Raw genomic sequence first — 57,671 nt, forward strand, 5'->3', positions numbered from 1 at the left:
GAACGTCGACTGCTGCCGTTGCCTCGCAAGTCGAGGGCGTGTGTCCACAAGATGCGTTTCTCTTTTGGCGCGAGTGCATGAACAATATCGCCATGGACCAGGAACAAGATCGAACCGACTGCCTGTGACGAAATCATGCTTTGATGCGGGGCACCGTGCTGCATTTTCAGCGGGACGATCCATTCGATCTGACCGTCTTGCAATCTCTTTTGCACAAGTTGCTGATATTGATACTGAAATTCCCAGCGGAACTGCTGCAGATATGGTGTTCGATATGGCGGATCATTCAGCACGCGGGTGGTTTCGCTTGATGAATAATAGGAACTCATCAACTCCAACGACACACTTTGATCAGACCAAGACACCGGACTGTGAAACGTTCGAGTTGGGTCGTGAGTGGTTGTGTCGTCGAGCTTGTCGGCGGGGAATCGGCGTTGTCGTTGTTGCCGGACGGCGGCCGCGTCTGCAGGAAGTCCGGCTTGTTCGAAACAGGTCGCCAATTTCTCGTAGGCGATCTGCGCGGTTGTATTGTCGTCGGTTTGGATGAGTCGTCGCAGATGAAGTTCCGCATTTCCCCACTGTCCGTTTTCGGCATAGCGGTCGGCAAGTTGGATGCGAACCTCGCGGGCCAGCGGATGGAAACCGAACAAGTCGAGAAACTCTTCGACCCGTTTGAACGGTTCCGATTTTTCGGTGTCTGTTCGCCAGAGGTTGTCTGCGTGGGTACGGACTAAATCATCCAACTGATTGCGGTCGGTTTCCGAGCTATCTTGCCAGAGCATCGACAAACGCCCGGCGAGCCACTGAGAAAGCTTGACCCGTACGTCGCGGTCGTCGCCACGCGGCACCAGTTCATCATGGGGGGCGTCGGCGAGTTTCAAATAGGCATGAAACGCGGAGCCAACATCGCCACGAGCACGAAACCGTTCAGCCGCGAGTTGCTGCACGAGACGCTCGTGTTCGGTGTGTTGTTGCGTGAGTTTTTTCAGGGCGGCGAACTCGGCGTCGGCTCCTTCGAGGTCTTCTCGGATCAAATGTGACACTGCCGAGATCGTGGCATTCGTCCAACGAGTTTGATCTTCCAGTGAAAGTTCTTCGGTGGCGATGGATCGCAACTTGTTCCAGGCGGCGGCATGATCGTGATGCAGTAATTCAATTTCCCCCTGACGAAGTAACGCCCAGGCATCTTGGGGGTTGTCTTTCAGCCGATCTTGAATGGCCTGCTGGACGGCATCGCGTTGCTCGAACGCCGTAATGCCATTCGGGCCGACGGAAATCAGCAAGCCTTGATGCATCAACAGATTGCCCAAGGCCGAGCGATTCTCGGGGAGAAACAATCGCGATCGAATCTTCCCGGTTCCCAACTCAACCGACAACAGTTGCCCCGAAAGTAACGGCAAATGGTACACACCTTCGACGGCAATTCCGTGTCCGGATGGTCGCATCAGATCGTCATTGCTTTCGGTGTCTTTTTTGTATTCCAGCGTCCAAGCGGTTTCGCCAGTGGTAACGTTTTGAGCTCGCATTTGTGTGCGGCCGACGAAGACGGCTTGGTCGTTGAATACGCCAGCCAAGTACAAATCGTTTTCGCGGTTTCGTTGCCATTTCGGTTGACCGGTAAACAAGTCGAGACAAACGACCTGTTGTGATTCAGGGGCGGTGAAGACGACGTTGCGGCCGGAGACAACAGGAGCAGACGGTGTCCAGCGACCATTAAGCGATGTGGGCTGAACGACAAAACTCTCGTTGCGAGAATGAGAATGTCTCGGTTGTGGGGACGGCGGATCGTAACGATGGGACCACAAAATCGCGTGCTGAGTTTGGTCAACCGCGACCAGCCAACCGATCGTTGTCGGGCAGACGATCACACCATCTTTCACGGCGGGTTGAGCATTCCACCAGCGACGACCGAAATCGAGTGAGATTTCCGTATCGGTGAAGGCGAGCAGTTGTGACCACTGCGGTCGTCCCGTTTCAGGTTCCAATGCGAACAACCAGATTTCGCTGTCTTTCTCACCGATGACGTACAGCCGGTTGCTATCCGATGTGGGCACGCCGGAAAAATACCAACCGGCTAATCGGCGATCGAACGGTTCGTCCGTCGCTTGACCACCAATCTCCCATTCCAAGCGACCGGACCGGAGATCGTATGCGGAGATCTTGTTGCTTGAGAAATCGCGATGGTATGGGTCGGTATTGCCGTTCTGAAACGCCCAAGTGTTGCCGGGTTGGAATTGCGAGAGAATCGCATGGTCTTCGATGACGTACATTCGCTGTCCGTCACTCGAAATTACTCCCCACGTTCCATTCCGGAAAAGGAGGTTCGTTAGCTTATCTTGTTCGGCGTTATAGCCGCTGTAATAGCCGGGGGAACTGGTCGGGAAGGCCAAACCCTGTTGTATACCCAGCCCTGGACCAATTGCCCCATTGAACGGACCTGGCAATCGCACGCCGGAAAGAATCCGCTCGGCGGACAACCCTTCGCGAGTTTCCCAGATTTCGGTTCCACTTTCGGCATCGTAAACAGAGACGCCGCGAAGTGTGCGAGTCACGATTTTCCCATCCACTGCAATGGGGAAGAACGCGGGCAGGGGGGAACGACCGATGTCGATCAAATCATCCGCAAGCATCTCGATGCTTTCGACACCGTGTTCGAAGTTCGTCAGCGGATGATGCCAACGTGGCAGCAGCAACGGTTCATCGCCTTCCACAGTTCCCGTGCGACTGGCGTTCCCCAATAACATGGGCCAGTTCTGTTGCACGGGGGACATCGCAGAGGAGGTCTGTAAACTCCCGATCACTTCCTGCGGTTTGACGACGGTATTCGCACCAACCGTGATTGGCTCGGCCGTTCCGTTCAACTTTTCGATCAGCTCATCCGCGAGCGGATTTCCGACGGCCTTCAGGACGATAGCGGCTTTGAGTTGCCAACGCGGATTTTGAGTGATCTCGGAATTTGACTTCAGCAACCGTGCGAACCAACGAGCGGCCAAACCGAGTTCGCCCCGATCTGCGTGATACATGCCGACGTAATTGAGTGCATCTTGTCCGGCCTGAGTGTGGAAGTACCGAAACGCGATTTGCCCGATTGCCTCCGCGTCTCCCTGTTGAACGGCCTCGTCAAGTAATTGCTGAGCACGTCCCCCGTAATTCGCCCGATACAAATTGAGGTATTCCGCCGGGAGTTCCGCGAGCAGATCATTGGCGATATCCGCAGCAGGGGTCCACTCACCGTTCTCCTGCCGAATGACGGAAAAACTTGCGGTTCGGGGGCTAGCTTCCTCGGGTTTGGCCTCCGCCGAGCCCAACAGATGAGCGAGCGTATCCATGGCGTTTTGCCAGTCGGCCGGTTGATTCGACTCCTTGGCAGATTCGATGAATCGCTTCGCCCGCCGCAGCGCTTTGGCCATTTCCCGATCATGCGGAGCCCGCAGGTCGATATGATCGCGAGCGGTTTTCTCGTCCTCTTCTTCGTCGTTTTCCGTCGCCGCTTCGGCTGGACGAGTTTGTTGCGGTGGAGCGTTCGGAGTGTTCTTGTTCTGCGGAATGATTTTCTGTGGCGGTTTCTGCCCAAAAATGCCCCGAAAGATCTGCCCAAGCGGATTCGCGGCCGGTTTCGGTTTCGCCGGTTTCTCAGGTTTTGCGTCGGCCGCTTCACCTTCTTCGGCCACGGCTTCTTCGGCCACGGCTTCTACGGCCGCTTCGGTGACTGCTTCCGCAATCTTTTCGGCAACCTCGCTGGGAGTCGGGGCCGGTTTGTCATCAGCCCAACCCACTACAGGAGACCACAAGGACGCCAGCAGAAACATCAATCCGATCCCACTCCAACGCACGCGGGAACGGACCAGTACTGTTCGAAAATCAATCATGAAAGCCCAGCCTTGACGAGCAGTCGCCAATCGTGTTGAGATAGCGAGTCACACATCCAGTATAGCGGTGCAAATCGAGAATAACACGGGTTGAATCGACTTCGTTACATTCCAAAGGCCATTCGAGTCGAGCGTCGATGTTGCAGAAACCCACCCGAATCGCAGAGCTGTCGCGGCGAACGGTTTTTCAGTTCCCTTCGTCGAAATTGCGCTGTCTTAGCGTAACCCCGGGTTTTTAAGGTGGTTCTACCTACAGTGTCGTAGCCACACCATCCTTCCGAGACTACCATGGTCGCGTTCATTGCCAACTCGCAAGTCGTTGCTCGATATTCCCAGCAGATCACCGAGGACTTCGCCCGACGGAAGTCGATCGGGAATCGCGACGATTTGCCAGCGGTTTCCATCTCGTTACTTGGCAACCGGGGATTTCTCGTCCCGGTGAGTGAATGTCACGCCGATTTACCGTCGGTCGTTCGCTTGTTGACCGAGTTTCGCAAACCAATCACGACATTCCCCTCGTTTTTCGAAGTTACCGAGGAACGAACTCACCGTTGGTTGAGAGCGCACCTGCTAGATGTTCCTGACCGAATCCTGTTTTTCGTCGTCGATCCCACGGGGCAGATCATCGGTCATGTCGGGCTGACACACTGTTTGAGTCCCGAGCGAACGATGGAACTCGACAACATTGTTCGCGGGGTGCCCGATGCAGAACCCGGGCTGATGTCATTGGCAGTCCGTCAATTAATTTACTGGTCGCAGGCAACATTCGATCCCTCCGATATTGTGCTGCATGTGATGCAGGACAATTCGCATGCGATCCGATTTTACGAGCGACTCGGCTTCGTGGTGACGGGCTCTCAGCCGTTACGACGCATTGAACTTCCTGACGAAGTTCGGCTCGAACCTTTTGACACAGAACAGGTTATGGAGCCAGACGGTTACTACGTCACGATGACGCATCGACCCGCGACTGCCTTCAACGGACCCCATTTTCCTCTCGGACACGCCGCTCAAGGTTCGGATTGACCCGTTGCCGGAACCAGGGATATACTCCGCGCCACTTGCGAAATTCCCTTTTCCGGCAGGTGTTCCTTCGTCAAGGATGACGCCCATGAACTCCGTGGCCGCTTGGTCTGATAGTCCACTGACACCTTTTGAACAGCTCCGCGAAGCCCGCGCGATCTTGCGGGACGAGGCCGATGCACTATTGGCATTGTCGCAACGACTCGACGCGTCGTTCTGCGAAGCCGTCCGATTGATTGCGGAGTGTGAAGGCTCCGTGATTGTGACCGGAATCGGCAAAGCCGGACTGATCGGGCAGAAAATTGTGGCGACATTGTCGTCAACTGGGACGCGGTCGCACTTTATGCATCCGGCTGAAGCCGTCCACGGGGACTTGGGGTGTTTGCACACGAATGATGTGCTGCTCGCCCTGTCGAACAGTGGCGAAACCGAGGAAGTCAACCGGTTGTTGCCCACGATTCAGCGAATGAAAGTGCCGATTGTCGCGGTGACGGCGAAGAAGTCCAGCACGCTCGGTCGTGGTTCGACAGTCACAATTCCGCTGGGAAAGATCGAAGAAGTCGGTCCACACGGCTTAGCACCGTCGACCAGCACCACAATCATGCTGGCGATTGGCGACGCCCTCGCGTTGGTGGTGGCCCAACTCAAGAACTTCTCGCCACAGGAGTTCGCGGTTTATCACCCGGGCGGAAGTCTCGGACGAAAGCTGGCACACGTCAGTGACGTCATGCGGAAGGGCAGTGAACTGCGGATCGCCTCGGAAGACACGACCGTTCGCGAAGTCTTTATGCGAGTCGAACACGTCGGACGTCGCACCGGTGCCGTAATGCTAGTCGACAAAACCGGTCGTCTGAGCGGTCTTTATACTGACAGCGATTTGGCGCGGCTGCTGGAGAATCGATTGGATGCGGAACTCGATGCCCGCATTGGCGATGTGATGACGAAAACACCGCTGACGATCAGCCCCTCTGCACGGTTGGCTGACGCGGTCGAGTTACTTTCCAGCAAGAAGATCAGCGAACTTCCGGTCGTCGATACCGATCACCAACCGATTGGTTTGATCGACATTACCGACGTCATCGGCTTGCTGCCTCGCGACGAGGATACGTCGAATCAATCTCTTTTGGATGCGGGGTAAGCCGTGACTGTGATGCCGCCTCAGGGAACACCGTCTCCATCCGGTCGACCACCCGCGGGTGACACAGGATGGGGGCGATTCGCATTAACGGTGATGACTGCCGGGATTCTCACGGGGTTCTATCTCGTGTACTCGATGGTCATCAATCCGATCGTGGAATCTCCGACGATCGGGCGGAACGAAAATCCGAGCAGTCTTCCACCCGCACCGCCGCCGATGCAGGGCATCAAAATGGCGGAACGCTGGTTGCCCTCACAACCTTGGGCTGCGGACGCAAAGTCCGTCATTCGCACCGATCAGGCATTCATTTATTTCGAGGATTACGAACTCCTCGACAATGACGAAGCCGTCCGCTTCACCCCATTCGCAATGATCTGGGTCGACAAAGATCACGATCCCGACAAGCAACCGTATACCGTGGTCAGTCAGTCGGCTTATGTGAAGTTTGCCAAGAAGTTCGACTTCAAAGACCCAGACCCCGGCCGGGTTATTGGCGGTTCGTTGGAAGGCGACGTCGCGATTCAAGGACCGGATGATCTGAAAGTGGCCGGTCGGAATTTTCTATTCGCCGAGAACGCGATGCAGATTTGGTGTGATGGCCAAGTGCGATTTCACTACGGTCCGCATCACGGTCATGGCCACGGTTTGCAGATCCATTTGATCGAAGACCCGGTTGCCAAACAGGAAGAAAAGTTGGCCGTCAAAGGGTTTCGGCAAGTGCTTTTACGTCGAAATGTGTCGATGGACCTCGAATTCCGAGGCGGTTCCGATGCCATGGGGCTGAATCGCGACACGAAGCCCGAGGACGACAACAAGTCGAAAGAGCCGACCATCGTGAAGGTCCGCAGTGCCGGGCCGTTCGAGTTCGACGTGGAACGCAACGTCGCCACTTTCCGCGATGAGGTGCGGGTGTATCAACCGACCGCTGCGGAAGAATACAACTCGCTCGAGTCGGACCGCATGACGCTGTTCTTCGAATCCGGCGAGAAAACGACGCCCGAAAAAGTGGTTGTGGAATCGGCGGAGGAATCCGACGGTTTTCAGGGTTTGGATTCCAAGCTGAAATTCAAACGTCTGCAAGCCGAAGGTCGGCAAGTCGTGTTGCGGTCGGAACGTAATCAGCTCACCGCGACCATGAATCGTTTGGACTACGACATCGACCTGCGGACGGCGAAAATGACCGCGTCGGAAGCGGTCCGTGTGCTGCAACGTCGGAGTGAAATGAACGCTCCGGAGATCGAACTCATCCACCGCGAGGGCGGGGAAGTCGATCGCGTGTGGTGTCGTGGCGAAGGTTGGTTGACCAACCTGGAGAAAACCTCCGACGACGTGGAATTCGCCGCCAAATGGAACCAAGAACTTCGGAAATATCCCGATCCGGCTGGCGGGTTGGATATCATCGAACTTCTGGGCGGAGTGCAAGTTCGCCAACCGAAACGTCAATTCGGACTGGCTGCCGATGTGATGCGTCTGTGGCTAGAACCGCAAACGCGACGACCGGGAACACAACCCGGAATCAATGACAATCCGAGCGAACGCATGCAGCCAAAACGGTTGCTGGCGTTGCAAAATGTGGCTGTCGTCAGTCCCGATTTGGAAGGTCGTACGAAACGCTTGGAAGCCTTCTTCGAACCATTTCCCGCCCCTGGGCAACCAATTCCACAGTTGACCGCGTTGGCGAAACCACAGGTCGTTCCCCACGAGACACAGGTTGCACAGACGGTGATGCAAGCCGATCGAACAGCCAAAACGGAGTCCGCACCGGTCATTCAGCTGGCTGCCTACCGAGCAGACAATACCATCGCAACGCCGGCGTCCACCGACGATGACAACCCAATCCACCTCACGGCCGACCTGCTCAAGGTGATGATTCTCCAAGGACAATCGGGGCGGAAGTCGCACATTTCCGAAGCTCACGCACAGAACGGTGTGCGAGTCGTGCAGTTCCGCGATGACCCGGACAAACCACTCACCATTGATGGCGACCATTTACACGTGGTCAATCCGCCCACCGGCGATCCCGATGGTCCGAATGCGGATGTCGACAAACACGATCAGGTCATGACAATCTTCGGAAGTCCCGCGCACGTGCGGGACCAAGGATTGTTGATCGAAGGCAAGGAAATCTTCCTCGATCGAGCTGCCAATCAATCAGCGGTACGGGGCAAAGGATTGTTGCAGTTACCCGTAAAACGGTCGCTCGACGGGCAAAAACTCGAACAGGAAACGCCGCTCGATATCCATTGGAGCGAGCAAATGACCTTCGACGGCAAACAGGCCAACTTCTTTGGGCAAGTCGCTGCCGTCTTGGGAGATAGCAGTCTTCATTGTGCCGAGATGGAAGTGTTTCTCACCGAGCGGATCGATTTCTCCACCGACCGTCGCCAATCGGGATTGGAAAATCGCAAGCCCGATGGAACGCGTGAGGAAACATCGAATATCGAAGTCGTCATCTGCAAAGACAACGTGCAGTTCGATAGTTACCTGTACGAAGACAAGAAAATCAGCGAAGTGCGGAGTGGAAGCTTCTCTGAGTTTCGGCTCAATCAGACGACTGGCGACACGCAAGCTCAAGGCCCCGGTTGGATCAAAGTTTGGCGACGCGGCAACGAAAACCGGGCCGCACTCGCTCCCAACTCCAAAGTGCAAGCGAATGCCGGGGCTGTGAAGAAAAAGGATGGCTGGGACTATCTGAAGATCGATTTCCATGGCCCAACGGTCGGGAACATCAACCAGAAAGTCCAGACATTTCAAGATCGTGTCCAAGTGGTGTATGGACCGGTCGAACGGTATCCACAGACTGTCAATCCCGACGACTTTGGACCGGAAGCCGGGTTGATGCAATGTGATCGGTTACAGTTCACACAGCTGGAAGACAAGAACGCCGCCCCTGTCGATGGCAAAAAGAAAACGACCTGGGTGGAGTTGCTCGCCGAAGGCAATGCGGAAGTCGAAGGCCGGACGTTCCAGGGCCGAGCCGATACCATTACCTTCGACGAACGCAAAGGCAAATACGTGCTGCACTCCAAAGCGCCGCATAAAGCGACGATCTGGCGGCAAGAACGCATCGGCGGTCCCCGAAGCAAAGCCGACGCTCAACAATGGGAATTCGTGCCAGGTAACAACACGATCAAAAAGCTCAAATCGATCGGAGCCGAAGGCCTGGAAGTCGTGAACTAGACCGTTGTCTTGCGGACTCTCCGAGACGAAAACCGCGACGACGCAAAGTCGACCACTCGCAGCGAACATCAGACGACATGCCCACGGTTCGCATGGGCATGTCGTCTGATTGCGTTTACCGTTCGACGCTTCGGCCGCTCTCGCGGATCGTTTCCGTCATTTTCGTGAGACGTTCCACGATTTCGGGATGCTCGTCGGCAACGTTGTTCTCTTCGGCGATGTCGGTGGACAGATCATACAGTTCGTACGGTTTGCCGAAGGGTTTGCCTTTTGGTTGTTGTCGACCGCCAGAACCGTTGCCGAGAACGAGTTTCCACTTCCCGTCGCGAATCGCGAACATCCCCGCGACGGAATGATGAATCACCGGAGCCGATCGCCGAATTTCTTTGCCTTGCAACATCGGCAACAGAGACACACTGTCTTCGGCCATGTTGTTGTCGAGTTTCGCTCCCACGATGTCGGCCGCGGTCGCAAACAAGTCGGTCAGGCACACGGGTTCGTCGCATCGTGATTCGGCGGCAATTTTCCCGGGCCACCGGACGAACAACGGCACGTGATGGCCCGCTTCCCAGATGTCCGCCTTCGTTCCGCGAAATGGTCCGTTTGCGCGATGATGTTCCGCACGGAAACCCTGAATCGACGAATCGTCGACATGGTCTTTCTTCTCAGGATCATCGTAACGAAACATATAGGAACCGTTGTCCGACGAGTAAAACACAAGCGTTTCGTCCGCGACTCCAGATTTGTCGAGCGCGTTGAGCACTTCGCCGACGGTCCAGTCGACCTGCATCACGAAGTCGCCGTATTCATTGAGTTTCGACTTGCCTCGGAAACGTTCGTGCGGCTGCGTCGGTTTGTGGGGTGCGGTCAACGGGAAGTACAGAAAGAACGGTTCATCTTTCTTCGCTGCGGTGGTGATGAACTCGACGGATTCCTTCGTCAGTCGATCAAGGACTTCGTCAATTTCAAAGTCTTCCGAACGTGGCCCCTTGCGGACAAAGTGCGGAAATTTGACAGCCGGTTGTTGGATCGACGGCGGAACTGGAAACCGATCGTTGCGAATGTAGACATACGGAGCCATGTCGAGTGAGGCACTTACCCCGAAGTATTGGTCGAACCCGTGATGGATCGGGCTGTCGGTGATTTTTCCATTCCAATCGATGCCGGGATCGCCATCCCATTGCGAACTCTTCACATCTTTTCCGGGCAGCATTGGCAACTCCATTCCAAGGTGCCATTTGCCGACCGCGGCAGTGTGGTAGCCGTTTTCGGTCAGCATATCGGCGATGGTATGGCGACCGGGTTCGATGAGCGGCGGACTGTAACCACCGAGTACACCGCTTTTGAGTTTCGACCGCCAGCAATACCGTCCGGTGAGCAACCCATACCGCGTTGGCGTGCAAACCGCAGATGGTGTGTGCGCGTCGGTGAACGTCATGCCTTCGCTCGCCAAACGGTCGAGGTTGGGCGTGGAAATCGTCGAATCGGAATTCAATGCATGAACATCGCCGAAGCCCATGTCGTCAGCTAAAATGATGACAATGTTCGGCTGATCGGCGGCGGAAGCGTGAGAGACAACAAGACTCAGCACCGCAAACGTGACAAGCAAAATCTGACGAGACATGGAGGATCGCTCTCCGTGAGTTGAATTGTGGGATGCAACTTTTCCAGCACCAGGATAACTCGCGATGTCATTGCAAACCACCAACACTGAAATCTTGTCCGCGCGGCAGATGATTGGCACGCACGACGTCTTGCTGATTACGTTGGATACATTGCGGTACGATGTCGCTCTGCGATGCTGGCAGGAAGGACGCACACCGTTCCTGAACTCTTTGCTGCCGGCGAGCGGTTGGGAACCGCGACATACGCCAGGGAGTTTCACCTTCGCTGCTCATCAGGCATTCTTCGCCGGGTTCCTGCCGACGCCCATTCCACCGGGGCCGCATCCGCGACTATTCGCCGCCGCATTCGCCGGAAGCGAAACCACGACCGAACGCACCGCCGTGTTCGATGCTCCTGATATTGTGACCGGCTTTCGTGACCGAGGATATCGCACGGTCTGTGTTGGCGGGGTTGGATTCTTTAATCCCGCGACACCGTTGGGGCGTGTATTGCCGGGGTTGTTTGACGAGTGTTACTGGTCCAAAGAACTCGGCGTGACCGATCCGAACTCCACCGCGAACCAAGTCGGGGTGGCGTTGGATTCGTTGTCACAGATTCCGAGCAGTTCGCGGGTCTTTCTATTCGTCAACGTGTCGGCATTACATCAGCCGAACCGTTTTTACGTGGACGGAGCCACCCATGACTCACCCGAGACACAAGCGGCTGCGCTCGCGTATGTCGACGGGCAACTTCCGCCGTTGTTCGAAGCTTTGCAAAAGCGTGGGCCGGTGCTGTGCGTGATTTGCTCCGATCACGGCACCGCCTACGGCGAAGACGGTTACATCGGGCATCGCTTGGCTCACCCGGTCGTCTGGACCGTGCCCTACGCGGAGTTCGTGTTGCCCGCAATTTGAGGCTCGTAGCCTGGGACGCGTACCATTTTGCACTGATCAAGTGGAACGGGTGGCATGTCCACGGCTTTGCGTGGACATGTTTCGACATTCGAGCCTTTCTGACTCATGCCCACCCCGAGCGGTGGGCATGCCACCCAACTTCTTTCAACATCAACTATTCAGTGAGATCATTGAACATAAATGCGAAATGGTACGAGATGCAGTCGTCCCGCCATCAACAGCGGATGCGCGCTGAGACCGGTTCCAGCCTTCGAAATTCCAAGACTGATTAATTCACGATCGTGTGACCGTCGGGTTTATGGCCGTTGTGGCGAGGAACGAACCCGATGAAGCGGTCGGATTTATCGTCCGAGCCGCGATTGCGGAACTCGTCCCACGCCCAATTCCACTCCCATTCCCGGCTGTCGAGGTATCGCATCACCAAGAGTTTCTTAAGTTCCTCGACTTCCGCGAAACTCAGGCCATTGGTCTGAGAGACCGCGACATCGACGGGGAGACAATCGACGATTTCTTTCGGCCAGTGCTCGACGATCAACTCGCGTCGCATGGCGGCATCGGGTTTTTCGAAGCGAATGAAAACATCGATTCGACCGGGCCGGCGAAATGCCGGATCCAACTGCTTGAACTGGGCGTTCGAGGTAAACAGGTACACGACGCCTTGGCGGATGCTAAGTCCGTCGAGTTCTGATAGAAACGTACTGTGATCACCCGAGGAACCAACATCGTCCCGGTTTCGCAGGGCTTGATCGAGATCGTCGAAAAAGATGATGCCGGGGCGTTGGAGTTCGAACAAGCCCCGAGCCGACCCGTGATTACGGGCCATTTCGTACTCTTCCGCCCGCACGGTTCGCCAATCGAAACCGAGTTTGCTGGCCTGATTGAGCAACCAGCGAGCGGCCATCGTCTTGCCGTTGCCCGGTTCACCCGCGAGCAGCACACCACGCTTCAACGGCACGCCGAAGCGTTCGAACGCCTCCGCACCTCGTTCGAGAAACCCAACCGTGTTGTCCCACAACCGGGTTCTCAACTCGGTTCTCATGACCGGCTTGATTTGCCGATGTTTCTCCTCGACACCTCGTCGCAGGTAACGGTAGAACATCGTCAGATGTTCCGTGCGACAGGCCCAAACATCGTTGAGCGGGCTGCCATATTCGTCTGCGAACGGATTGATCGCCCGAGCCAACGGCACCAACGTTTCCCCGATCTTCACGGCGAAGCGTTCGATCCCGAAAGACACGCCATGTCCTCGGCTGCCGGATTGAATCGTGCGGATCGGCTGGGATGCACCGAACCCGGTCGAACCTTCCCGCCGCACATGACGGTATAAGTAACCGGCGGTTTCGCAATCCAAATTCAACGCCCGCACCGTGCCGCCAAGCACTTCCGAGAGGCGTTGCAAAGTGAGATCGAGATCAGCTTGGTTGTCGCGAAGGCTCATGGAGGATCTTCAAGTAGAGAGGAAAAACACGAATTGCCAGCGAGTCTTCTAAGCGTTGCTGTGTAGTTAATACGAAATCGCGGACCTCCAGTTTCAGTGATTCACCAGAGTTTGCAAAAAAGTTGACACAGAATGAAGGTACTTGGTTCCCGGAAACGGAAACCAACGGACAACGGATCATAGAATTCGGCTACGTCACCAGTTTCTGACGCATGCGGTGTAATTCTTCGAGAGCTTCGAGCGGAGTCAACTCCTCAATTTTGAGATCGCGGAGTTCATCGAGCAGAGGATGCTGATCGTGAAACAACGAAAGCTGCCGATTCTTTTGCTTGCGGGTCGTACGTGGTGGGACTTTCGGGCGACCGGAATCGTCGAGATGGTCGGCTTCAAGTGTCTCTAAAATCACGCGGGAACGCTCGACCACAGCCGCTGGCACACCTGCGAGACGAGCCACGTGGATGCCGTAACTTTTGTCCGCCGGTCCCGGCACGATTTTGTGAAGGAACACGATGCCATCCTCGACCTCTCGCACCGCGACGTTCCAATTGGCGGCATGCTTGAGAGTTTGCGTGAGTTCGGTGAGTTCGTGGTAATGCGTGGCGAACATCGTGCGGGAGCCCAGGCAATCGTGTAGATACTCCGTGACCGCCCATGCCAGCGAGATCCCGTCGTAGGTGCTCGTGCCTCGCCCAATTTCATCCAGAATGACGAGGCTGTGTTTCGTGGCGGAATTGAGAATGCGAGCGGTCTCGGTCATCTCGACCATGAACGTACTTTGGCCTTTGCCGAGTTCGTCACTCGCTCCCACACGGGCGAACACGCGATCAGCGATCCCGATTCTTGCGGACTTCGCCGGTACGAACGACCCCATCTGGGCCAGAATCGTCAATAACGCCGCCTGCCGAATGTACGTGCTTTTCCCCGCCATGTTCGGCCCCGTGATAATCTGCACGCGGCCGAATTGGTCCGTTGTTCGTTGTCCGTTGTCCGTTGTGGATGTGTCCTCCGGCTTTGGTGTCTGGTCCCTGGTCCCTTGCCCCAACACCACATCGTTCGGCACGAATACGCCCGATGGTTGCAACTTATCGAGCACCGGATGCCGACCGTCGCGGATGTCGAGCAGAGGTTCGGTCGTCATTTCCGGTCGACAATAACCACCGGCGATCGCAAGGGTGGCGAGTGTCGTGAGCACATCCGCTTCGGCCAACACTTCCGCTGTCGTCTGCAACCGAGCAATTTGTTCAGCGACACGTTCTCGCAGGGCATGGAACAACTCTTGTTCGAGGGCCGTCGCACTTTCCTCCGCTCGCAGAACTTTGTCTTCATGCTCCTTGAGTTCTGGCGTGATGTAGCGTTCCTGGTTTTTCAGTGTTTGTTTGCGGTGATAGTTCTCGGGCACCTTGTCGGCGTGCGACTTGGTCACTTCGAGGTAATACCCGAAGACCTTGTTGAACCCGATTTTGAGGTTCGGAATCTTTGTGCGTTCGGCTTCCTTCGCTTGATACTTGGCGATCCATTCTTTCCCTCCCCGTGCGAGATCGTGGAGTTCATCGAGATCGGCATGGAATCCGCTGCGAATCATGCCGCCATCGGTGGTCAACAATGGCGGTTCGTCGACGAGCATCTCTTCGATATCGGAACGAATGTCGGCACACAAATCCAATCGGCCTTCCAACCGCATAAGCAACGCCGACTGATGCCCGGTAAGTTTGGCCTTTAACTTCGGCAAGGCGGCCAACGTCTGAGCCAAACAGCCGAGGTCTTTCGGACTCGCCCGCCGTGTCGCCACCCGTGCGGTGAGCCGATGCAGGTCATAAATCGGTTCGAGCAATTCCCGCACATTTCGCACGAGCGAACCGTTGGCGATCAGTTCCTCGACGGCATCATGTCGGGCGACAATCGCTTTCAAGTCCGTTAGCGGGTTCGACAATCGTTCCGCGAACAATCGGGCACCCATCGGCGTGACGGTTTCATCCAGCACATCGAGCAAACTACCATCTCGGCTGCCGTCGCGTAGCGTGCGTGTGAGTTCGAGACTTCGCCGGGTCGATTCGTCAATAATCAGATGCGTGCCTCGACGGTACGGTTCCAATCGGGCGATGTGGCCAAGCGAGGTTTTTTGCGTTTCTTGGACGTACTCCAACAACGCTCCCGCTGCGACAATACCAGCGGAATCGGGTTCGATATCGAAACCATCCAACGATTGCACGCCGAAATGGTCGAGCAGCAACCGCAAGGATTCCTCTCGCGAGAAACACCATGCCGGGCGTTCGGTGAGCACCATTCCCCGCACATGCTGCAGCGATTCGTTGAAGGACTCTTCCGGCTTGCGTTCGGGCAGTAAACACTCGGCAGGACCAATGCGGGCGATCTCATCGAGCAGGGCGGTCGGTTCGACATCGGTCGTTAAAAACCGTCCCGTAGAAAGTTCCAACCAAGCCAGCCCGATCTGGGTTTTCGTCGGAAACAAACACGCCAAGAAGTTGCTTTGCCGAGGGTCGAGCAGGGCATCATCGGTCAGCGTGCCCGGCGTGACAACCTGCGTGACTTCCCGCTTCACCAACCCTTTCGCTTGTTTCGGGTCTTCGACTTGCTCGCAGATGGCCGCCCGTAAACCGGCCCGAATCAGCTTTTGCAAATAGCCTTCCAGCGAGTGATACGGAAACCCCGCCATCGGCACGGGATTCTCCGAACCCTTGTCCCGACTGGTCAAAGTCAACCCGAGCAACTTAGCCGCTGTCTTCGCATCCTCATGAAACAGCTCATAAAAGTCGCCCATCCGAAACAACAAAATCGACCCCGGATTCTCCGCCTTCACCTGCAGGTAACGTTCCATCATCGGCGTGAGTTTGGGAGCGGGTTTGCTGGTCATATTCGAAGCTCGAGTGTTATCGTTATCGTTCTGGTTGATCATGTAGAGAGTGGAGGGTGATGAGTAGAGAGTATTATTCGGTTGGTCGCAAAACCCATTGGTCCACGTTGCGTGACATGCTGACGAGTATTCCAATAATCTTGTCGTATTCCTCGTAAATTCGCCGGGCAACTCCGTTCTCAATGTATTGGCACTCAACGGCGAACTGTATCCAAGTTTGTGTCTCGGCCGCTTCCGCTTCGCTATCAGATAGTTTGTTTACAAACGCCGCCGGATACCGTCTCTTCCGCCATGCCTCTGCAAGATTTGCACAAACCGAACGTGACGAACGGCGAATCTGATCCGTCAACGAATAGCGTTCTTCAATCGGAAACGCTTTCGACGCTTCAAATAGCTCCATCGCGGCTTGAAGGGCGGTTTGGTAAACCTCTAATTCCGTATGACGTCTCGCAAATTTTTTCGCCATGTCCGAAATCTCCTGAATCCACTCTCTACCCCGCAACGCTCCACTCTCCACACAAAAATCACTCCGGAAACAACATGCTCACGCTGGTGCGGTCGTGGACGGAGCGGATGGCTTCGGCGAAGAGGGGGGCGACGGTGACGGTTTTGGCGTTCGGCGGGAGATCGGTGTGGCCTTCGATCGTGTCGGTGACGAACAGCTTTTTGATCTCGCTTTGACCCAATTTCTTGGCTGCACCGGAGGCGAAGACGGCGTGGGAAATCGCGGCGTAGATGTCTTTCGCACCGCGGCTTTTCAGCAGTTCCGCCATGCTTACGAGGGAACCACCGGAGATTGCGAAGTCGTCGACCATCAACACATTCTTCCCAGCGACTTCCCCAATGACTTCCAGCACGCGAGCCGTTTCGCTGTGATCGACGCGTTGTTTCGTGCCAATCACGACCGGTGTGCCGAGCAAGTTCGCGAACGCAGACGCATCCTTCGCAAACCCCGTGTCCGGGCTACACACCACGAGATCGGGAATGTTCAACTTCTTGATGTGTTCGCAGAGGACATGCCGACCATACAGATGATCGACCGGCACACGGAAGAATCCCTGAATCTGTGGGCTGTGGAGATCCATTGTCAATACGCGGTCGGCTCCCGCTGCTTCGATGGCATCCGCACAAACGCGGGCTCGGATCGAAACCCGAGGCTCGTCCTTCTTATCGCCCTTGGCATAGCTGAAGAACGGAATCACAGCCGTCACCTGATGAGCGCTGGCACGCTTGAGGGCGTCGATCCAGAACAGTAACTCCATGAAATTATCGTTCACCGGAGCATGCACGCCCTGGATGACGAACACGTCCCGCCCGCGAACATTTTCCAAAATCCGCACGAACACATTGCCTTCACTAAACGTAATGGCTTCGCTCTTGAGCGGTCGGATGCCAAGGAAATTGCCGATCGCGGAGGCCAACATCGGATTTGCCGACCCGGCAATCAACGCCAAATCACCCTGAGGAGGCTGAAAAGTCTGCAGACGTGGGCCGGTCGATGTCGGGCCGGAACTGGGAACAGTCATGGTGAATTGGGAATCTCACAAGGCAATACGCGGACGGGACGCAAACCGCCATCATAGCTACGTGGCGTGGGCACTCAACATTGAACAAAAACCGGATCCTCACCGGTGCCCATAAAAAACCGGGCAAAAACAGGATTCTCGCCCCAATTGTCTCAGGCGGTGCAACCCCTTTTGGGCTCTTGTGGGGTTAGTAGGACATTGGGACGGTGCGAAAGTTCTCTTGTCTCAGATGGCGTGTTCAGACACAATCCCCACGCTTAAGGCCGGGATGCCGAGAGCGATAACATCATGATCCGTGCTTAACCACGTCGTTAAGTCGGATTTGTCAGGGACGACAATGCGATTTCGCTGTGCATTTCCGTTGCGAAAACTTGCCAGCCCGTCGGTTGACGGTTCGGTGACGATGGCGTCACGTACACTGCTCGTGCTGTTTTTGCTCTGCCTGATCCCCCGACTGGTCATGGTCGCCCGCATCGGCCCCGTCTGTAACGATGGGTACTACTATACCTCTGTTGCGGATGCATTCGAGGATGGGGAGTTTGGGAGAGGTTTTGCGTACCTCAATCTGAACATTTACCCAATTATTCTCTTGGGGTTGCATCGATTGGGGCTTGGATGGTTGCTGGCTGCGAAACTATGGGGGGCGGTGATTTCCAGCCTCGCTGTGTTGCCGATGTTTGGCTGGATTCGCCGAATGTTCGACGATCGAGTCGCTACCCTTGCGAGTTTTCTCTACGCGATTCATCCCGAATTCATTGAGTTGAGTGTCGAGCCAATCCGCGAACCGACATTCTGGTTTCTGCTGGCTCTGTCGTTCTATCTCGGCTACCGCGCAACTAGCGAGAACCGACTCAAGTTCTTCATCCTCGGCGGATTGGCAATGGCGTTGGCCGTCCATACCCGTAGCGAAGGGTGGCTGTTGCTAGGACCACTCTTGATCTGGATGGCGTTGAACGCGTGGAGTCGCCGACCGCAAGTTGGCAAACTCATTTGCGGAACCGGGCTATGGCTCGCAATGACACCGCTTCTGATATTGGTCATCAATCTCACCCTTTTGCGGGGAGAAAGCGAGTGGCAATGGGGGCGACTGACGCACTTTCAATTGGGCTGGCAATGGATGCAATCCGCCTTCGAACCAACCCCGACGCCAGTGCCACCAACATCCTTGACCACTGCATCCGTATCGATGTTGCCATCGTCAATGCAGATGACGATTCCGAAACCCGCTGCAACCGCGTTGCCGAAACCTCAAACCACGCCGCTGCCAGCGGTCAGGCCGGAATCGATGGTTTCCGTTTCGGAACCCCTTGCATTTGGATATCGGCTGCGAAAATTCTTCCACGCTTGGATCCGTATGTTCGAACCTGTCAACTTCGTGTTGGCAGTCATCGGACTAATGACTGCACTACAACGATTTTGGCGAAAAGAGTTCTGGGTTCTCATCGTCTTCTCCCTCACTGTATTAGCTGCAGTCTGGGTTTTGTTTGGCACATTAGGAGTGATTAGCTCTCGATACTTCCTCCCCACGTATCTCGTTTTGGTGCCATTTGCCGGGATCGGATTGTGGACTGCATTGGCGTGGTGGAGTCGTCAGGTCTTGCGGTTATCGGGAAGTCGCTGGCTCCGACGGACAGTCGTTCCCTGTGCCATCGCGATCGGTATTTCACTCGGCTGGTTAGATGCGTTCACCACATGGCACGAAACCCGCGAAGCCGAAGCCTCGATGGCAACGTTTCTCAAATCCGAGATTCCCAAAATTCGTTCGGTCACAGTGGACCTGCATGCTGTGCGGGTGGGGTATCACTTGCTAGACGACGTTCCCCACATCACACCAGAGGCCATTGCACACGGGGTCAATCAAACCATCTGCAAACGCGAAAGTCATTGTCCCGATGGGAAAGATGTGGTCATTCTGTCTTGTCATCGCTTTCCCAAAGAGAAAGTCGATGCCTTGCAACAAGAAGCCATAGCAGCTGGCCTAAGTCCTGTCGACTACGAAGCACCGCCAATGGCACATGGTCAGTTCCTCGTGTTTATTCATGAGGCTGAATAAAGAATGCAAGTGATAGGCCAGTAACAAGTAGACATGAAAACTGTCTTAGCATGTGTTGCTAGTCTCTCGCTTCTGAAATGCTAGAGAAAGATACTCCCGCCAGGGTTTACTACTAGTAAGGTTGTTAGGCCATGCCGGTCGATGTGAAGCATAGTGAAACCCCGGTTCAAAGAGTCTGGGTGATTTCCGAGGTTTACTATCCAGACGATAACCCGACTGGTTATTTTCTCACCGGCATTGCTGAGGGACTCGCGGAAGAGTTCGATGTGCGTGTTCTCTGCACGCAACCTTCTTATACAGTCCGTGACAAACGTTCGCCTTGGCATGAGGTGCACAAAGGCGTCTCGATTCGTCGCGTCTGGAGTACGACGTTCGACAAGAACGTGTTACCTCTAAGAGTCGTCAACTTACTCACTGTGAGCCTGTCGATCTTTTGGAGAATGTTCTGGTCGCTGCGACGCAACGATCGTGTGCTTGTCGTGAACGTGCCGCCAATCTCGCCGCTGGCAGTCGGGTTAGCCTGTCGTCTTCGTGGCGTCGACTATTCTTTGTTGATTCATGACGTCTATCCCGATGCAGTCGCTGCTGCCGGGATGCTTCGCACAACATCTTGGCCTTATAAAGTCTTGAACCTTGTGTTCGGTAGACTGCTGAACTCTGCGCGGCATGTCATCGTTCTTGGGCGAGATATGTTTGAGCGGATTGCTAGTAAACTTCCGGAGCGTTCCGACTGCGTCACGATGATTCCGAATTGGGCAGACCTCAAACTTGCTCCGCGCAGTCCCTATGATAGTGAGCCCAATCAGATCCGCGAACAGTTCGGGTTGCAGGGGAAGTTTGTTGTTCAGTACTCGGGCAATATGGGGCTAACACACAACCTTGATGTTATCGTCGAAGCAGCACGAGACATGCAAGATGCTAGCGATCTGCATTTTCTGCTAGTCGGTTCCGGTGCCCGGAAGGCTTGGGTGACAGAAACTGTGACCGCCGAGAAACTCGCAAACGTAACAGTCGCAGATCGCCGCCCGCGTGAAGAACTGAATGATTTGCTGCGAGCGGCTGATGTATCGGTGATTAGTTTTCTTCCTGCAATGGCAGGGGTTTCAGTACCGAGCCGGCTATACAATGTGATGGCGGTCGGCTGTCCTGTGATTGCAGTCGCTGACCCAGAGTCAGAACTCGCTCGGACAGTTGCCGAGGAACGAATCGGTTGGGTCGTTCCCCCGAATGATGTCGATGCCTTTCGTAACGCGATAGAAACGGCTCGATCAAATCCTGCAGGGCTTGCCGAGATGCGACTCCGAGCACGTCGAGCTGCGGAACGACGCTTCTCTTTCGAACAAGTTGCGATTGCATACCGCGAGTTGTTACGAGCCGATAGTCATACGCCTAAATCGATTTGGGATCAGCCGGCAACTGGTTTGTCGGATCAGGAATCGATTCGTCGAGCGGCTTGAAAGATGTCGAGGAGTCAGCCAATGCAAGCCCCGATACTAGTCACGGGAGCCACCGGTTTTCTTGGTCGTGCGATCGTCGCGCAGGCTGTCTCGGAGTCTGTTCCAATTCGCACGACTGGACGACGCGATCCCACTGGCCGCTTGCCTAGTTTTCTTCCGGTCGATCTTGCTGACGAACAACTCACGGCTTCACAGTGCGATCGACTCGTGCAAGGTACACGATGTGTCATTCATGCAGCAGGGCTTGCTCATCAGTTCGATGCGACCCAGGATGACTTTGCTCGGTTTGAACGAGTGAATGTTAGTGCTCCGGTTCGATTGGCTGAAGCGGCCGCACGGCAAGGTGTTGAGCGGTTTGTGCATGTCAGTTCAATCAAGGTCTATAACCCGGATTGTCCTCAACCGATTGATGAAACGACACTAAGAGATCCCATTGGTCCATACGCTCAGAGCAAGGCGGATGCCGAAGCGAAACTCGCGGAAGTCGCTGAGCAGACGGGGCTTGAAATCGTCATGCTGCGGATGGCTGTTATCTATGGCGAAGAAGATGGCGGCAATGTCGCTCGACTAATTCGGGCTATTGATAACAAACGGTTTCTCATGATTGGGCGGGGAGAGAATCGTAAGAGTCTTGTGTTTCGTGACGATGCTGCTAGAGCTTGTTTGACGGTTGCTCGTTCGCACACGTTGCCAAGTTCGCATCGTGTCTACAATATTTCGTCTGATGCCGTACCAATGCGGGACTTTGTCGGTGCTATCTATCAGGCTCTCGGAAAACGCTCGCCGCGATTGCACATTCCTACAGGATATGTATGCCTCCCCTTTGCAGCCCTCGCGAAATTGCCTGTGCCGAAAGTATCGCGTAAAGCCGAAAAAGTTTCAGAGACCCTTGCGAAATGGCTCGTTGACGAGGCATACGATGGGACTCGGTTCCGTCAGGATTTTGACTTTCGCTACCGTGTGTCACTCACTGAGGGGATTGAGCGAGAAGTGGCTTGGTATCAACTTCAAAATCAGTCAGAACTGCGTGCTGCCTAGAGTTGGCTGGTTCTCGTCGTTGTAGAAAGTGATCGAGATGAAACGTCTGTTCGATATGTGTCTCGCAGCGAGTTTGCTGGTCGTGTTTGCGGTCCCGATGACTATCATTGCCATGCTAGTCCGGTTGACGTCGCGTGGCCCAGCTTGGCATTGGTCGGACCGGGTGGGAAGAGATAATTTGATCTTTCGAATGCCAAAGTTTCGGAGCATGCGGACTGATACTCCACAACTTCCGACGCACCTGTTGCAAGATTCTCGCAACTGGATCACGCCGCTCGGACACTTCCTGCGGAAGACAAGTCTCGATGAGTTGCCACAACTCGTTAGTATTCTTGTGGGTGATATGAGTTTCGTCGGCCCACGACCGGCTCTTTATAATCAAGATGATCTCGTTGCTCTTCGGACTGCACGAGGTGTGCAGAAACTCGCGCCAGGGTTAACCGGCTGGGCACAGATCAACGGTCGTGACGAACTCTCGATTCCTGCCAAAGTTGAATACGATGCCGAGTATCTCACTCGACAATCGTTCCTGTTCGATCTCTACATTATTGCAGCGACCTTCGTTCGTGTTTTTCGGAGTGACGGAGTTGTGCAGACTGGCGACGCTGTTTCCGATCGTCAGGTTGAGCCTCAACATCGGCGGGCCGCTTAACTGTGTGTTCGCACAATACGGACGATCCTTACGATTGACATGGAGCTGTTAGAACTCGCGTTGTGGAAGAAGTTTGATGTTGCGTGACGATCGAAGTGGCATACCACTTGAATGAGCCCATCTTCTTCCAAGCGTTCCTAGCTGCTTTTGATATGTCTATGTCTACGTCCTTTCACGGTGACACGTCACGAATCGACGCTGTTCAAGTCGATGATGCCGCTTCGTTAGACTCTTCACTTGTATCCGTCTGGCGAGAGATCACTCAATGTGACGAGTCGTTCTCGCATCCGCATTTTTGTCCTGAGTTTGCCATTGCAGCCGGGAAGACTCTGCCTGGTGTGAAAGTGGCTACGTTATTCAGTGGCAACTCCCCGCTCGGATTCTTTGCCTTCCAGCAAGAAGGCAAAGTCGGTTGGCCGGTTGGTTATCCCTTCAGTGAGACCCATGGGATTGTGCATCGGCCGGGGCTTGAGATTGATGGTCTGAAACTTTGTCGAGAAGTTGGACTGTCTGCTTGGCACTTTGACCATTTGCCGGTCACGCAAACGTGGAGCCAAGCATACCAGAAAGCTCATGATGACGCTGCGTGGGTGGAGCTTTCCGGGGATTTTGAAGCGTATCTCGAGGGCCGACGGAAGTCGGGGACATCTCAGCTGAAACAAGCCGAGCGGAAAAGACGAAAACTTGCTCGCGAGGTTGGCGTCGTGCGGTACGTGGATCAGGTGACCGATCGAGAACACCTCGAAACGATGATTCGCTGGAAGCACGATCAAACGAGTCAGGGCAAGTCCGGTGGAGTTTTCGAGTCGGAATGCACGCGGGAGTTCTTGAGTGAAGTTTTGAAGATCCAGGAGCCGAGTGTCAGGGGTCAACTTTCGGGCTTGTTCGCCGATGATCAGCCGGTCGCGTTGCACTTCGGAATGCAATGTCGATCCAGTTACGTTTCTATGATTCCCGCGCATGATCCGGATTTTTCGCGATACTCGCCGGGGCTAATCTTACACCTGGATATGTTTCGAGCCGCTTGCGAGCAAGGCGTGACTGATATCGATCTGGGTCGCGGAATCAACCGTGTCAAAGCGGCCTTGATGACATCCACCCGCAAGCTTGCGATGGGAAGTGTCGATCGTCGCCCACTACGCCGATTCGCCACGAACTCCTGGTATCGTCTCCGCAACTTCGCCCACACCTCGCAACTCGGAAACCGCCTACTCATGCTGAGCCGTCAGATGAAGTGGCGCTAAATCATCGCATTACGTGTAGAAATGTTCGCATGGCGAATCCCGTTCGGTTATAAACGGTGAAGTCGCTTTCGAAGAAATGTGGACATCTTTGGGTATGCGATCTATTCGAGTTGCCGTGGTTGTTCTGGTGGCCGTTCTTGGCGGTTTGGGTTCGCCGTCTGCAATCGCGGGGATGCCTGCTCCGTTGACTGAGGACCTCCAAACGATCCTGCGACTCAGAGAATCTCCACATCAGCGTTTGCAAGCGATCTCGTTTTTCCTAGTCGGCATCGTAGCGTCAGCGTTGGCTGTCAAACTTCTTTGGAATGGTTTGACTCGTGACTGGCCTCGATTGCCACAGTTGTCATTCGCCAAATCGTTGGCGATTGTAGCGCTTTGGGGGCTGATGTTTCTCGTCGTTCTCACCATGATATCCGGTGCCCGGGAGTTGATGACGCCGGGAGCTTGGAAAAAAGACGGCGCGACGTATTCGATTCGTGACGAACCGGCGGATGTCTCCCCACGTGAACCCGATTGGACACCGAAGCCTTTCGAACGGAATGACTCTGAGTCTCAATGGCCGGGGTCGAAACCATGAAATCGCTGGCGTACGCTCTGCTTGCGTTGTTTGTACTGCCGATGGTCTTGCTGACCCTGTTGATGTGGGTAACCCCGCCTGGTGTTTGTGGTGAAATTATCACCGATCTCATGTTCGGTTGGTTTGGGTTTCTGCGTCGTGTTGGCAGTCAGTTGACGATTCGCTGGGATGGTGTTGCGATTTTCTTAGTTGGGATCGGCGGGGTCATTGCGATCGCACATTATCTACTACGATGGTTCTTTCGAGAGACGAATAACGAAAGTGATAGCCGGTCGGTTTCGTGGCGATTACGGTCGACAGTTTCGGTTGTCGGATTAATTGTTGTGATGTTTATCGCCGGGACCTCCATCATTGGCGTGACTCACCAAGCGGTTTGGCTGTTTCAGTCCGAAGAGCCACTATATGGGGAGGATTTGCCTCAATCAGTTGCTTTCAATTCCCAGCACCACCTTAAGTGGATGGGGCATGCAGTTCATAATTCGCATGACATCCGTGGAACATTGCCCACGCGATGGCGTGAGAATCCGAATGATCCACCACAGAGTTGGGCCACTCAAATTTTGCCATATTTGAACTACCAAACCGACACGATAGACTTCTCGCGGGAGTGGGACGATCCCGTCAATGCAGCCAGCTTCCGAGCCGTCATTCCCGAGTTGTGCAATCCCGCGTTTCGCACGCCGCCATTGCGAAATTCTCGTGGCTACGGCTTGAATCACTTCGCTGGCAATCGTTGGTTGCTAGATCGTACGGATCCCGTTCCGTTTCAAGAACTCCGGCATGTTTCCGCGAATACGCTCCTGATTGGTGAAGTTAACTCCGAGTTTATGCCTTGGGGAGAACCCGGCAACCTGCGTGACCCAACCGTGGGCTTCAACACCCAAGCAGGATTCGGCGGCGTTTCCGGTGCGGAAGGCGTCAGATTCTTGATGCTCGACGGTTCAGTCCGGTTTGTCGGAAACGATATCAGTCCCGAAGTACTGGAGGCGATGAGCCATCCGCAGTAGCCAACCTCATCCGCCAGCGATGGCTCCGACGATTAGGAAAGGTTCGGAGCCGTCTGCGACTGCGTTGGGGAGGGGGGTGTCCGGGGGATCGTGGGAGATGTCCTGGGCACAGGTGAAGAAACGGAGTAGCGGGCGGCGTTGGCCGGTGGTATGGTCGCGGATGGTGCCTTTCAGGACGGGGTGCCGGGCTTCCAGGGCGTCTAACAGGGTGCGTTGCGTGAGCGGTGCGTCCACCTCGATTTGGATTTCGGAATCCGTCTTCGCCAAATTCTTAAGATGGTAGGGAAGCACGACTCGGACCAGCATGAGTTGAGACCCTGTTCGGTGATATTGTCGGACAGCCTGACCTACGGGATTCTGGCAACTGCTATTGGCTTAGGGCAGGGTTTGGACTTCCACGGAAAATACCGATGGCAAATCGTGGACGATGGTTGTCCAATTGTCGCCGCCGTCGGGAGAGCAATACACTTGTCCGCCCGTGGTGCCGAAGTAGATGCCACATTCGTCGAGCGTATCGACGGCCATCGCGTCTCGCAGGATGTTGACATAACAATTCTTCTGAGGCAAACCATTCGTCAGCGGTTCCCAATCGACACCGCCGGTCCGACTGCGATACACACGAAGTTTGCCTTCGGCCGGGAAACGTTCCGCGTCGCTCTTTAGTGGCACGACGTAAATCGTTTCGGGTTCATGGGCGTGAACATCGATCGGGAAACCAAAGTCCGTCGGCAAGTTCCCACTAACTTTTCGCCATTCGTCCCCGGCGTTATCGGTCCGCATGATATCCCAGTGCTTCTGCATGTAGAGCACATCAGGACGCGAAGGGTGAAACGCAATCCGGTGGACACAGTGCCCAATTTCTGCTTCGGGATCGGGGATGTACTGGGAATGCAGACCTTTGTTGATTGGCTTCCAGGTTTTCCCACCATCGTCGGTGCGGAACGCTCCGGCGGCACTGATCGCAACATAGATGCGGTTTTCGTTTTGGGGATCGAGCAAGATCGTATGCAGACCCAACCCGCCGGCACCCGGTGCCCATTTTTCTCCGTCAGCACTTCGAAGGGCGGCAAGTTCATGCCAACTGGTTGCTCCGTCGGTGCTCTTGAACAAGGCGGCATCTTCGACACCGGCGAAAACCGTGTCTGGATCGGTCAACGACGGTTCCAAATGCCACACCCGCTTGAATTCCCAAGGGTGTTGAGTGCCGTCGTACCATTGGTGAGTCGTTAACGGGACGCCGGTGTTGGGATCGATGTCGTACACGAACTTATTGCTTGCACCGGACGGCGGACCGTAAGGGTCGGGCATTTGCTCGCCGCCGGGCGTTTCCCAGGTTTTTCCGCCATCGCTCGAACGCTGAATGATCTGCCCGAACCAGTCACTCGTTTGCGACGCGTAAATCCGGTCGGGATCGACGGGCGAGCCTTTCATATGAAAGATTTCCCAGCCGGCAAAGTGCGGACCGCTGACACTCCAAGACTTCCGTTGACCATCGGCCGTTAAAATGAACGCGCCTTTTTTCGTTCCCACCAAAACTCGCACGCCGCTCATGTTGACTCATCTCCAATGAACCAGGAAAGGCCCGAATCGGATCTTGCCGACGGATCGAATATCGGCATGTGTACCCGGAACCGGCATTTCTGTAAATGGGAGACGGTTGTATCGATGTCCTTCGGCGGAGCGGTGAAGAAGTGTCGCTTCGGTTCTACCGGTTCGGAACCAGGGAGGGCGGGAGTCGATCGAGATCATCGAAGGCGGTTTTCTTCGCTGCAGCTAATTGGTTGCCGCTCAATCGCCGGACGGAAATCGTTGCGACCGTGGTTTGCTCGTCGGATTTCGCCGCATAACGACCACTGACGCTACGAACTAACCCGGTGGACATCTCAACCAGCGTTGTCGCTTTGTAGGTGATCGCCAGGTCGCCTTGTTCGAATGCTTCGTCTTCCACGATCTGCACGGTCCCGCCCATCGATTTCGACTCGCGATACCGTGAAACTTCGCCCGCTGCACCGTTCGACTTGGTAAATCCCTCCCAAAGCGTGACTCCGTTCGCCGTGCGTGAGAGAACCGCAGGTTGAGTCTTGCCGATGCGTCGATCGAACGTCGTCGGCAACGATGGCGTGAGCATCAACGGGAGGTTCACGAACTCCGACATCAAGTACGGTAACCGCATATCACCGGCGGCCCGGTTGCCAAAATCCTCAATGGATCGCCTGCCGATTTTTTGAATCGTGGGAATCCAATAGTCGTAGCTTTTCAAGATGCGGTAATCGTCTTCATCCGGCTTTTTGACAGCGTGGCGGAAACGGCCAATCACCAGAATCGTCGCCTTGGAACCGTCAATGCTCCGCACATGATAGAACGGCGTTCCGGTGACACGGTGACTATATTGGTTGTCGGACCATTGAATCGTGACCGAGAAGCCGAATTGCTGACCCGCGGACCACTTGTATTCCGGGAACTTGGAGCGAACGGTGGAACTTGACGGCGAAGATTTGAAACTGCTCGACGAACGAGGTCGGAAACTCGTCGAGGATCGCGGGAAACTCGAACTCCGATTGCGTTCCATCTCCCGGCGACGCTGTTCAATGTCCCGGCGTGTTTGTTCCATTCTCTGGCGAATTTCTTGGGAACTTGGCGTGGTCTGGGCCTGAACTCGATCACAGTCGATATAGCAAGCAGTCACCGCGAGCAAACAGCACAGACCAACTGCAACCCGCCCACTCCGTCCAAAAGCACTCATGCAACCCAACCCTAGCACATTGTTGATGTCCAATGGTCCGACCAAAGCCGAACGCAACGCCCAACTATGGGTCGCGTAGCGCGCTAAGCAAACGAGGCTAGAGTTGACGACAAAACAAGCCGCGGGATTTCAGGCTGTGAGGTACGAATGCAAGAGTTATGTCGGTTATGACATCCGCCGTGTGGCCCAGAAAGATTCCTTTTTGGGCTGCAGAGCAGCAACAGTTTGAGGGATGTCATCGTTTTGTTCCGAGTCGTGGAACGGGCGACTCTCAACGAGTGGCTGGCGGCTACTTTCACAAAATCGACTTGCGTCAATACCTGCAAGAGCAACTCATCTCAAGAAACGGAGGGCTGAGGGGTTTCCGTCTGTCGGTTCGACAGTATTTGACCTCTTGATCACTTCGTGATCCCTGGTTGCAAGCAACCAGGGCCACCCTGTGCAATCAAGGGATCCACATAGTGATACCGCAGCGCGGACCATCGACAGATTTGGCCGATGATCCAGCCGAGGGCGGCTCCGACGAAGACGTCGCTGAGGTGGTGGGCACCGTAGCTGAGGCGGTGGACGGCGACATTCAAGGCGAGAAATGCGAACACGTATTTCGCACGGGGGTAGACGGTGCTGAGGATGATCGCCAAACCGACTGCCGTTGCGGTGTGAGCTGACGGCATGCTTTGGCCGCCGGTTCCGTTCGAGAGGAACGGTAGAAAACCTTGGAAGGTCTCGGAAAAGTGCTCTGGCACAACTTTGTAGTCTCTCGGTCGCCAACGTGCGATAAGCAGTTTGCCGATGTTTGCAGCCATGCCGGCACAGAACGCGGTAGTCAACACGCTGATCCACGCTTTGCGTTGTCGGGGTTCGAGAATAAACACGAGTAGCACGATGATGCCCACACCGACTCCGTGACCGAAACCGACGAGGTTATCGACGAAATTCCGCATCCAAGCCGGTTTGCCGTTAAGCGTGCGGAAAAACCATTGAGAAAACGGAATATCATAGGGCAAACACATCGCCGCGACCGCCAGGAATCCAAGCGTGATCAGCAAATGCATTCGCCACGCCTGACGGACGACATCCGCAGCTTCGATGGCATGTGGAGGAACGGTCGGTGATGGACGGAATATTGTGGGAATCAAGCTCATGACAACCAAATTCCTGAAGATTCAAAAGCAGAGGCGGCATTGTGCGCAGAAATCGTCTTCCCGCAATCCCGATTTCCCGTTATTAACCAGATTGTGACGGGAAGGCTCTGAGTTTCGATCTCAGAGCGTCGCTGGACTGAACCGGCGACTTGTGCAGAACGAGACAGGGACGTCTTCGATGCAGTGGAAAATTCCGGGCGTATGGTTTGTGGTCGCGGTAGCCGGGTTGACGTTCTTCCTTGGCCTGGGCTCGGGCCAACTGTTCGATGAGGATGAACCCAAGAACGCCGAGTGCGGCCGTGAAATGTTCGAACGTGGCGACTGGATCGTGCCGACGTTCAACCATGAACTTCGCACCGACAAGCCGATTCTCGTCTATTGGCTGATGCTGACAAGCTTCAATTTGTTCGGCGTCTCCGAATTCGCGGCTCGATTTTTCTCGGCGGTGCTCGGCATCGGCACATGCGTGTTGACGTACCACATCGGCTCTCGATTGTTCACGCGTCGAGCAGGATTATGGGCCGGGATGGTGCTCGGAAGTTGCTTGATGTTCACCGCCGTCGCACGGGCCTCCACACCGGACTCCACACTGATTTTCTTCAAAACGCTGTCGCTGTTTCTATACGTTCGCAGTCGTGATTGGTCTGGCGAGACGGAATCGATCACATTACCCCAGCGGTGGTATCGCTTCTTGCCGATGTACGCCGCGATGGCAACCGCCGTGCTTGCAAAAGGGCCGGTCGGTGTGCTGCTACCTTGCTGCGTGATCGGTCTGTTCGCGTACATGGAACGGATTCGTTCGGATGTGAAAGTCTTGCCGACGGAAGCGTCGCGGACGTCGAAAGTGCTGCAATGGTTTAAGAACTGGTTGCGACCGGTGCCGTTCTTCAAGACGACACTGCAAATGCGACCGGATTTGATTTTGCTGTGCGTCGCGGTCATCGCGTTGCCTTGGTATATCGCGGTCGGTGTGCAAACCGATGGAGAGTGGCTTAAAGGGTTCCTTGGGAATCACAATATCGGCCGGTTCACGCAGCCGATGGAAAACCACAGCGGCCCGCCGTTTTACTACCTGATCGCGATCATGATGGGCTTCTTCCCATGGTCGGTGTTTTTGCCATTGGCGATCGTTTCGCTCGTGCAACGACATCGACAATCCGAAGGCGATCGGCAATCAATCGCGTTTGTACTGGGTTGGATGGGCGTGTACGTCGGATTTTTCTCGATCGCCCGCACGAAACTTCCGAATTACGTGTTGCCTTGCTACCCGGCTCTCGCGTTGTTGACGGGGTATCTCTTTGAGGCGTGTCCGTGGAATGTCGGGGCGACGGTCGCGAAGGGATATCGCTGGGCGATGGGTTCGCTGATGACCGTTGGTGCCGTTCTGATCGTGGCGTTGCCAATTACCGCATATTTCATCATTCCCGGTGAATACTGGTTGGGAGCGGTGGGAATTATTCCGCTTGTGGGTGGCATACTCGCCTGGCGACAGTTCCACGACCATCGGGAAACATCCGCACGCCAAACGGTTTTGGTGACGTGCGTGACGTTCGTCGCCGTGTTCTTCGGGATCGCTGCCCCGCGGGTGAGTCAGCAACAAGACGGTTCTTACATCGTGAAGTCGTTGCCGGATGAGGTCGAAGATTCCGCCCGGATCGCCACTTTCCGGTATTCACCGCCTGGATTGGTCTTCTACGCCCAACGCAAAATCGACGTCTGCCGCACACCAGAAGATGTCAATGAATATCTCTCGCAGGAAGACAGCTACCTCGCCACACACGTTGGCCGTTGGAAGGAAATCAAAGATTCGCTCCCTGAAGACGTAACGATCATCGCACAGAAACAACGATTTCTACGGGATCACGATATCATCGTCATCGGTCGCCCTACGGCGGGTGCGTCGATGGTAGCGGAGGGACCGAACGAGCGTGTGATGAGGTGATGAGGTCTCGTGTGATGATGTGAGGCGTAAGGCGTGAGGAGAGATTTCGTTTTCGGCCTTCGCTTGCGACTCTTTACACCTCAGTTTCTAAGCCTCACATGAAACGAACCACCGGTCGGGACCGAAACCGGAAATTCACATCATCACCCCAGGCTTCATCACATCATCACAAGAACCGCGCCGCTTGACAGCGTTTTCCTGCTTCGCGTACGATGCCGCCGGTGATTCGCGGGTTCCTGCGACCGTTTTCTCTCGAGGTATTCCACACGTTCAAAGACCGTCGTTTGCGTCGATGCAGCGATTGGTTTTGAAGTGTATTGCGAGCGATGAGAACGTTGAGGTTTGCCCCCGCGCTGAGACGAGGCCCGAGTAACCGCAAGTTGTGAACGCGGACGGTATATATTCTATGAAAATTGCCCTGGATGCGATGGGTGGGGATCACGCCCCGCAACCGAATATTGACGGAGCGATTGCCGCTTTAGAGGCGGATTCGGAAATCGAAATCGTGCTGGTCGGAGATCAGCCGTTGTTAGAGTCGTTGGTTGAGAAGTCCGGGTATTCCGGCGAACGGTTGTCGTTCCGCGCGTCCGAAGGCGTGGTCGGAATGGAAGAAAAACCGACCGAAGCCATGCGGAAGAAACCGAATTCGTCGATCGCGGTCTGCTGGAAGATGATGGCCGCCAAAGAAGCGGACGCCGTCGTTTCTGCCGGAAATACAGGCGCGGTTGTCGCGGCCGGCTTGCGGACACGGCTGTTTCTGAAGGGAATCAAACGCCCGGGGATCGCGACGGCCCTTCCAACCGCCCGTGGCAAAGCGATTTTGATGGACGTCGGAGCCAATCCCGCTGCCCGTCCCGAGCACCTCGTGCAATATGCCACGATGGGGGCGATCTATGCCGAGGCGGTGTTGGGGATCGAAAATCCCAGCGTTGGTCTGATGAATATCGGTAGTGAAGACGGCAAAGGCAACGATCTGTATCGGGAAACGCATCAGTTGTTGCTCAGCAGTCCGGTGAAGGATCGCTACATCGGCAACGTGGAAGGTCGCGGTTTGTATCAGGGCGAAGTCGACGTGCTCATCTGTGAAGGTTTCGTCGGCAACGTGGTGCTGAAAGTCAGCGAAGGCATGGCCGATTTCATGCTGAAAGCGATTTCGCACCAAGTTTGCACGCAACTCAACAGCGAACGCGATCTGGCGAAACAGACATTCGGAGAAATTGGCCGGCGATTCGAGTACAGTGAAGAGGGCGGGGCACCACTATTGGGCATTGATGGCGTGTGCATCATCTGTCACGGTTCCAGCAACGCCGCCTCCATCCGCAACGCACTGAAACTCACTCGCAAATTCCAAGACCGCGACATTAATTCCCGCATTGTCAGCGAGTTGTCACGGTCGGCTGAGTAAATAGGTGAGTTGGGTCGAGTTCATCATGGAGCGAGAATCACACATTGAACGGATGTCGGAATGAGTAAAATTGCATTTTTATTTCCCGGCCAAGGTGCTCAACACGTCGGGATGGGCAAGACGATCGTCGAGAAATGCCCGGCGGCGAAGAAGTTGTTCGACCAAGCCGGCGAAATTCTCGGTTACGATCTGGCGAAACTTTGTTTCGAGGGTCCGGCAGACGAGCTAGATTCCACGGTCATCAGCCAGCCAGCGTTGTTTGTGACCAGCTTGGCAGCATTGGAGATGCTGCGGGCGGAGCGTCCGGATGTGGTTCTCGGCTGCGAAATGACGGCCGGATTGAGTCTGGGTGAATACACCGCATTGGTGTTTTCCGGGGCGCTCACGTTCGAAGACGGCTTGAAAGTCGTGCAGCGACGTGGTGAGGCGATGCAAGCCGCCGCCGATGCCGTGCCGTCGGGAATGGTCAGTGCGTTACTATTGGATCGGACGCAAGTCGAGGAGGTTTGCCGAGAAGCGTCGAGTGACGGGCGAATCTATATCGCGAACTATCTCTGCCCCGGCAATACGGTTCTGTCCGGTGAGAACGCGGCTTGTGAGAAAGCCGTCGAGTTAATCACTGCGAAAGGTGGCAAACCGATTCCGTTGGCGGTCGCGGGGGCGTTTCACACCGAGATCATGAAGCCCGCTGACGAAAAATTGGCCGAGGCTCTCGCGGGTGTGCCTCTGAAGAAACCGGAAATTCCATTAGTGTCCAATGTCGATGCCACCAGTCACGAGGAACCCGATAGCATTCGGAGTTTGCTGGTTCGTCAGGTGGTCAGCCCGGTCCTATGGGAAAACTCGATGCGGGCGATGTTGGATGCTGGCGTCACCGAATTCTACGAAATTGGCCCTGGCAAGGTTTTGAAAGGACTTCTCAAACGGATCGAACGCAAGATTCCCTGTGAAACGTTCAACGATTCCTAAACGCAAAGGCGGTTCGCGAGTTGATCACGGTTGATCGATTGAATGCTGCTGTGTTAAATACAGGTTGGCGTGGAATGAGTTGAGGAAACTCTCGGCTCATTCGTTCATTTGATGATAAGAACGTCAGGCTTCGTCAATCTGCATTTGGTCGAACGATCTTCGCGTATTTCACCCCGTTTGCCGTTTACACGAAACTGCGAACGGAGTATATCTGCCGTGTTGCAATGGTCATCTACGATCTCGATAATTGTCATAGTAGATGGCTCAAAGCGGAATCATCTGCGGATTTACCACAATCGAGTAGTCAGGTGTCGGTCAGCCGATCGAACCGCCTGCTGATTGGCATTTAACAAAACGTCCCGCTGATTGTCAGCTTCCCTGGAGGGTATTTGTGTGAGCAGCACAGAAGAAAAAGTCATTGGAATTGTCAGCGAGCAATTGTCGATTCCAAAAGAGGAAATTACTCGGTCAAGTTCCTTCGTGGACGATTTGAAGGCCGATTCGCTCGACGTCGTTGAGTTGGTGATGGAATTCGAAGACGAGTTCGAAGTCACCATCCCCGATGACGACTACGACAAAATCAGTACGGTCGGCGATGCGATCGACTACATCGAAGAAAAGAGCTAAAGCATGACGCGACGCGTGGTGGTCACCGGAGCCGCCGTCGTCACTGCCCTGGGATGCGAATCGAACGAATTTTGGGATTCGATCTGTGCGGGCAAGAGTGGCGTTGGCCCCATCCAACGTTTCGATCCGCGAGACTTTAAGGTCTTTTTCGGCGGGGAGGTAAGCGATTTTGATGTGACGAATCACATCGATATGGCTCCCAAAGATGCCAAACGGATCGACCGGTTCTGTCAGTTCGTCCTCGTAGCTTCGGATAAAGCCGTCGCTCACGCTGGTATCGATCTCGCGAACGGTCCGTCGGAACGTTACGGGGTTATGATCGGCAGCGGAATTGGCGGGCTGAGTGAAATCGAAGAGCAGCACTGCAAGCTCTTCGATCGGGGGCCGTCACGTATATCGCCGTTTCTCATCCCGAAGATGATGGTCAATGCGGCCAGCGGGAACGTTTCCGTACGATACGGTCTAAAGGGACCGAACAGTGCGATCGCCACCGCCTGTGCTTCGGCGACGAACGCGATCGGCGATGCCTTCCGCTGGATCCAATACGACATGTGCGATGTCGTGGTTGCCGGCGGTTCCGAGGCAGCGTTGACGCCGATGGGGTTGGCCGGGTTTGCTCGGATGGGGGCTTTGTCCACCCGAAACGATGCACCCGACAAAGCCAGTCGGCCGTTCGATCAGGATCGCGATGGGTTTGTGCTGTCCGAGGGGGCCGGTATGGTCATCCTCGAAGAGTACGAACACGCCAAGAAACGCGGTGCACCGATCCTGTGTGAGGTGCTCGGTTACGGTATGTCTGCGGATGCTTCGCATATGACCGCTCCACACCCGGAAGGGCAAGGGGCTGCGATGGCAATGATGAGCGCCGTCCGCGACGCCAAGTTGAACGTCTCGGATATCGACTACATCAACGCTCACGGAACCAGCACCCCGCTCGGTGACATTTCCGAGAGCATTGCGATTCAAACCGTGTTCGGCGAACACGCATCGAAGTTGATGGTTTCCAGCACAAAGAGCCAACTCGGGCACTTGTTGGGAGCATCTGGGGGCGTGGAGTTTGTGGTGTGTGCGTTGGCACTCGATCGGCAAACGATTCCGCCGACAATTAACCTCGATAATCCCGATCCACAATGCAAATTGGACTACGTGCCGCACGAAGCTCGCGATGTGAAGTTCAATACCGTGCTGAAGAATAGCTTCGGGTTCGGTGGTCACAATGCATGTCTCGTTTTGGGCAAGGCAGCGTGAAATCGCCGATCAGGCAAGTTCGCAAGCGTGACGTGAATCCGGCTCAAGTCTCGTGAATTCGGATGCCGAAAGGTTTAGATAACCGTTACAACCGGTTAACTCGACTTGACCGGTTCACTAGCATCTGCGAGATTTGACTGAGTGTGAGGGCATGCCCATCACACGACCGGAGAAGCAGCATGAACTCGGGGAAACCGAATTCCAAAGTGCGTTGGAGCGTGTTGGCTTTGCTGACAATGACAACCAGCGGGCAGTTTCTGGGCTGTCAAACCAATACTCAAACTGGCGCACTTTTGGGGGCCGGAGCCGGTTCGATTGCCGGTGCGGTCTTGGGGCACCAAGTCGGTAACCCAAAAACTGGAGCAGCATTAGGGGCACTCGCTGGTGCCGCTGGTGGTGGTGCTTTGGGTCATGCTAAAGATGCGGAAGAAGAACGCGATGCGGCGATTCGTCATGCCTCGCATGTGAAAGCGTCTCGCGCGGCAGCGGCCCGAGCGATGACCAATAGCGATGTCATCACGATGGCACAAAATCAACTGAGTGACACGATCATTATCAATGCGATCCGGACACGTGGCGGACGATTCCGCACCAACCCGGAAGCATTGATTGCCATGCAGCACGCAGGTGTAAGCCAGGCTGTCATCATGGAAGTTCAGAACTATTCAGTCGATTGACCGGAGTTCTGTTGCTCAATTCATCTCTTGCGATCTGATGAGGCACGCCAAGACTTATGGCCGAACAGTCTTCAGAAATCACCAAAAGCGTGGTGATCACGGGGGTCGGAATCGTCAGCCCGCTGGGGATTGGTCGGTCTGTCTTCTGTGAGAACCTAGCGGCCGGTCGAAGTGGAATTCGCCGAAGCGAACTGCAGTCATTCACTGGCGTTCCCGGTCATGTCGGCGGGGAAGTTTCCGAGTTCGACGAGAAGTCGGCCAAGAAACAGTGGCTGAAGTCGGAGCGAAAACGTGTCAATGTGATGTGTCGCGAGATTCAGCTCGGTGTGGCATCCGCGTTTTTGGCCATCGAAGATGCCGCGATTGACACCGAAGCGATGCCTGCCGACCGGATTGGCGTGGAGTTCGGTGCGAATCTAATGCTTACGCCGCCGGATCAGTTGCTCGATCCGGTCGTCAAAGCGACTTCCGCGGAACCGTCGCCTCATTTTGTCTATGAAAAGTGGGGACGCGAAGGTGAGAATTCCGGCCAACCCAGTGGGATGGCGTCGATGGAGCCGTTGTGGCTGCTGAAATATCTGCCAAACATGCCGGCATGTCATATCAGCATTTCTGTCGGTGCCCGTGGCCCGAGTAATTCAATCACCATGGACGAGGCCTCTGGGAATTCGGTCCTTGGTGAAGCGGTGCGAATTATTGCTCGCGGTGATGCGGATGTGATGATCTCCGGCAGCTGCGGGGCTCGATTCAATCCTATGCAGTCACTGCATGCTGCGTTATGGGATGAATTGGCACAGGAAGAGGGCCCGCCAGAAACTTGGTGTCGCCCATTTGATGCCGAGAGCACAGGGCAGGTCATTGGCGAAGGAGCCGCGACGTTAATTCTGGAAACAGCCGAGCACGCAGCGAGTCGAAACGCAGCCGTTTTGGGTGAAGTCTTAGGCTTCGGTTCGTCTTGCGTTACCGATCGTGATGGGGCACCGCAACTACGGCGAGCACTTGCTAACGCGATGCGTGCCGCTCTGCGAGACGCGGGTATCGAACCGAGTCAGGTCGGACATGTGAACGCCCACGGTCTTGGCAGCAAGTCCATCGACCGTGAAGAAGCTCTAGCGATTCACGATGTTTTCGGTCCCGAAGGTTCGAAGATTCCGGTGACCGCGATGAAAAGTCGGCTGGGTAACTCCGGGCCTGGGTGTGGGGTGCAGGAGTTGGCCGCGTCACTACTTTCGCTCAACGAGGGTTTGATTCCAGTCACGCTCAACTATCGTGCCGGCGATCCCGAGTGCTCACTCAACGTCGTGCACGGCGAGCCGTTGCCAACGGACAATCGGGTGTTCATCAAAACGAATGTCACGCGAGTCGGACAAGCGACCGCCGTCGTGGTTCGTGCAGCCGGTGCGTAGCGATTAGCCGTAATGCGAACGAGACAGGTTTCGCAACGGGAACACCGATTAGAACTGCGAGTTGGGTGTCGTTGGCTTCGGCAATGCTTTCCTAGTTTCCCGGGTGCTCGGTTTTCCACGGGGAAAGTCGGTGCCAATCGATATCTGGGATAGCGTCCCAACTTCGTTTTGTTGATTTGATCTACCAAAAAAGCCCCGAGGGTATTGCACCTCGGGGCTTTTTTCGATTCGTCGTTTGTCGGTTGTGTATTAGTTCAGCCGTTCGAGGGCGAAGCGTGATCCGCGGTGAGCGGAGAGATTCTTGGCGTTTGTGGCGACAGCTTTCTGGAAGTGCGCGGTTGCCGATGCTCGGTCACCTGCAATCAGAGCCTTTTGGCCGAGGAAGAAGTGTGCTTCGCAAAGTTGAGCGTCTTTGACTCGCGTTTCGTCGGTTTTGACGGCGGCCAGCAGTTCTTCGTCGGAAAGGTTCCCGGTCAGGGTCGCAACAAGACGGTCCGACCAGTCCCAGCCAGACTTCTCTCCGCTAGGTCCGCTACCGAATCGAGCGTCAGCAGCGTCTTTTTGTCCAGCGAAGACCATGGAGACGTACAGCCACGGTCGGAGGTGTTCCAGTTTCGCGGGTGAGTCGAGAGCCGCTGCGAATGACTTGGTGGCATTGGCATAGTCGCCGGCAAAGAATTCCGCAAACGCCAAGTCGCCGCGTGCGATTGGGTTTTTGGAGTCCATTTCGACAACCATTTTGTAGTCGTTAACGGCATCAGCAACGCGACCTTGTGTCAGCCGAGCGGTGCCACGCAAGCTGTAGAGCGTTGGCTGTTTCGGTTGCAGAGCCAATGCACGATCGAAATCTTGTTCGGCTTGCTTGGCGTCGCCTTTTTCCATGTACGTGAAGCCACGATTCATGTAGGCGTAGTGAGCGTTCTTATCGAGTTCCAACACCTTGGTGAAGTCAGCAATGGCTTTGTCGAACTGTTTCGATTGCTGATGGAATGTACCACGGTCGTTGTAGACGCGGGGGTCGTTCGGGAATGTTTTGGAGGCTTCGTTGAACTGCTCTTCGGCTTTGGCGAAGTCTTCCATGCGGACATACGCATGACCAGCACCGAGGCGGGCACCCAAATGGTTCGGGTTGAACGACAAAGCTTTGTTGAAGTCTTCAGCGGCTTTTTCCCAGTCCTGCAAAGTGCCGTGAGCGCGAGCTCGTTGGTAGTACAAGTTCGCGGACTGAGCCGTGCCGACGTTGGGCAGGGCGATCACCTGAGTGGCAACCTGAATCGCGATGTTGGCGTGCTCGGGTTTGTCTTCGAGTCCTGCCAAGCTGGACATACCGAAGAGGTAAGGCAAGTAATAATCGATCCGTTCACGACCGTTCAATGCGATTGCTTGACGAGCGTCGGCGATTCCTGCGCGAAGTTTTTCGACATCTCGGTTTTGCAGACCGATTTCCACCAGCGAACTTCCCCGCAGGTAGAAAGCGACGTCGTCCTTCGGGTTCTCCTTGATCACCTTGCTGACCAACTCGACCGCTTGCGAAAATGCTCGTTGTTGGTAAGCGGCGTCAGCTTGTTTTTTGATGTTTTCGTGTTCGGGGATCGCGTTTTGCGGGTCGACTTGGGCATTCGCCACCCCAAACATGGCCGAGCTGGCCATCATCATCGCCGCCATCACTGTTCGGCTTCTCAGCATCGTTCCGTCTCTCCCTGCCTGAAACAAAGGTGTCCGTATGATTCCGCCCTATCCAGAGCGGCTACCGTCGGTTCGTCCTCGAAACCGCACAAGTGTCGCATCGACTCAATAGTATAAAACTGCTCCCAGGAAAATTCCAATTGGTGAAATCCGATGAATTTGTTGTCATTCGAGCAATTCGCTGTTTTCCTTTGGCGAGGAAATGGTGAAGCGATCGGGAAATGTTCGAGCGAGGACTGCTTGACAGTTGACTTGACGGGATGTATCGTCACAATCAGAGACTGAGAACCAATGATGGGTTGTGTGCGTACAGACATTCTTGATGTCAGAAGTTGTCGACTCCTGTTGACAAACCTTGGCAATCTTGGAATGGAAGGACGGCACCCCGAGCGGAATTCACTGAGAAGGGTCTGGCGCATGTAGACGCTAGAGAGAACACTCCGGCCGGGCACCGCCATCGCGGTAAACGTTGCTCCAGTGGTGGGGTTGCGATACCGTGGTTCTCATTGACGGCCACTCAACGGTCTATCTCCGGTGGAGATGGATGGTCGAAAGTGGGACTCGTGCCCGCTTTTTTTTGTTATTGGGAAGTTGGAAAACGATGAACGGACCCGAACTCCTCCGTGTCGTGGAAATGATCCACCGCGACAAGAGTATCGAGAAAAGCATCGTCTTTGATGGAATCGAGCAAGCGATTGTCTCGGCGGCCCGCAAGCACTTCGGTGAAGAGGTCGAAATTGACGTCAAAGTCGATCGATTGACGGGCGAACCGTCCGCCTCGATCGATGGAGATCCGTTAAATGCCGATGAGATTGGTGATTTGCTTGGTCGAATCGCTGCCCAAACCGCCAAGCAGGTCATGATTCAGAAGATTCGCGAAGCGGAACGCGATCATCTGTTTGATGAGTTTGGCGAGCTGCGAAGTCAGATCGTGACTGGCACTGTAAGCCGTGTCGAAGGCGGATCGGTGACCGTCAATCTTGGCAAGGCAGAAGGTTTCTTGCCACGCAGTGAGCAGATCCCCGGTGAAGGGTATCGGGTTGGTGAACGGGTGCGAGCAATCGTGCTGGACGTCCGGAAAGCTGGGAGTCGAGTTAAGATTATTCTTTCTCGCTGTCATGCTGACTTAGTTCGTCGTCTGTTCGAGCTGGAAATCCCGGAAATTGCCGATCATGTGATTCGAATTCGTTCGATCTCTCGCGAGGCTGGTTACCGAACAAAGGTTGCCGTCTCGTGTGACGATAGTAAAATTGACGGTGTTGGTGCATGTGTCGGTGTTCGCGGTGCACGCATCAAGAATATTATTAATGAATTGGGTGGCGAAGAGCGGATCGATATTGTTCGTTGGAACGATTCGCTGCATGTCCTCGTCCCAAATGCACTGCAACCGGCGGAAGTCGAAGATGTGGTGCTGTGCCCGATGTTGGGCAAGGTGATTGTGCTTGTTCGCGAAGATTCGCTTTCTCTGGCAATTGGTCGGAAAGGGCAGAACGTTCGGTTGGCTTCGAAGTTGGTTGGTTGGGATATCCATGTGATGACCCAAGATCGACTGGATGAGCAGATCGATCAGACGATCGGCGAATTTAGCAAGGCTCCACACGTGAGTGAGGAGTTGGCCGAGAATCTTGTTGTGCAAGGGTTCTTCACCTTCGACGATCTTTCAGTCATTGAACCCGATCAGCTCGAGGAGATTAGTGGGCTGACCGAAGAGCAATGTGCGGAGATTGTCGAGTTTGCAGATGAACAGGCGTTGTTGGCCGAGAAGGCCGAGCGTGAAGAGTATCGGCTAAAACGTGAGCAAGCCGCTTTAGAGCGGTTGGCACCGAGCAAGCCGGAAGAGTCCGGTTCTTCGGAGACGGAATCTGCAGATTCTGCTGAAGAATCGAACGAGTCGTTGCATACAGAAGCTGTGGCCGAGCAGGTTGCGGAAACGGAAGTCGACGCGACCGCCGCCAGTGCCGAGTCTGATTCGGCGTCTGCGGAGTCCGTTCCCCCTGAGGAAGCGGATGATCCAGTGGCCAGCACGGAATCGGAAATTGTCGAGTCGGCTTTGGCCGATGCTTCCGAAAGTGTTGACCACGAGGCGGAAGTGGCCGAAGAGTCTCACCCAGCTGGTGGGGCATAGTGATTGTCGAATAGAAACGACTGGCCGAGTTCTTCAGGTTCGGTTAGCGTTCGTGTGAGTCGTCTTTGAGTTGATTTGGGGGAAACGCTTTTGAAGATCAGGATCTTCGCTCTGGCGAAAGAGCTAGGCATCGATAGCAAAGAGCTTATCGATTACTGCAACCAAGCAGGAGTTCCAGCTAAGAACTCCGCCTTGGCCAGTATTTCGCCGGAACAGCGGGATATTGTTGTCAGCTTCATTAAGGATGGGTCTACCGGCGGGGCCAAGCCCGCAGAGTCGGTGGCCGATGCTCCTTTGGAGCCGATGCGCGCGGAAGTTGTCGATCGTGGCAGCAAAGTTCGAAAGATCGAGTCTTCGCGTTCTCAGGCCGGGCGTTCCCATTCCGATCGGAATAGTGACGCTGGTGTCGCTGTTGCCGATGAGGAGAACGAAGTCGAGGAAACGAGCGTCTCGGATGAATCGACCGTTGACGATCAAGAGTCAATCGTCGCGGAAGTTGTCGAGCCAGTTGCTGAAACGTCCGATACAACACCCGAAGAAGTCAAAGTCAAAGTCGAAGACGCTGCTGTTCAGGACGCTGAACAGGAAGCGGTTACCGAAACCGACGAGCCAGCCGAAGAGGCGGAATCAGTGATCGAAGTCGAGGCCCCACCCGAGGTGGCTGAGGAAGCAACAGCCGAAGAAACAAGCTCGGTTGTCAGTTCAGAAGAAACCGTCGAGTCGACGACCCCGGAACAGCCAGCCGAAGCGGCTGCTGAAGCAAAACCGGAAGCCGCCGCAGAACCGAAGCCGGAAGCTAAGCCGACTCCGCACAAAAAAGAAGACTATATCGCTCCGTCTGGTGCCTCCGCGCGTCCCGTTCGGGACATGGAGATGAAGCCACGCGGTAGCATCAATGAGTCTCGGTCGAAGAAAGCGAAACGAGACAAAAAGCCCAATCGCCCCAGTGTTCCGTTCGTGGCGGCTCCGCCTCCTGAGGTCAATACACCTCAACCGAAGCGAAGTGAAAAGACGGAAGGACCGGCTCAGAAGCCTGTGATGAAATTGCCGGGCAATTTGAAGGCCGGTGATGCTCCGTTGCGTGACCAACTCCAACGACACATGGAGGAACGGGAACGCGGGGAACGCACTGATCGACCGCAAAAAGGACGTGTGGACCTCAAACGTCAACGCGGACGCGAACAGCAAGAAGAAGAAACCGGCCGCAACAAGGCCCGTCGTAAGGGCCGGAGTCGAAACGAGCGTGAGGAAGACGTCGCACGACGACAGTTCTCCAATCGGCGTCGGAAAAAACGCAGCGGTCCGATTGAGTTCCGGACTGAAGCGGAAGTCGAACTCCCGATTACCGTGCGGAGTCTTTCAGAAGCCATGGGGCGTTCCGGGAAAGATCTGATATCGATCTTGTTCCGCAATGGTACAATGGCGACGATCAACGACTTCCTCGAGGAAGAACAAGCCATGGAGTTGGCGATGGAGTTCGGCGTCGATCTGACAATCAAACGCGGTCGGGATATCGAAGAGGAGCTGGCCGCGATTTTGGAAGGTGACGACGATGGTGCCAATCTCACCGAGCGTCCGCCTGTCGTTACGATTCTAGGTCACGTCGACCACGGGAAAACGAGTCTGCTCGATACAATCCGCTCAGCCAACGTCGCCGCCGGGGAATCGGGTGGTATCACGCAACACATTGCGTCTTATCAGATTAACTACGAAGGCAAACCGATTACGTTTGTCGATACACCAGGCCACGCGGCTTTCGGCGACATGCGGGCACGCGGTGCGAATGTGACTGACATTATCGTGTTGGTCATTGCGGCCGACGACGGTGTGATGCCACAAACGGTCGAGTGTATCAGCCACGCAAAGGCCGCCGGTGTGCCGATCATCGTGGCGATGAACAAAATCGATTTGCCGGACACGAACGAACAAAAAGTTCTTCAAGACCTGACGGCTCATGAGATTTTGCCGGTGGAATGGGGTGGTGAAGTCGAGGTTGTGCGAACCTCCGCCGCGACCGGGCAGGGCGTTGATACCCTGTTGGAAACCATTTTGCTGACGGCCGAAATCGAAGAGCTGAAAGCCAACGCGGATCGTCCCGCGGTCGGGGTTTGCTTGGAAGCGTTTCGCGATGAAGGTCGCGGGGTGATCGCTTGGCTGATCATCCAAAAGGGAACGCTATCTATTGGCGACGTCGTTTTGTGCGGCGAAGCGTTTGGTAAAGTTCGGGCGATGTATGACGACCTCGGTCATGAGATTGAGTCGGCAGGTCCATCGCAACCGGTGAAGATTACAGGCTTGGACATCGTTCCTGGCGCGGGTGATCACTTCTTTGGCATGACCGATCTTGAAGAAGCTCGGGCGACTGCCGAGGAACGTCGTCACTCTGGTCGTACCGAAGATTTGGCGGCAAGTTCCGGCAAACCGAAGACGCTGGAAGAATTGCTCAGTGGCGATTCCGGCGTGAAAGATTTGCCGCTGATTCTCAAAGCCGACACACCTGGTTCGTTGGAAGCACTCAAAGGGGAAATCGACAAGTTCGACCACCCGGAAGTGCGGACGATTCTGATTCACGATGGCGTCGGTGGCGTGAACGAAAGCGATGTGTCACTGGCGGCTGCCGCCGGTGCGATCATCATCGCCTTCCATGTCGTTCCAGAAGATCGGGCGGCTCAAAACGCCGAACGACAAGGCGTGGAAATTCGGCGTTACGAAATCATTTACGAAGTGACCGACCACATCAAGCAAGCTCTCGAAGGGTTGTTGGAGCCGGAACGCGTCCAAGAAACCACGGGTCGGGCGATCGTGTTGCAGACGTTCAAAGTCAGTCGGTACGGCATGATCGCCGGTTGTCGGATTCTCAACGGAACCATCGACCGGAACAGCCGAGTGCATGTGATCCGAGACCAAAAAATTCTTGGCGATTACGATTTGGCTTCGCTCAAACGTGAAAAGGACGATGCCAAGGAGGTCCGCGAAGGGATGGAGTGCGGGATTCGGCTCAATGGATTCAACGATGTGAAGGAAGGCGACCTCTTCGAGGCATTCAAAGTCCGAGAGGTGAAGCGAACGCTGGAAACGTCCGCCTCGTGAGTCGTCAACGGAGTTGTGTTGAGTTGATTAAGTTATTCAACGCGGGACAGGTGAAAGTCGCCTGTTCTCGCGAGCAAGTTCTGAGTGTGGCACGAGTTGCATTGCGGGCATGTTTTGCGAGGAATTGGTAATGCAATCGCGACGTCAGGCGAAAATCGCCCGAGCCATTCAGGAACAAGTCAGCACTTCGGTGTTGTTCGAGCTCCGCGATCCACGGGTGAAGAATGTCACCGTGCTGCATGCGGAAGTTGCTGCCGACAACAAGTCGGCCAAGGTCTACGTTTCCATTATGGGAGACGAGAAAGAACAAGCTTTGTGCCTGCATGGCTTGGAGTCTGCTCGCGGGTATTTGCAGAGTCGAATTGCCGACCGCATTGAAACCCGCTGGACACCAATTCTGACCTTTGTGAACGATCAAGGCATTAAGAAGAGTGTCGAAACCGCACGTCATCTTCGGGAACTCTTGGGTGAGACCGAGGAGTCCGAAGACGCGGATTCGGTAGACGATGAATCAACCGCCGATCACGTGTCGGAGTGAGACGAACTCGTCAACATTAACCCACCCCCGCCATCAATTACGATTGCAAGACCGAGTCGGCGAATCGGACCTCAGGAGATAGAACCACTCACCATGGCATCTGCACAGAAGCCGAAAGCCTCGGACAAACAGGCCGTCTGCAAGAAACTCATTACGGCTCTCAAAAAGCAATACAAGGGCAATCATACCAGCCAAGATCTGCCTGTGCTGGAAACGTTGGTGTATGCCGTTTGTCTCGAGGACACTTCCGAAGAGCAAGCTGAAACGACGTATCAACGGCTTCACGAAAGTTTCTTCGATCTCAACGAAATCCGCGTGAGTTCAATTTCGGAACTCGCGGCGGTCTTCGAAGAACTTCCAGATGCGGACCTGCGTGGCATGATGGTCCGCAACTTGTTGCAACATGTCTTCGAAAAACACTACGACTTCGATCTCGAAGACCTTAAACGGAAGACGCTGGAACAAGCTGTCAAACAGCTCAACGAGATTCCGGATTTGTCTCCGTTCGTGCGAAATTACGCCCTACAAGCCTGTTTGGGCAGCCATTTAGTTCCCGTCGACCATGCTACCGCCAACGCATTGACTTGGCTTGGTTTGGTGGAGTCCGGTCAGTCGACCGAAGAAGCGGCGGACTCTCTCAAACCTGTGATTCGCAAGGCGGAAGGCCCCCAGTTCTGCTCGTTGATTCGGGCGTTGGCGGTCGATCCGAAGTACCGTGAGGTCTTCGATCCCGCGACGACACCGCCCCCCGAAGACGGCTACGATTTGATGACCGCCCCCAATCGGCTGAAAGAGTTGTTCGAGAAGGGACCGAAGAAGACCACTTCATCCAAGTCGACCAGCAAGTCGCGGTCGGGATCGTCCAGCAGTCGAAAAAAGACGAGTTCGTCCGGTACGAAGACCGCCAAAAAAAGTTCGGGAAGTCGGAAGACGAGTCGTCAGACGAAATCATAGTCTGTCGACTTGCGTGGACTGAACTTGCAGGTGTTGTCGGTCAAAGTCGCTGGGCCACTGGACGAAGTTCCCGGGTGGAATGTACCCTGTAGGGAGTTATTGATCTGTTCGGTTGAGCCGGTCATCGGATTGGTGTCGCGATCAATGACCGATCCGCCCCTTCCGGCTGAGCCCGACAATTGTCCTACGCACGGAGAGCGACCGCATGTCGATTGTTTCTCGATCAGTCCGTTCCACGCATCGCTACCGCATGAGTAGCCTCGCGGGATTATCGTTGGTGTTTGTCTTTGGAGTCACGGTCGGCACGCTTTCGGCGGCCAACAGTCCGGTGAAGCCGGGCAATCCCATGACCACCGAAGATCCGAAAACCGAAACGCCGGGCTTTCAACTTCAGCCCGGTGACGACGAACTCAAACCGCTTGTGCCGAAGAACGCTCGGACGGCCGGGGTGCAGTCCCGTTTGGATGCAATGGCGTGGTTCATGACTGGTGAACTGCGGGAACGTCGGAATGATTTCACCGGTGCACTGGAAGCCTACAAGAAGGCCGTCGAACTCGATTCCGAAGCGATTGAGATCTATCGCCAACTGGTTCCATTGGCGTTCAGTCTCGGGAAGAAGGACGACGCCGTCCGCTACGGTTTGAAAGCGGTCGAACTCGATCCTAACGATTTCCGCTTGTTGCGTCGGTTGGGCATTCATCTCGCGACCGAACGCGACATGGAAACCGCAGTTGAGTTGCTCGAAAAAGCGGTTGAGTCGGAAACGCTCGACAAGAAGTCTGGTCAGTTTGTTACGCTGAATCGGGACTTGGCCGTCATCTATGGCGTCCTCGGCGAGACGAAGAAAGCCGCCGACGCGTATGCGGTCGTCTTTGAAGCGTTGACCGATCCTGAGAAGTTTTCACTCGATTTCCGCTTGCGGCGGGCATTGGAAGCGGACCCCGCTTCGAGCTACGAACGCTGTGGCCAAGCGTTCCTTTCCGACGACCGTTTGGAACTCGCCGCCAAGGCTTTCGAGCAAGCCGCTGCGAAGTCACCGGGGCAACGTGCCCAACTCGGATACGATTTGGCTCGGGTTTATCTGAAGAGTAACGAACCCAAGAAGTCGCTAGAGCATCTCCAGAATTATTTCGATGCTCAATTGCAATCGAAAGGACGCGAGGCGTACGAACTGTTGGCAGATATCTTGGACAAACTCGATCGATCGGATGAGTTGACGGGCCGATTGGAAGAACTTGCCAAGAAAGACGACAAGAACCAAACACTCCAGTTTTTCCTCGCGGAGCAATACCTCGATCAGAACAAGCTCGACGAAGCAGAAAAACTATATCTCTCGTCGTTGGAACGGTCGAAGAGCGCAGAGGGATATGCGGGGTTGGCGTCCGTGTATCGTCGTCAGAGTAAACCAACGGAGTTGTTGGATGCCCTAACCGATGCCATTTCCGCCGGAGCCGTCGAAGACACGGAAATTCTCGCAGACGAATTGGAAGCGATAACCAAGGACGAAAAACTCTTGGGTGATGTCCTCGGTGCCGCCAATCGGCAACTCGACGACTCGAACCTGGGTTTCGCCGGGAGTTTGGTAGCCGGTCGTTTGGCGGTTCGGAGTGAGAAGACGGATGAAGCCGTCAAGTTCTTCGAAGCCGCCTTGGATGCCGATCGCAGTCAGTCGAACACGTTGTACAGCGAACTCGGCGAGTTTTTGTTCGACGTTCGCGACTATGAAGCTGCCGCCAAATGGTTCCAACGGGCCTCGGAAGACCCGATTGTCGCAGGGGGGAAACCGAACTGGTTGTTCCGTCTGTCGCAAGCGCGTGTGCTGACCAACGACACGGACGGTGCTTTGAAAGCGGTTCGGGAGGCGAAAAAGATACTGCCGAATGTCGCGTTGTTGCACTACCAAGAAGCGTGGATCGAATACTACGCCGAGAACTACGACAAGGCTCTCGAACTGTTCGCCCAATTGGAGAAAGACTTCCCCGCCGACCGCGACACCATTCGGCGGGCTCAGTACATCATCTCCAATATCTACGTGCAACAAGGCGATATGCGGAAGGGCGAGCAAGTCCTTGAGAAAGTCTACGCGGACGATCCCGAAGATGTCTCCGTCAACAACGACCTTGGTTATCTCTACGCCGACCAGGGCAAGAACCTGGAACAGGCGAAAAAGATGATCGAAAAAGCGCTCGCCGCCGAACCGGAAAACGGGGCCTACCTCGACAGTATGGGCTGGGTGCTTTACAAACTGGGGCAGCACAAAGAAGCGTTGCCCTATTTGGAAAAGGCCGTCGAACAGGAAGCGGGCGGTGACGCCACAATTTGGGATCACCTCGGCGATGTGTATCTCGAACTGAATCAGCCAGAGAAAGCCGTCGACGCTTGGCAGAAAGCCTTGAAAGATGCCAAAGATGCGACCAAGCCCGACAAAAAACTGATCGGCCGCATCGAGCAAAAACTCGCCGGTGCGAAAGTCGAAAGGACCGGAGACAAATAACCTTACCGTCGACACGTCGACGGACCCGACCGCATGCGGTCGGCTTAGACCCACATCGAAACCTTGCGTTGAAGTAGATACCCACAGATGGCAGGCCATTCCCATTGGGCGAATATCGCCGCGAAGAAAAGTGTTGTCGATAAGAAGCGGGGCAAATTGTTTGCCAAGCTGAGTCGGAAGATCATCGTGGCCGCTCGACAGGGCGGTGGCGATCCAGTGATGAATTTGGCGTTGCGGTACGCGATCGACAAAGCTCGTAAAGCGAGTATGCCCAACGACAACATCGAGCGAGCCGTCAAAAAGGGCACCGGCGATCTCGACGGCGAGAACTACGAAGAAGTCATCTACGAGGGTTACGGTCCCGATGGCGTCGCCGTGATGTGTGAAATCCTCACCGACAAACGCAACCGCACCGCTGCCGAGATTCGTAAAATCTTCGAGAATCACAACGGCAACCTCGGCAGCACGAACTGTGTGGCGTACATGTTCGAACGCAAAGGGCTATGCATCATTCCCGAAGAGCAAACGAGCGAAGAATCGCTCTTCGAGATCGTGCTGGAAGCCGGTGCCGACGACGTGAAACACGAGGGCGACGCGTTCGAAGTCACTTGTCCGCCAGAAGTCTTCGCCGATGTGACAACCGCGCTCGAAGAACACAACCTCACGCCGACATATTCGGAAGTCACGCAAATCGCCCAGAACACGGTCGAACTCGATGCCGAAGCCGGTCGTCGCGTGTTGAAGTTCATCGAAGACCTCGAAGACAATGACGATGTCCAGAACGTCATCGCGAATTTCAACATCCCCGATGAATTGATGGAAGAAGTCGCAGAGAGTTGATCCTCTGTTATGTATGCAACGAGACGCACCAACTCACTTCGTTGTCAGTAACACGGTACGTGATGTTTCGGCACGCGTATCCGACGATTTTCTGAACGCCCGCTTGACGTTCGTGCACTTCGGTCCAACAATGGATCGATGTTGTGAACATTTGTTTTGTGTCAGGGTGGGCGTGACCGATGAACGGATTGGCGACTCGGATTCGAGGACGGGTTGGGCAGCAGGCGTTTCGATCGATAGGAGTACCGATGGCACGGGACGCGATCATTCAAAACGATGACTTCGACGACGAGCAATTGCCGCCGTCCGCGGGGATTTTCAATCCAGACGATGCGCAGTACGACGAAACCCTGCGACCAACACGATTGAAGGATGTTGTCGGGCAACGGCGGGTTGTCGAACGGTTGCAGATTGTGCTCGATGCCACCAAGAAACGGGGCGAACCGCTCGGGCATTTGTTACTCGATGGTCCGCCAGGCATCGGGAAGACGACGCTGGCAACCGTGATCCCCAAGGAACTCGGCACGGAACTGCAAATCACCTCGGGACCGGCACTCACGGCTCCACGGGATTTGCTGCCATATTTGACGAACGCCGGGCGGGGGAGTGTGCTGTTCATCGACGAAATTCATCGGCTGCCGGCGGCGGTCGAGGAGTTTATCTACCCGGCGATGGAAGACTTCCGCGTCGATATCGCGCTCGGCGAAGGACTGAACGCTCGCACGATCAGCATGGATCTGCAACGGTTTACCGTCATCGGTGCGACCACGCGAAGTGGGATGCTCACCGGTCCATTACGCGATCGGTTCGTCACTCGAGAGCATTTGGAGTTCTACGACGATGACGAACTCGAAACCATCGTTACCCGGAACGCCAACAAATTGCGGAACGAGATCACGCCAGAGGCGGCCAAAGAGATTGCGCGACGCAGTCGGGGCACACCACGGAAGGCGAACAACTTGCTCCGGTGGGCTCGCGACTACGCCGACAGCAAATCCGATGGCCGAATTACGACGGAGTTAACGAACGACGCGCTCCGGATGTTGGAAGTCGATCACCTTGGCTTGGAACGCCAAGACCGGCGGTACTTGGAAACGCTGATGGGCGTGTTCACGGGCGGACCGGCGGGCATCAATGCAATTGCCCACACCATGCACGTCGCCCCCGACACCCTCGAAGACGAAGTCGAACCGTTCTTGCTGCGGTGCGGACTCATCCAACGCACGCCCCGTGGCCGGATGGTGACGGCTGCCGCCTACGATCACCTCAAACGCACCCCACCCGCAACCGGAAACGACTCGCCAACGGCAGCGTTTTAGACATTGTGCAGGAAACAAAAAAAGGGCACCGTGGATTCACGGTGCCCTTTGGCTTTGTGTAGCTTGTGATTTTCACTCGCCGTAGAAGCGGGTGAGTTCCTCGACGGTCAGGGGTTCGGGGATGGAATCGCTGACGAGTTGGGCGCGGATGCGTTGGTATCCATCTTTCTGGCCTTTCACTCCAACGCGGAACGTCACTGTTTTCCCGGGGGGCAGAGTGGCGAGCGGTTGGAACCGGACCACGTCAGATGCTTTCGACGCTTGTGTTGGCCCTTCGGCATTCGTGAGTTGTAAGCCGTTCGGGAGTTGGCAGGCGAGCATCACGTTAGCGGCGGCTTTTGTGCCTTCGTTGCGAATGACGACTTCGTAGAAGGTGTCGGCTCCGACTTCGACCGGGTCGTACTGATCGCTGACTTCGAGTACCAAAGCGGCGACTCCGTCGACTTTCGTCAGGCACTTGGTTTGGGCTCGGGTGCCTTGATCGGTCAACGCGGAGGCGTAGTGTTCTTGATCGCCCAAGACGGTGGCTTTCAGGGTTGCGGTGACGGTGGCGGTTTGGCCGGGTTCCAGCTGACCGACAAACCAACCAACGCTGCGGCTGGCGGGATCGTACTTTCCGCCATTCTCAGCGGAGATGAATTCGAAACCGGACGGCAGCTTGTGCAGCAGACGCACGTTGTTGGAAACGGCGGTGCCGTCGTTCGTGACTTGAATTTGGTAGTTCGCGTTACGTCCTTTGTACCGCAGCCCGGGGCCGATCATCGCCACTTTGACACTCGGCGAAATCACGCGGACGGAACTCTGCGTGACTTTCCGCAGGAAGGGCTCGCCACTGACGGCTTGTTTGGCTTCCGCGATAACTTGCACGGCGTGTTCGCCACCTTTGACCGCCGCCAATGCCAATCGAATTTGGCGAGTTTCACCCGGGTTCAGCGAGCCGATGCTCATTTCGAGTTGCTTGCCAGCGGGGTGTTCCAAGCCGGGAGGAATGAGAGCTTTAATGTCCACGTTTTGTGCAACGCCAGTTCCGGGGTTTGTCACCGCGATGATCTGCGACGCTGGATCACCAAGTTGCACTTCGCTAGGGCCGGTCAAAGCGACTTCCAAAAGCGGTTCGTACACGTTCATTTTCGTTGCTACCCCACTCGTGTAGCGAACAAAAGCCGAAGCGGGAAGTTCACCACGTTTCATGGGCACAAATTGAATGTTGATTTTGCGGGTGTCGCCCGGTTGCATCGAGCCGAGCATCCACATCATGTTCGACGACTTCACGAGCGGCACGGGGTTGGTTTCCTTGAGGAATCGCACGCCGGAGTCGAAGTAACCTTGGACGGTGACATCGTGCACGGGCTGTTGACCGTTGTTTTGCACGACCAATTCCATCTGGCAATTTTGACCGACATTGATTTCGGAAACCTTGTTCCATTTCAACGTAACCGCCGAGGCCGATACTCCAGAATCCGGGACCGGTGTGTAGCTGGGTTGAATGGCGAATTCCGGGAACTTGGTGTCCGCAGGAGAAGCTACCGGAGTCCCTGCAGTAAAATCCGGTTGAGCGATCGGTTCGGGGAGCGGTTGTGGTTTCGCTGGGAACTCCTGCGAAGGCAGCAGATCGCTGGGATCGAGTTGCTCACGGTCCACCGTAGGCATGATTTGCTTTTCGACGCTGCCGAACGTGAGCGTTCCTTTCCGCGGTGGCAACTTGGGCTCTGGCTCACTCTGCTGGAATGACGACTCGCCGGGAAACGCCGCGAAGGGGTTCTCGATTTCTTCCTCATCCAGTTCTTGAACCGGGATGGATTCCGGCACTGGGATTGTCGCGTTTTGAGGAATCGTGATGCCTGGTCCTGTCGCGGGAGCAAACGGATTGCGAACGGAGATACCGTTCGGTGGTTCCGCAGCCGATGCCCAGGAGAACGCAGTCGCGACCACACACGCAATCGCAATTGTCGAACCGATGCCAATCCATGCTGATCGTTGCATTCCGGAATCCCTTCCTTGTTCGCTGGATCCGTTCTGGGGCGAACGACTTTGAAAAAACTGCAGACCCGTTTTCCGATGCTTCGGATGCGAAGCGAATCGGCCTGTCGTCATTCATCGACCCGAAATTCACGTCCACTTGAACGATTTGGGGAAATTGTGTCGATTTTTTCGAAGAATTCGGCGGAATTCTGGTCAGATGGCGGTTTTCCTTGGAGAGTTCGCACGCCAAGTCTCTCAAAACGCGCGGTGGTTGACTTTTGTGTTCCTGTTATGCGGGGAGGTCAAGGCAAACTACGGGGGTCAGGCGGTGATGACGATGTTGATGGAGAGGCTTTGAGTTTCGCATCCGTTCCCGTAGGGCATCATGGCAAGACGCAAACGACCGCCGAAGGATTCTGTGTTCTCGACGGCGACTAAACCGTCGGGGAAATCGTACCTGCCCGCGTTTCTGCACTACCTCGACGCCGAATGCGGATTGGCTCAGAACACTCGCCGGGCCTATGGCACCGATTTGGAGCAGTTCTTCCAATGGTTCGAAACTCGGGGCACGCTGTCGCTGCACGATGTCGATCTCTCGTTGTTGACCGAGTGGATGGAGCATCTGCGTGAACGTGATTTGAAGACCACGTCGATCGCCCGGCATCTCGTTTCTTTGAAGATGTTCTTCCGCTATTTAGTGCTGGAAGGCATTTTGCTGGAGAGCAGTGTTGAACTGCTGAGTTCGCCGAAGCTCTGGCAATATTTGCCGAAGGTGCTCAGCCCGGCGAAAGTCGACGCGCTGCTTTCAGCTCCGCAAAATTGTGATCAGTACCCCCTACGCGATCGGGCCTTGCTGTGCCTGCTGTACGCGACTGGTTGCCGAGCCAGTGAAGTTGCCAACATGAAACTTACGCAGTTACATTTGGACGAGCATTTCTGTCGCTGCGTGGGGAAGGGGAATAAAGAGCGGTTAGTGTCCCTTAACCCCGTTGCCGAAGCCGCGTTGCAGACCTATCTCACACATGAACGTCCCGACTTGGCCAACCGAGCAATCAGCGAACCGGAATGGCTACTGCTCACCCGAAGTGGACGTCGCCTTTCGCGATTACGAATTTGGCATTTGGTGAAGAAGTACGCCGCTCGGATCGGGTGTAGTGAGGACGTCAGCCCACATACGCTGCGACACAGCTTCGCGACCCACATGCTCGCAGGCGGTGCAGAAATCCGTGCCCTACAGGAAATCCTCGGACACGCCAGCATCGCCACCACACAAAAATACACGCACGTCGACCACAGCCGATTAAAGACGATTCACCAAAAGTACCACCCGCGGGGGTAGGGAGTCGTCGTTATCAGGGATCTGCAAAGACCACCTGAGTGCCGTATCGAACGATTTCCAGTTCTCCTCCTACTCGCCGAGCATCTCCGGTACAAGCACTGATGACCGAAACTGCGTGCTGGTAGTCCAAATTAGAATCGATTCGCAGCCGAATTTTCAAGTTGTCAAGAAGATCGCGATGCGCATTGTCGTCGCTAAACAGTTTCCGCATTCTCGAACGCAAACGCTCGATACCAGCTTCACCGGCTCCCAGTGAAGTGCCACCAAGTTGAACGTCTCGAAGTGCCCCACTGGCATCTGCTCTTAGACGGACATCAATCGCATCAAAACAAATTGTTTCCCCGGTTGCATTCACATCATGTTCCGGTTCGTAACTCGCCCGCAATTCCCCCTCTGGCTCGACAATTCGCAGCGTGAGCATAAAGAACACCAGCAGCAAAAACACAACATCGATCAACGCGGTAAACGATCGTTGTCCGGTTCCGTTTTGTCGACTGCGAAATCGCATGCGGGAATCCTCGATACAGATGGGAAGTAAGACTTCCCGATTGTGCCGGAAATTGTTGTCCATTACCAATCTTTCTTTGTCGTCTCCCGCCTGATCTCTCACACCTCCACATCTTCAGGCCGTTACTCTTGCGTTCCTCAGCGGTCTGCCTATACTGAGTGGCTTCTCGATTGTTTGAATGCGTTTGTTCACTCTTGTTTGAAGTGGTTGGCGTCATGAGCCAAAAATGTGATGTCTGTGGCAAAGCCGCGAAGGTCGGAAACTCGATTTCGCAACGCGGGAAACCCAAGTACTTGGGCGGGAACGGCCGGAAAACCACCGGGATTACTCGCCGTAAGTTCAAGCCGAACTTGCAGAAAGTGCGGGTCCAAGAAGAAGACGGCGCTCGTTCGCGGAAAGTCTGCGTGCAATGCATTCGCAGCGGTCGCGTGCAAAAAGCCGTCAAACGGGAAGCATTTACGCTCCCGGAAGTCGCTGGTAAGTAACGACTGCCATGTCGACTCCCAACCCACTCACTGCCGACGCCGTTCGCAAGGTAGCCGTTTTGGCTCGGTTGAAGTTGTCCGATTCACAGATCGACCGCTTCACCGAGCAATTGGGTGACGTCTTGCAGTACGTGCGGTTGTTGGATGAGGTTGATATCGAAGGCGTGGAACCGATGGCGCATGCCGTCGAAGTGACCAACGCCTTGCGGGACGATGTTCCCACGCCCTCACTCGATCGAGAAGCCGCCCTGCAAAACGCGCCGCAGACCGATGGCAAAACCTTCCGCGTGCCGGCTGTGTTCGGGGGCGAATAGCTCGCTGCGCGTCACTTTGATCCGACGCGATAGCGATTTCAATCGAACTTTCTCACAACTTGTCGGAATCGCGGATTGAAGATCGAGGGTGGAGAATCGCAGCAGAGGCAAGACTCTGATCAACTTGCTATCCTCGATCTTCCGTCCTCTATCCTCGAAATCAATCCGCCATGTCTGTAACTGATTCTACCGCCTGCGAACTTCTCGATCTGCTGTCGCGGGGCGATGCGTCCGCTGTGGATGTCAACACCGCCTATCTCGACCGGATTACCACTGAGGACGAACGCATCGGTGCGTTTCTGCACGTGGATCGGGATGCTGTTCTTGAACGTGCTGCAAATATCGACACGCGTCGCAAGTCCGGCGAAACGCTGGGGGCACTGGCCGGGTTGCCGGTGGCGGTGAAGGATTTACTCTGCATCCAGGATCAACCGACGACCTGTGCGAGTCGAATGCTCGAAAACTTTCGGCCGCCTTACAACGCTCACGTCGTCGAACAACTGTTGGCAGCCGACGCCGTGTTGATCGGAAAGACGAACCTCGACGAATTCGCGATGGGGTCGTCGAACGAGAATTCCGCGTTCAAGACCGTTAAGAATCCTTGGGACGAAACCCGAGCGGCTGGCGGTTCCAGTGGTGGAAGTGCGGCAGCGGTAGCGGCAAAGTTCGCACCGGTTTCAATCGGCACCGATACCGGCGGCAGTATCCGGCAACCGGCGGCATTCTGCGGCGTGGTCGGCATGAAACCCACATACGGTCGCGTCTCCCGATACGGTTTGATCGCCTTCGCCAGTTCGCTCGATCAAATCGGTCCGCTCGCCAATGATGTGAAAGGTGCTGCCCGACTATTGGAAGTCATCGCCGGACACGACGGACGCGATTCAACCTCGATCAATCAAGCCGTCCCATCTTACAGTGAAACAGTCGATCAACCGCTCCAAGGTTTGCGAGTCGGTTTCGCACCGGAGCACTTTTCGGAAGGGCTTTCGACGGAAGTGGAGCAAGCGGTCAAGACGGCGCTCGATGTGTATCGCTCGCTTGGCGCGGAAGTCAAAGAAATTCATCTGCCGCACCAGAAATACACGGTCGCGACATATTATCTGATCGCACCGTCGGAAGCGTCTTCGAACCTGGCACGTTACGACGGCGTTCATTACGGATATCGAGCCGAGAAGTTCGACGACATGATCGACATGTACGCCGCCAGTCGCGGCGAGGCGTTCGGCGATGAAGTCAAACGGCGGATCATGCTCGGCACGTTTTCGCTCTCCGCCGGGTATGCCGATCAGTACTACAACAAAGCCCTGAAAGTGCGGCGACTCATTCGGCAAGACTACGACAACGCCTTCGCCGATGTCGACATCATCGCCGGCCCCGTCACCCCGACACCCGCCTTCAAGTTGGGCGCGTTGGTCGATGATCCGTTGCAGATGTATCTCTCCGACATCTACACCATCGGCGCGAACCTCGCCGGCATCCCCGGCATCTCGCTACCGTGCGGCTTCGCCGAAACGGAGGGTTCCAAACTTCCGATCGGTTTGCAACTCCTCGCACCCCCATTCGAAGAAGACCGCCTGCTGCGTGCCGCCCGCATGTACGAACGCGAAACCGCCTAGAGCGTTCGGTAGCAACGTAGGCTGGGACAAGTCCCAGCAAGAGCGGCCTTTACGTGCGGAAGATGCTGGGACGCGTCCCAGCCGACATTTCTCTCGTCTTTGCTTTCTTCTGGCCATGTCTCCTATTGCTCAGGGTGATCAACAAACCGTGGAACGCTCCGAAGTGGAAAAATCGGCACGAGCAAAACGGTGCAAGCGGGGAACCACACTCACCACAAAATTGATCGTTGCATTTGGACTTTGTCTCGGTTGCAATGAAATGCCTGGAACGTCTTCGAGTTCAGAGCAAGCAGGTGTGGAGTGGGTGCTTTTATCGGCTACGGGAATCGTGGGGTTTGGGCATCGAATGCGGAACGCGATGTCTTCCTGGATTGGTACGCGAGCCACCGCTGTCGTTGGGACGATGCCCGCTGGCGGTACTGCAAGCACCATTCGCGTCGTTGGCCTGGGAACGGGATCGAACTTAACGAACTCATTCCCCGCGGCGAACGGTTCACGGTCAGTGAATTTGAACTCCAGCAAGTAGCCCAAAAGTACGCGTCATCCGTGACCAAGTTGCTCCAAATTATTTCTGACATCACCCACGCCAAGTGGAAACACTCGGCGAACAGCCTGGAAGCCGTGCATTGGCGGAAGTCATAGCTCT

General features: G+C 55.2%; 43 protein-coding genes (1 of these 43 cut by a window edge). 30 read left to right on the forward strand and 13 right to left on the reverse strand.

The genetic code is table 11. The features are described 5' to 3' along the window. On the reverse strand, nt 1-3,869 hold the 5' portion of the coding sequence (locus AC5DDB_RS14470) for an outer membrane protein assembly factor BamB family protein (protein WP_491740441.1). 1,072 nt of this gene lie to the left of the window's left edge; only the first 3,869 of its 4,941 coding nucleotides appear in the window; the start codon lies at nt 3,867-3,869; its stop codon lies beyond the left edge, outside the window. A 288-nt stretch (nt 3,870-4,157) separates the two neighbouring features. Here AC5DDB_RS14470 and AC5DDB_RS14475 point away from each other — a divergent pair, with 288 nt between their 5' ends. The 3 genes from AC5DDB_RS14475 (at nt 4,158) to AC5DDB_RS14485 (ending at nt 9,210) form a co-directional block, all read left to right on the forward strand. Continuing rightward, on the forward strand, nt 4,158-4,895 hold the full coding sequence (locus tag AC5DDB_RS14475; RefSeq protein ID WP_491740442.1) for a GNAT family N-acetyltransferase: 738 nt from the start codon (nt 4,158-4,160) through the stop codon (nt 4,893-4,895). Between the two features lie 85 nt (nt 4,896-4,980). After that, a complete protein-coding gene (locus AC5DDB_RS14480; protein WP_491740443.1) occupies nt 4,981-6,030 on the forward strand; it encodes a KpsF/GutQ family sugar-phosphate isomerase in 1,050 nt (349 codons plus the stop codon). Nucleotides 6,031-6,033: 3 nt separating this feature from the next. Further along, entirely contained in the window at nt 6,034-9,210 is a 3,177-nt protein-coding gene (locus AC5DDB_RS14485; protein ID WP_491740444.1) for a hypothetical protein, read from the forward strand. A 115-nt stretch (nt 9,211-9,325) separates the two neighbouring features. Here the strand turns inward: AC5DDB_RS14485 and AC5DDB_RS14490 are convergent, their stop codons facing one another. After that, entirely contained in the window at nt 9,326-10,834 is a 1,509-nt protein-coding gene (locus tag AC5DDB_RS14490; RefSeq protein WP_491740445.1) for a sulfatase family protein, read from the reverse strand. A 64-nt stretch (nt 10,835-10,898) separates the two neighbouring features. On the opposite strand from AC5DDB_RS14490, the gene AC5DDB_RS14495 reads away from it, so the two are divergent. After that, nucleotides 10,899-11,729 (forward strand): STM4013/SEN3800 family hydrolase, encoded by an 831-nt coding sequence (locus AC5DDB_RS14495; RefSeq protein WP_491740446.1) that lies wholly within the window; start codon nt 10,899-10,901, stop codon nt 11,727-11,729. A 268-nt stretch (nt 11,730-11,997) separates the two neighbouring features. On the opposite strand, the gene AC5DDB_RS14500 is transcribed toward AC5DDB_RS14495, so the two are convergent. From AC5DDB_RS14500 to AC5DDB_RS14515, 4 genes are all read right to left on the reverse strand, one after another. Next, a complete protein-coding gene (locus AC5DDB_RS14500; protein ID WP_491740447.1) occupies nt 11,998-13,167 on the reverse strand; it encodes an AAA family ATPase in 1,170 nt (389 codons plus the stop codon). 190 nt (nt 13,168-13,357) lie between these two features. Next, a complete protein-coding gene (mutS, locus tag AC5DDB_RS14505) occupies nt 13,358-16,039 on the reverse strand; it encodes a DNA mismatch repair protein MutS (RefSeq protein ID WP_491740448.1) in 2,682 nt (893 codons plus the stop codon). A gap of 73 nt (nt 16,040-16,112) precedes the next feature. Next, nucleotides 16,113-16,505: a four helix bundle protein gene (locus AC5DDB_RS14510; protein WP_491740449.1), complete on the reverse strand. Its 393-nt coding sequence runs from the start codon at nt 16,503-16,505 to the stop codon at nt 16,113-16,115. A 58-nt stretch (nt 16,506-16,563) separates the two neighbouring features. Beyond that, nucleotides 16,564-17,565: a ribose-phosphate diphosphokinase gene (locus tag AC5DDB_RS14515; RefSeq protein ID WP_491740450.1), complete on the reverse strand. Its 1,002-nt coding sequence runs from the start codon at nt 17,563-17,565 to the stop codon at nt 16,564-16,566. 337 nt (nt 17,566-17,902) lie between these two features. Here AC5DDB_RS14515 and AC5DDB_RS14520 point away from each other — a divergent pair, with 337 nt between their 5' ends. From AC5DDB_RS14520 to AC5DDB_RS14550, 7 genes are all read left to right on the forward strand, one after another. Continuing rightward, nucleotides 17,903-19,618: a glycosyltransferase family 39 protein gene (locus AC5DDB_RS14520; protein WP_491740451.1), complete on the forward strand. Its 1,716-nt coding sequence runs from the start codon at nt 17,903-17,905 to the stop codon at nt 19,616-19,618. Nucleotides 19,619-19,749: 131 nt separating this feature from the next. Continuing rightward, nucleotides 19,750-21,075, forward strand: coding sequence for a glycosyltransferase family 4 protein (locus AC5DDB_RS14525; protein ID WP_491740452.1), 1,326 nt, complete (start codon nt 19,750-19,752; stop codon nt 21,073-21,075). 21 nt (nt 21,076-21,096) lie between these two features. Then, nucleotides 21,097-22,113 (forward strand): NAD-dependent epimerase/dehydratase family protein, encoded by a 1,017-nt coding sequence (locus tag AC5DDB_RS14530; protein ID WP_491740453.1) that lies wholly within the window; start codon nt 21,097-21,099, stop codon nt 22,111-22,113. 37 nt (nt 22,114-22,150) lie between these two features. Further along, nucleotides 22,151-22,765 carry a sugar transferase gene (locus AC5DDB_RS14535; protein WP_491740454.1) on the forward strand — a complete coding sequence of 205 codons (615 nt, stop codon included), beginning with the start codon at nt 22,151-22,153 and terminating at the stop codon, nt 22,763-22,765. Between the two features lie 158 nt (nt 22,766-22,923). Continuing rightward, nucleotides 22,924-24,009 carry a GNAT family N-acetyltransferase gene (locus AC5DDB_RS14540; protein ID WP_491740455.1) on the forward strand — a complete coding sequence of 362 codons (1,086 nt, stop codon included), beginning with the start codon at nt 22,924-22,926 and terminating at the stop codon, nt 24,007-24,009. A gap of 94 nt (nt 24,010-24,103) precedes the next feature. Further along, the gene (locus AC5DDB_RS14545) at nt 24,104-24,586 is read left to right on the forward strand and encodes a hypothetical protein (protein ID WP_491740456.1); all 483 of its coding nucleotides are present in this window, start codon (nt 24,104-24,106) and stop codon (nt 24,584-24,586) included. Beyond that, the gene (locus AC5DDB_RS14550; RefSeq protein WP_491740457.1) at nt 24,583-25,593 is read left to right on the forward strand and encodes a DUF1559 family PulG-like putative transporter; all 1,011 of its coding nucleotides are present in this window, start codon (nt 24,583-24,585) and stop codon (nt 25,591-25,593) included. Before AC5DDB_RS14545 ends, AC5DDB_RS14550 begins: the two co-directional genes overlap by 4 nt. Before the next feature lie 6 nt (nt 25,594-25,599). Here AC5DDB_RS14550 and AC5DDB_RS14555 read toward each other — a convergent pair whose 3' ends face one another. From AC5DDB_RS14555 to AC5DDB_RS14570, 4 genes are all read right to left on the reverse strand, one after another. Further along, entirely contained in the window at nt 25,600-25,896 is a 297-nt protein-coding gene (locus AC5DDB_RS14555) for a MoaD/ThiS family protein (RefSeq protein ID WP_491740512.1), read from the reverse strand. Between the two features lie 72 nt (nt 25,897-25,968). Continuing rightward, nucleotides 25,969-27,144, reverse strand: a complete 1,176-nt coding sequence (locus AC5DDB_RS14560) for a WD40/YVTN/BNR-like repeat-containing protein (RefSeq protein ID WP_491740458.1) — start codon at nt 27,142-27,144, stop codon at nt 25,969-25,971. Between the two features lie 154 nt (nt 27,145-27,298). Next, nucleotides 27,299-28,336, reverse strand: coding sequence for a hypothetical protein (locus tag AC5DDB_RS14565; RefSeq protein WP_491740459.1), 1,038 nt, complete (start codon nt 28,334-28,336; stop codon nt 27,299-27,301). Between the two features lie 398 nt (nt 28,337-28,734). Further along, nucleotides 28,735-29,481 (reverse strand): phosphatase PAP2 family protein, encoded by a 747-nt coding sequence (locus AC5DDB_RS14570; protein ID WP_491740460.1) that lies wholly within the window; start codon nt 29,479-29,481, stop codon nt 28,735-28,737. Nucleotides 29,482-29,659: 178 nt separating this feature from the next. Here AC5DDB_RS14570 and AC5DDB_RS14575 point away from each other — a divergent pair, with 178 nt between their 5' ends. From AC5DDB_RS14575 to AC5DDB_RS14605, 7 genes are all read left to right on the forward strand, one after another. Continuing rightward, the gene (locus AC5DDB_RS14575) at nt 29,660-31,423 is read left to right on the forward strand and encodes an ArnT family glycosyltransferase (RefSeq protein ID WP_491740461.1); all 1,764 of its coding nucleotides are present in this window, start codon (nt 29,660-29,662) and stop codon (nt 31,421-31,423) included. A gap of 406 nt (nt 31,424-31,829) precedes the next feature. Further along, nucleotides 31,830-32,828, forward strand: coding sequence for a phosphate acyltransferase PlsX (gene plsX / locus AC5DDB_RS14580; RefSeq protein ID WP_491740462.1), 999 nt, complete (start codon nt 31,830-31,832; stop codon nt 32,826-32,828). A gap of 60 nt (nt 32,829-32,888) precedes the next feature. Further along, nucleotides 32,889-33,797 carry an ACP S-malonyltransferase gene (gene fabD / locus AC5DDB_RS14585; RefSeq protein ID WP_491740463.1) on the forward strand — a complete coding sequence of 303 codons (909 nt, stop codon included), beginning with the start codon at nt 32,889-32,891 and terminating at the stop codon, nt 33,795-33,797. Between the two features lie 393 nt (nt 33,798-34,190). Next, nucleotides 34,191-34,424, forward strand: a complete 234-nt coding sequence (locus tag AC5DDB_RS14590) for an acyl carrier protein (protein ID WP_491740464.1) — start codon at nt 34,191-34,193, stop codon at nt 34,422-34,424. Between the two features lie 3 nt (nt 34,425-34,427). Next, the gene (gene fabF / locus AC5DDB_RS14595) at nt 34,428-35,672 is read left to right on the forward strand and encodes a beta-ketoacyl-ACP synthase II (RefSeq protein WP_491740465.1); all 1,245 of its coding nucleotides are present in this window, start codon (nt 34,428-34,430) and stop codon (nt 35,670-35,672) included. Between the two features lie 179 nt (nt 35,673-35,851). Then, nucleotides 35,852-36,349: a YMGG-like glycine zipper-containing protein gene (locus tag AC5DDB_RS14600; RefSeq protein ID WP_491740466.1), complete on the forward strand. Its 498-nt coding sequence runs from the start codon at nt 35,852-35,854 to the stop codon at nt 36,347-36,349. Nucleotides 36,350-36,405: 56 nt separating this feature from the next. Further along, the gene (locus tag AC5DDB_RS14605) at nt 36,406-37,755 is read left to right on the forward strand and encodes a beta-ketoacyl-[acyl-carrier-protein] synthase family protein (RefSeq protein ID WP_491740467.1); all 1,350 of its coding nucleotides are present in this window, start codon (nt 36,406-36,408) and stop codon (nt 37,753-37,755) included. A 249-nt stretch (nt 37,756-38,004) separates the two neighbouring features. On the opposite strand, the gene AC5DDB_RS14610 is transcribed toward AC5DDB_RS14605, so the two are convergent. Continuing rightward, nucleotides 38,005-39,441 (reverse strand): tetratricopeptide repeat protein, encoded by a 1,437-nt coding sequence (locus tag AC5DDB_RS14610; protein WP_491740468.1) that lies wholly within the window; start codon nt 39,439-39,441, stop codon nt 38,005-38,007. Between the two features lie 601 nt (nt 39,442-40,042). Between AC5DDB_RS14610 and nusA the strand changes: the two genes are divergently transcribed. The 7 genes from nusA to ruvB all read left to right on the forward strand — a co-directional run bounded on the left by nusA (nt 40,043) and on the right by ruvB (nt 50,801). Further along, nucleotides 40,043-41,566: a transcription termination factor NusA gene (nusA, locus tag AC5DDB_RS14615; protein WP_491740469.1), complete on the forward strand. Its 1,524-nt coding sequence runs from the start codon at nt 40,043-40,045 to the stop codon at nt 41,564-41,566. A gap of 90 nt (nt 41,567-41,656) precedes the next feature. Then, nucleotides 41,657-44,656 (forward strand): translation initiation factor IF-2, encoded by a 3,000-nt coding sequence (gene infB, locus AC5DDB_RS14620; RefSeq protein ID WP_491740470.1) that lies wholly within the window; start codon nt 41,657-41,659, stop codon nt 44,654-44,656. Between the two features lie 130 nt (nt 44,657-44,786). Next, complete coding sequence (gene rbfA, locus AC5DDB_RS14625; RefSeq protein ID WP_491740471.1) at nt 44,787-45,194, forward strand: 30S ribosome-binding factor RbfA; 408 nt, start codon at nt 44,787-44,789, stop codon at nt 45,192-45,194. Nucleotides 45,195-45,287: 93 nt separating this feature from the next. Continuing rightward, on the forward strand, nt 45,288-46,148 hold the full coding sequence (locus AC5DDB_RS14630) for an HhH-GDP family DNA glycosylase (RefSeq protein ID WP_491740472.1): 861 nt from the start codon (nt 45,288-45,290) through the stop codon (nt 46,146-46,148). 205 nt (nt 46,149-46,353) lie between these two features. Further along, nucleotides 46,354-48,642 carry a tetratricopeptide repeat protein gene (locus AC5DDB_RS14635; RefSeq protein WP_491740473.1) on the forward strand — a complete coding sequence of 763 codons (2,289 nt, stop codon included), beginning with the start codon at nt 46,354-46,356 and terminating at the stop codon, nt 48,640-48,642. 87 nt (nt 48,643-48,729) lie between these two features. Next, nucleotides 48,730-49,482: a YebC/PmpR family DNA-binding transcriptional regulator gene (locus AC5DDB_RS14640; RefSeq protein ID WP_491740474.1), complete on the forward strand. Its 753-nt coding sequence runs from the start codon at nt 48,730-48,732 to the stop codon at nt 49,480-49,482. Nucleotides 49,483-49,730: 248 nt separating this feature from the next. Further along, nucleotides 49,731-50,801 carry a Holliday junction branch migration DNA helicase RuvB gene (gene ruvB / locus AC5DDB_RS14645; protein WP_491740475.1) on the forward strand — a complete coding sequence of 357 codons (1,071 nt, stop codon included), beginning with the start codon at nt 49,731-49,733 and terminating at the stop codon, nt 50,799-50,801. A 72-nt stretch (nt 50,802-50,873) separates the two neighbouring features. Here the strand turns inward: ruvB and AC5DDB_RS14650 are convergent, their stop codons facing one another. Then, nucleotides 50,874-52,784: a COG1361 family protein gene (locus tag AC5DDB_RS14650; RefSeq protein ID WP_491740476.1), complete on the reverse strand. Its 1,911-nt coding sequence runs from the start codon at nt 52,782-52,784 to the stop codon at nt 50,874-50,876. A gap of 364 nt (nt 52,785-53,148) precedes the next feature. Between AC5DDB_RS14650 and xerD the strand changes: the two genes are divergently transcribed. Further along, entirely contained in the window at nt 53,149-54,102 is a 954-nt protein-coding gene (xerD, locus tag AC5DDB_RS14655) for a site-specific tyrosine recombinase XerD (RefSeq protein WP_491740477.1), read from the forward strand. 13 nt (nt 54,103-54,115) lie between these two features. Here xerD and AC5DDB_RS14660 read toward each other — a convergent pair whose 3' ends face one another. After that, entirely contained in the window at nt 54,116-54,673 is a 558-nt protein-coding gene (locus AC5DDB_RS14660) for an ExbD/TolR family protein (RefSeq protein ID WP_491740478.1), read from the reverse strand. A 152-nt stretch (nt 54,674-54,825) separates the two neighbouring features. Here AC5DDB_RS14660 and rpmB point away from each other — a divergent pair, with 152 nt between their 5' ends. The 4 genes from rpmB (at nt 54,826) to AC5DDB_RS14680 (ending at nt 57,667) form a co-directional block, all read left to right on the forward strand. Then, nucleotides 54,826-55,095: a 50S ribosomal protein L28 gene (gene rpmB / locus AC5DDB_RS14665; protein WP_491740479.1), complete on the forward strand. Its 270-nt coding sequence runs from the start codon at nt 54,826-54,828 to the stop codon at nt 55,093-55,095. 8 nt (nt 55,096-55,103) lie between these two features. Further along, the gene (gene gatC, locus AC5DDB_RS14670) at nt 55,104-55,409 is read left to right on the forward strand and encodes an Asp-tRNA(Asn)/Glu-tRNA(Gln) amidotransferase subunit GatC (RefSeq protein WP_491740480.1); all 306 of its coding nucleotides are present in this window, start codon (nt 55,104-55,106) and stop codon (nt 55,407-55,409) included. A 170-nt stretch (nt 55,410-55,579) separates the two neighbouring features. Beyond that, the gene (gene gatA, locus AC5DDB_RS14675; protein ID WP_491740481.1) at nt 55,580-57,025 is read left to right on the forward strand and encodes an Asp-tRNA(Asn)/Glu-tRNA(Gln) amidotransferase subunit GatA; all 1,446 of its coding nucleotides are present in this window, start codon (nt 55,580-55,582) and stop codon (nt 57,023-57,025) included. A gap of 300 nt (nt 57,026-57,325) precedes the next feature. Continuing rightward, a complete protein-coding gene (locus AC5DDB_RS14680; protein WP_491740482.1) occupies nt 57,326-57,667 on the forward strand; it encodes a hypothetical protein in 342 nt (113 codons plus the stop codon). The last annotated feature ends 4 nt before the right edge of the window (nt 57,668-57,671 follow it).

It is taken from the genome of Thalassoroseus sp., assembly GCF_984380535.1.

Coding starts and splice junctions, on each gene's coding strand:
- AC5DDB_RS14560 (WP_491740458.1), bottom strand. CDS start 27,144: ATGAGCGGCGTGCGAGTTTTGGTGGGAACGAAAAAAGGCGCGTTCATT.
- rpmB (WP_491740479.1), top strand. CDS start 54,826: ATGAGCCAAAAATGTGATGTCTGTGGCAAAGCCGCGAAGGTCGGAAAC.
- gatA (WP_491740481.1), top strand. CDS start 55,580: ATGTCTGTAACTGATTCTACCGCCTGCGAACTTCTCGATCTGCTGTCG.
- AC5DDB_RS14575 (WP_491740461.1), top strand. CDS start 29,660: ATGCAGTGGAAAATTCCGGGCGTATGGTTTGTGGTCGCGGTAGCCGGG.
- AC5DDB_RS14545 (WP_491740456.1), top strand. CDS start 24,104: ATGCGATCTATTCGAGTTGCCGTGGTTGTTCTGGTGGCCGTTCTTGGC.
- AC5DDB_RS14635 (WP_491740473.1), top strand. CDS start 46,354: ATGTCGATTGTTTCTCGATCAGTCCGTTCCACGCATCGCTACCGCATG.
- AC5DDB_RS14565 (WP_491740459.1), bottom strand. CDS start 28,336: ATGAGTGCTTTTGGACGGAGTGGGCGGGTTGCAGTTGGTCTGTGCTGT.
- AC5DDB_RS14495 (WP_491740446.1), top strand. CDS start 10,899: ATGTCATTGCAAACCACCAACACTGAAATCTTGTCCGCGCGGCAGATG.
- nusA (WP_491740469.1), top strand. CDS start 40,043: ATGAACGGACCCGAACTCCTCCGTGTCGTGGAAATGATCCACCGCGAC.
- AC5DDB_RS14525 (WP_491740452.1), top strand. CDS start 19,750: ATGCCGGTCGATGTGAAGCATAGTGAAACCCCGGTTCAAAGAGTCTGG.
- ruvB (WP_491740475.1), top strand. CDS start 49,731: ATGGCACGGGACGCGATCATTCAAAACGATGACTTCGACGACGAGCAA.
- plsX (WP_491740462.1), top strand. CDS start 31,830: ATGAAAATTGCCCTGGATGCGATGGGTGGGGATCACGCCCCGCAACCG.
- AC5DDB_RS14535 (WP_491740454.1), top strand. CDS start 22,151: ATGAAACGTCTGTTCGATATGTGTCTCGCAGCGAGTTTGCTGGTCGTG.
- AC5DDB_RS14605 (WP_491740467.1), top strand. CDS start 36,406: ATGGCCGAACAGTCTTCAGAAATCACCAAAAGCGTGGTGATCACGGGG.
- AC5DDB_RS14550 (WP_491740457.1), top strand. CDS start 24,583: ATGAAATCGCTGGCGTACGCTCTGCTTGCGTTGTTTGTACTGCCGATG.
- AC5DDB_RS14520 (WP_491740451.1), top strand. CDS start 17,903: ATGCGATTTCGCTGTGCATTTCCGTTGCGAAAACTTGCCAGCCCGTCG.
- AC5DDB_RS14600 (WP_491740466.1), top strand. CDS start 35,852: ATGAACTCGGGGAAACCGAATTCCAAAGTGCGTTGGAGCGTGTTGGCT.
- AC5DDB_RS14660 (WP_491740478.1), bottom strand. CDS start 54,673: ATGGACAACAATTTCCGGCACAATCGGGAAGTCTTACTTCCCATCTGT.
- rbfA (WP_491740471.1), top strand. CDS start 44,787: ATGCAATCGCGACGTCAGGCGAAAATCGCCCGAGCCATTCAGGAACAA.
- AC5DDB_RS14650 (WP_491740476.1), bottom strand. CDS start 52,784: ATGCAACGATCAGCATGGATTGGCATCGGTTCGACAATTGCGATTGCG.
- mutS (WP_491740448.1), bottom strand. CDS start 16,039: ATGACCAGCAAACCCGCTCCCAAACTCACGCCGATGATGGAACGTTAC.
- AC5DDB_RS14630 (WP_491740472.1), top strand. CDS start 45,288: ATGGCATCTGCACAGAAGCCGAAAGCCTCGGACAAACAGGCCGTCTGC.
- AC5DDB_RS14640 (WP_491740474.1), top strand. CDS start 48,730: ATGGCAGGCCATTCCCATTGGGCGAATATCGCCGCGAAGAAAAGTGTT.
- AC5DDB_RS14510 (WP_491740449.1), bottom strand. CDS start 16,505: ATGGCGAAAAAATTTGCGAGACGTCATACGGAATTAGAGGTTTACCAA.
- AC5DDB_RS14480 (WP_491740443.1), top strand. CDS start 4,981: ATGAACTCCGTGGCCGCTTGGTCTGATAGTCCACTGACACCTTTTGAA.
- AC5DDB_RS14540 (WP_491740455.1), top strand. CDS start 22,924: ATGTCTACGTCCTTTCACGGTGACACGTCACGAATCGACGCTGTTCAA.
- AC5DDB_RS14490 (WP_491740445.1), bottom strand. CDS start 10,834: ATGTCTCGTCAGATTTTGCTTGTCACGTTTGCGGTGCTGAGTCTTGTT.
- AC5DDB_RS14610 (WP_491740468.1), bottom strand. CDS start 39,441: ATGCTGAGAAGCCGAACAGTGATGGCGGCGATGATGATGGCCAGCTCG.
- gatC (WP_491740480.1), top strand. CDS start 55,104: ATGTCGACTCCCAACCCACTCACTGCCGACGCCGTTCGCAAGGTAGCC.
- fabD (WP_491740463.1), top strand. CDS start 32,889: ATGAGTAAAATTGCATTTTTATTTCCCGGCCAAGGTGCTCAACACGTC.
- AC5DDB_RS14515 (WP_491740450.1), bottom strand. CDS start 17,565: ATGACTGTTCCCAGTTCCGGCCCGACATCGACCGGCCCACGTCTGCAG.
- AC5DDB_RS14475 (WP_491740442.1), top strand. CDS start 4,158: ATGGTCGCGTTCATTGCCAACTCGCAAGTCGTTGCTCGATATTCCCAG.
- fabF (WP_491740465.1), top strand. CDS start 34,428: ATGACGCGACGCGTGGTGGTCACCGGAGCCGCCGTCGTCACTGCCCTG.
- AC5DDB_RS14500 (WP_491740447.1), bottom strand. CDS start 13,167: ATGAGCCTTCGCGACAACCAAGCTGATCTCGATCTCACTTTGCAACGC.
- AC5DDB_RS14570 (WP_491740460.1), bottom strand. CDS start 29,481: ATGAGCTTGATTCCCACAATATTCCGTCCATCACCGACCGTTCCTCCA.
- AC5DDB_RS14530 (WP_491740453.1), top strand. CDS start 21,097: ATGCAAGCCCCGATACTAGTCACGGGAGCCACCGGTTTTCTTGGTCGT.
- xerD (WP_491740477.1), top strand. CDS start 53,149: ATGGCAAGACGCAAACGACCGCCGAAGGATTCTGTGTTCTCGACGGCG.